General features: G+C 37.0%; 56 protein-coding genes, 3 tRNA genes and 1 other annotated feature (2 of these 60 running past the window's edge). Of the genes, 30 read left to right on the top strand and 29 right to left on the bottom strand.

Annotated elements, in window-relative coordinates; all coding sequences use genetic code 11:
- On the bottom strand, positions 1 to 2,658 hold the 5' portion of the coding sequence (locus LG375_RS07360; protein WP_049528235.1) for an SEC10/PgrA surface exclusion domain-containing protein. 396 nt of this gene lie to the left of the window's left edge; the window shows 2,658 of its 3,054 coding nt (coding positions 1-2,658); its start codon is at positions 2,656 to 2,658; its stop codon lies off the left edge, out of view.
- Positions 2,659 to 2,817: 159 nt separating this feature from the next.
- On the opposite strand from LG375_RS07360, the gene LG375_RS07355 reads away from it, so the two are divergent.
- On the top strand, positions 2,818 to 3,153 hold the full coding sequence (locus LG375_RS07355; protein WP_049528233.1) for a helix-turn-helix domain-containing protein: 336 nt from the start codon (positions 2,818 to 2,820) through the stop codon (positions 3,151 to 3,153).
- 33 nt (positions 3,154 to 3,186) lie between these two features.
- Here LG375_RS07355 and LG375_RS07350 read toward each other — a convergent pair whose 3' ends face one another.
- Complete coding sequence (locus LG375_RS07350; RefSeq protein ID WP_049528231.1) at positions 3,187 to 3,939, bottom strand: hypothetical protein; 753 nt, start codon at positions 3,937 to 3,939, stop codon at positions 3,187 to 3,189.
- 261 nt (positions 3,940 to 4,200) lie between these two features.
- Between LG375_RS07350 and LG375_RS07345 the strand changes: the two genes are divergently transcribed.
- The 10 genes from LG375_RS07345 to LG375_RS07300 all read left to right on the top strand — a co-directional run bounded on the left by LG375_RS07345 (position 4,201) and on the right by LG375_RS07300 (position 11,422).
- Positions 4,201 to 4,497, top strand: coding sequence for a hypothetical protein (locus tag LG375_RS07345; RefSeq protein ID WP_049528228.1), 297 nt, complete (start codon positions 4,201 to 4,203; stop codon positions 4,495 to 4,497).
- A gap of 42 nt (positions 4,498 to 4,539) precedes the next feature.
- Positions 4,540 to 5,010, top strand: coding sequence for a hypothetical protein (locus tag LG375_RS07340; protein ID WP_049528225.1), 471 nt, complete (start codon positions 4,540 to 4,542; stop codon positions 5,008 to 5,010).
- A 12-nt stretch (positions 5,011 to 5,022) separates the two neighbouring features.
- A complete protein-coding gene (locus tag LG375_RS07335) occupies positions 5,023 to 5,766 on the top strand; it encodes a type IV secretory system conjugative DNA transfer family protein (RefSeq protein ID WP_070576110.1) in 744 nt (247 codons plus the stop codon).
- 322 nt (positions 5,767 to 6,088) lie between these two features.
- Complete coding sequence (locus LG375_RS07330) at positions 6,089 to 7,339, top strand: replication initiation factor domain-containing protein (RefSeq protein ID WP_049528218.1); 1,251 nt, start codon at positions 6,089 to 6,091, stop codon at positions 7,337 to 7,339.
- 71 nt (positions 7,340 to 7,410) lie between these two features.
- Positions 7,411 to 7,671, top strand: coding sequence for a helix-turn-helix transcriptional regulator (locus tag LG375_RS07325; protein ID WP_049528216.1), 261 nt, complete (start codon positions 7,411 to 7,413; stop codon positions 7,669 to 7,671).
- A gap of 97 nt (positions 7,672 to 7,768) precedes the next feature.
- The gene (locus tag LG375_RS07320; protein ID WP_049528214.1) at positions 7,769 to 9,034 is read left to right on the top strand and encodes a tyrosine-type recombinase/integrase; all 1,266 of its coding nucleotides are present in this window, start codon (positions 7,769 to 7,771) and stop codon (positions 9,032 to 9,034) included.
- 188 nt (positions 9,035 to 9,222) lie between these two features.
- Positions 9,223 to 9,843: a hypothetical protein gene (locus tag LG375_RS07315; RefSeq protein ID WP_225745565.1), complete on the top strand. Its 621-nt coding sequence runs from the start codon at positions 9,223 to 9,225 to the stop codon at positions 9,841 to 9,843.
- A gap of 32 nt (positions 9,844 to 9,875) precedes the next feature.
- Positions 9,876 to 10,154, top strand: coding sequence for a hypothetical protein (locus LG375_RS07310; protein ID WP_225745564.1), 279 nt, complete (start codon positions 9,876 to 9,878; stop codon positions 10,152 to 10,154).
- 1 nt (position 10,155) lies between these two features.
- Positions 10,156 to 10,947, top strand: coding sequence for a hypothetical protein (locus LG375_RS07305; RefSeq protein WP_225745563.1), 792 nt, complete (start codon positions 10,156 to 10,158; stop codon positions 10,945 to 10,947).
- A complete protein-coding gene (locus LG375_RS07300; protein WP_107372421.1) occupies positions 10,922 to 11,422 on the top strand; it encodes a hypothetical protein in 501 nt (166 codons plus the stop codon). Before LG375_RS07305 ends, LG375_RS07300 begins: the two co-directional genes overlap by 26 nt.
- Before the next feature lie 233 nt (positions 11,423 to 11,655).
- Here the strand turns inward: LG375_RS07300 and LG375_RS07295 are convergent, their stop codons facing one another.
- Positions 11,656 to 12,264, bottom strand: coding sequence for an NUDIX hydrolase (locus LG375_RS07295; protein ID WP_225745562.1), 609 nt, complete (start codon positions 12,262 to 12,264; stop codon positions 11,656 to 11,658).
- 162 nt (positions 12,265 to 12,426) lie between these two features.
- Between LG375_RS07295 and LG375_RS07290 the strand changes: the two genes are divergently transcribed.
- From LG375_RS07290 to LG375_RS07280, 3 genes are read left to right on the top strand one after another with little or no spacing between them, the layout of a single operon-like run.
- Positions 12,427 to 12,753: a PadR family transcriptional regulator gene (locus tag LG375_RS07290; protein ID WP_155222557.1), complete on the top strand. Its 327-nt coding sequence runs from the start codon at positions 12,427 to 12,429 to the stop codon at positions 12,751 to 12,753.
- Positions 12,740 to 13,324 (top strand): DUF1700 domain-containing protein, encoded by a 585-nt coding sequence (locus LG375_RS07285; protein WP_195413433.1) that lies wholly within the window; start codon positions 12,740 to 12,742, stop codon positions 13,322 to 13,324. Before LG375_RS07290 ends, LG375_RS07285 begins: the two co-directional genes overlap by 14 nt.
- On the top strand, positions 13,321 to 14,166 hold the full coding sequence (locus LG375_RS07280) for a DUF4097 family beta strand repeat-containing protein (protein WP_195413434.1): 846 nt from the start codon (positions 13,321 to 13,323) through the stop codon (positions 14,164 to 14,166). Before LG375_RS07285 ends, LG375_RS07280 begins: the two co-directional genes overlap by 4 nt.
- A 37-nt stretch (positions 14,167 to 14,203) precedes the next feature.
- Here the strand turns inward: LG375_RS07280 and LG375_RS07275 are convergent, their stop codons facing one another.
- Positions 14,204 to 16,573 carry a YhgE/Pip domain-containing protein gene (locus LG375_RS07275; RefSeq protein WP_225745561.1) on the bottom strand — a complete coding sequence of 790 codons (2,370 nt, stop codon included), beginning with the start codon at positions 16,571 to 16,573 and terminating at the stop codon, positions 14,204 to 14,206.
- Between the two features lie 128 nt (positions 16,574 to 16,701).
- Here LG375_RS07275 and LG375_RS07270 point away from each other — a divergent pair, with 128 nt between their 5' ends.
- Complete coding sequence (locus LG375_RS07270) at positions 16,702 to 17,241, top strand: TetR/AcrR family transcriptional regulator (protein ID WP_225745560.1); 540 nt, start codon at positions 16,702 to 16,704, stop codon at positions 17,239 to 17,241.
- Between the two features lie 74 nt (positions 17,242 to 17,315).
- On the opposite strand, the gene LG375_RS07265 is transcribed toward LG375_RS07270, so the two are convergent.
- Positions 17,316 to 17,678 carry a DUF1304 domain-containing protein gene (locus LG375_RS07265; protein ID WP_225745559.1) on the bottom strand — a complete coding sequence of 121 codons (363 nt, stop codon included), beginning with the start codon at positions 17,676 to 17,678 and terminating at the stop codon, positions 17,316 to 17,318.
- 115 nt (positions 17,679 to 17,793) lie between these two features.
- Here LG375_RS07265 and LG375_RS07260 point away from each other — a divergent pair, with 115 nt between their 5' ends.
- The gene (locus LG375_RS07260; protein ID WP_003095232.1) at positions 17,794 to 17,982 is read left to right on the top strand and encodes a hypothetical protein; all 189 of its coding nucleotides are present in this window, start codon (positions 17,794 to 17,796) and stop codon (positions 17,980 to 17,982) included.
- Positions 17,983 to 18,192: 210 nt separating this feature from the next.
- Here LG375_RS07260 and rpsD read toward each other — a convergent pair whose 3' ends face one another.
- The 18 genes from rpsD to yfmF form a co-directional block, all read right to left on the bottom strand.
- On the bottom strand, positions 18,193 to 18,804 hold the full coding sequence (gene rpsD, locus LG375_RS07255; RefSeq protein ID WP_002885833.1) for a 30S ribosomal protein S4: 612 nt from the start codon (positions 18,802 to 18,804) through the stop codon (positions 18,193 to 18,195).
- Between the two features lie 197 nt (positions 18,805 to 19,001).
- Positions 19,002 to 19,304, bottom strand: coding sequence for a Veg family protein (locus tag LG375_RS07250; RefSeq protein WP_070577122.1), 303 nt, complete (start codon positions 19,302 to 19,304; stop codon positions 19,002 to 19,004).
- Positions 19,305 to 19,329: 25 nt separating this feature from the next.
- Positions 19,330 to 20,691, bottom strand: a complete 1,362-nt coding sequence (dnaB, locus tag LG375_RS07245; RefSeq protein WP_002892156.1) for a replicative DNA helicase — start codon at positions 20,689 to 20,691, stop codon at positions 19,330 to 19,332.
- Positions 20,692 to 20,734: 43 nt separating this feature from the next.
- Positions 20,735 to 21,193: a 50S ribosomal protein L9 gene (gene rplI, locus LG375_RS07240; protein WP_002885729.1), complete on the bottom strand. Its 459-nt coding sequence runs from the start codon at positions 21,191 to 21,193 to the stop codon at positions 20,735 to 20,737.
- A gap of 1 nt (position 21,194) precedes the next feature.
- Positions 21,195 to 23,159 carry a DHH family phosphoesterase gene (locus tag LG375_RS07235; protein WP_225745558.1) on the bottom strand — a complete coding sequence of 655 codons (1,965 nt, stop codon included), beginning with the start codon at positions 23,157 to 23,159 and terminating at the stop codon, positions 21,195 to 21,197.
- Between the two features lie 73 nt (positions 23,160 to 23,232).
- Positions 23,233 to 25,134, bottom strand: a complete 1,902-nt coding sequence (mnmG, locus tag LG375_RS07230; protein WP_225745557.1) for a tRNA uridine-5-carboxymethylaminomethyl(34) synthesis enzyme MnmG — start codon at positions 25,132 to 25,134, stop codon at positions 23,233 to 23,235.
- Between the two features lie 179 nt (positions 25,135 to 25,313).
- Positions 25,314 to 25,928 (bottom strand): MarC family protein, encoded by a 615-nt coding sequence (locus tag LG375_RS07225; RefSeq protein WP_225745556.1) that lies wholly within the window; start codon positions 25,926 to 25,928, stop codon positions 25,314 to 25,316.
- Between the two features lie 19 nt (positions 25,929 to 25,947).
- The gene (gene mnmA, locus LG375_RS07220) at positions 25,948 to 27,069 is read right to left on the bottom strand and encodes a tRNA 2-thiouridine(34) synthase MnmA (protein ID WP_225745555.1); all 1,122 of its coding nucleotides are present in this window, start codon (positions 27,067 to 27,069) and stop codon (positions 25,948 to 25,950) included.
- Positions 27,070 to 27,212: 143 nt separating this feature from the next.
- On the bottom strand, positions 27,213 to 28,922 hold the full coding sequence (locus LG375_RS07215) for a hypothetical protein (protein ID WP_225745554.1): 1,710 nt from the start codon (positions 28,920 to 28,922) through the stop codon (positions 27,213 to 27,215).
- Between the two features lie 129 nt (positions 28,923 to 29,051).
- Positions 29,052 to 29,750 carry a transglycosylase SLT domain-containing protein gene (locus LG375_RS07210; protein ID WP_225745553.1) on the bottom strand — a complete coding sequence of 233 codons (699 nt, stop codon included), beginning with the start codon at positions 29,748 to 29,750 and terminating at the stop codon, positions 29,052 to 29,054.
- Positions 29,751 to 29,933: 183 nt separating this feature from the next.
- Positions 29,934 to 30,515, bottom strand: a complete 582-nt coding sequence (locus LG375_RS07205) for a LysM peptidoglycan-binding domain-containing protein (protein WP_145517036.1) — start codon at positions 30,513 to 30,515, stop codon at positions 29,934 to 29,936.
- 300 nt (positions 30,516 to 30,815) lie between these two features.
- Entirely contained in the window at positions 30,816 to 31,610 is a 795-nt protein-coding gene (locus LG375_RS07200; protein WP_225745552.1) for an energy-coupling factor transporter transmembrane component T family protein, read from the bottom strand.
- Positions 31,603 to 32,445, bottom strand: coding sequence for an energy-coupling factor transporter ATPase (locus tag LG375_RS07195; protein ID WP_225745551.1), 843 nt, complete (start codon positions 32,443 to 32,445; stop codon positions 31,603 to 31,605). Before LG375_RS07195 ends, LG375_RS07200 begins: the two co-directional genes overlap by 8 nt.
- On the bottom strand, positions 32,421 to 33,251 hold the full coding sequence (locus LG375_RS07190; protein ID WP_002892176.1) for an energy-coupling factor ABC transporter ATP-binding protein: 831 nt from the start codon (positions 33,249 to 33,251) through the stop codon (positions 32,421 to 32,423). Before LG375_RS07190 ends, LG375_RS07195 begins: the two co-directional genes overlap by 25 nt.
- A gap of 12 nt (positions 33,252 to 33,263) precedes the next feature.
- A complete protein-coding gene (gene pgsA, locus LG375_RS07185; RefSeq protein WP_049545986.1) occupies positions 33,264 to 33,806 on the bottom strand; it encodes a CDP-diacylglycerol--glycerol-3-phosphate 3-phosphatidyltransferase in 543 nt (180 codons plus the stop codon).
- Positions 33,807 to 33,818: 12 nt separating this feature from the next.
- Positions 33,819 to 34,676 (bottom strand): helix-turn-helix domain-containing protein, encoded by an 858-nt coding sequence (locus tag LG375_RS07180; RefSeq protein ID WP_073686050.1) that lies wholly within the window; start codon positions 34,674 to 34,676, stop codon positions 33,819 to 33,821.
- A 58-nt stretch (positions 34,677 to 34,734) separates the two neighbouring features.
- Positions 34,735 to 36,012: an EF-P 5-aminopentanol modification-associated protein YfmH gene (gene yfmH, locus LG375_RS07175; RefSeq protein ID WP_073686051.1), complete on the bottom strand. Its 1,278-nt coding sequence runs from the start codon at positions 36,010 to 36,012 to the stop codon at positions 34,735 to 34,737.
- A 1-nt stretch (position 36,013) separates the two neighbouring features.
- Positions 36,014 to 37,264 carry an EF-P 5-aminopentanol modification-associated protein YfmF gene (yfmF, locus tag LG375_RS07170; RefSeq protein ID WP_225745550.1) on the bottom strand — a complete coding sequence of 417 codons (1,251 nt, stop codon included), beginning with the start codon at positions 37,262 to 37,264 and terminating at the stop codon, positions 36,014 to 36,016.
- A 77-nt stretch (positions 37,265 to 37,341) separates the two neighbouring features.
- On the opposite strand from yfmF, the gene yaaA reads away from it, so the two are divergent.
- Together yaaA and recF are read left to right on the top strand one after the other, a co-directional pair.
- Entirely contained in the window at positions 37,342 to 37,719 is a 378-nt protein-coding gene (gene yaaA, locus LG375_RS07165) for a S4 domain-containing protein YaaA (RefSeq protein ID WP_037599372.1), read from the top strand.
- 2 nt (positions 37,720 to 37,721) lie between these two features.
- On the top strand, positions 37,722 to 38,822 hold the full coding sequence (gene recF / locus LG375_RS07160) for a DNA replication/repair protein RecF (protein WP_073686053.1): 1,101 nt from the start codon (positions 37,722 to 37,724) through the stop codon (positions 38,820 to 38,822).
- 178 nt (positions 38,823 to 39,000) lie between these two features.
- Here the strand turns inward: recF and guaB are convergent, their stop codons facing one another.
- Together guaB and trpS are read right to left on the bottom strand one after the other, a co-directional pair.
- Complete coding sequence (gene guaB / locus LG375_RS07155; RefSeq protein WP_021144763.1) at positions 39,001 to 40,482, bottom strand: IMP dehydrogenase; 1,482 nt, start codon at positions 40,480 to 40,482, stop codon at positions 39,001 to 39,003.
- Positions 40,483 to 40,660: 178 nt separating this feature from the next.
- Positions 40,661 to 41,683: a tryptophan--tRNA ligase gene (gene trpS / locus LG375_RS07150; protein ID WP_037599375.1), complete on the bottom strand. Its 1,023-nt coding sequence runs from the start codon at positions 41,681 to 41,683 to the stop codon at positions 40,661 to 40,663.
- A 46-nt stretch (positions 41,684 to 41,729) separates the two neighbouring features.
- Positions 41,730 to 41,969, bottom strand: a binding site (T-box leader).
- A 144-nt stretch (positions 41,970 to 42,113) separates the two neighbouring features.
- Between trpS and LG375_RS07145 the strand changes: the two genes are divergently transcribed.
- From LG375_RS07145 to LG375_RS07135, 3 genes are all read left to right on the top strand, one after another.
- Positions 42,114 to 42,986, top strand: a complete 873-nt coding sequence (locus LG375_RS07145) for a YitT family protein (RefSeq protein WP_225745549.1) — start codon at positions 42,114 to 42,116, stop codon at positions 42,984 to 42,986.
- Between the two features lie 66 nt (positions 42,987 to 43,052).
- Positions 43,053 to 44,675, top strand: coding sequence for an ABC-F family ATP-binding cassette domain-containing protein (locus LG375_RS07140; protein WP_037602413.1), 1,623 nt, complete (start codon positions 43,053 to 43,055; stop codon positions 44,673 to 44,675).
- A 49-nt stretch (positions 44,676 to 44,724) separates the two neighbouring features.
- Positions 44,725 to 47,319, top strand: coding sequence for a YfhO family protein (locus LG375_RS07135; RefSeq protein ID WP_195435975.1), 2,595 nt, complete (start codon positions 44,725 to 44,727; stop codon positions 47,317 to 47,319).
- A 96-nt stretch (positions 47,320 to 47,415) separates the two neighbouring features.
- Here the strand turns inward: LG375_RS07135 and LG375_RS07130 are convergent.
- Both LG375_RS07130 and LG375_RS07125 read right to left on the bottom strand, forming a co-directional pair.
- Positions 47,416 to 47,489, bottom strand: a tRNA-Asn gene (locus LG375_RS07130).
- A gap of 22 nt (positions 47,490 to 47,511) precedes the next feature.
- Positions 47,512 to 47,583: transfer RNA gene (locus tag LG375_RS07125), tRNA-Glu, on the bottom strand.
- A 186-nt stretch (positions 47,584 to 47,769) separates the two neighbouring features.
- Between LG375_RS07125 and LG375_RS07120 the strand changes: the two genes are divergently transcribed.
- Positions 47,770 to 47,843, top strand: a tRNA-Arg gene (locus LG375_RS07120).
- 25 nt (positions 47,844 to 47,868) lie between these two features.
- Here LG375_RS07120 and LG375_RS07115 read toward each other — a convergent pair.
- Both LG375_RS07115 and rlmH read right to left on the bottom strand, forming a co-directional pair.
- Positions 47,869 to 48,552, bottom strand: coding sequence for a YoaK family protein (locus LG375_RS07115; RefSeq protein WP_002892206.1), 684 nt, complete (start codon positions 48,550 to 48,552; stop codon positions 47,869 to 47,871).
- A gap of 16 nt (positions 48,553 to 48,568) precedes the next feature.
- On the bottom strand, positions 48,569 to 49,048 hold the full coding sequence (gene rlmH, locus LG375_RS07110; RefSeq protein ID WP_037598563.1) for a 23S rRNA (pseudouridine(1915)-N(3))-methyltransferase RlmH: 480 nt from the start codon (positions 49,046 to 49,048) through the stop codon (positions 48,569 to 48,571).
- A 205-nt stretch (positions 49,049 to 49,253) separates the two neighbouring features.
- Between rlmH and LG375_RS07105 the strand changes: the two genes are divergently transcribed.
- The 8 genes from LG375_RS07105 to mfd form a co-directional block, all read left to right on the top strand.
- Positions 49,254 to 50,489 carry a S1C family serine protease gene (locus LG375_RS07105; RefSeq protein WP_002892211.1) on the top strand — a complete coding sequence of 412 codons (1,236 nt, stop codon included), beginning with the start codon at positions 49,254 to 49,256 and terminating at the stop codon, positions 50,487 to 50,489.
- A gap of 65 nt (positions 50,490 to 50,554) precedes the next feature.
- A complete protein-coding gene (locus LG375_RS07100; RefSeq protein WP_195435977.1) occupies positions 50,555 to 51,322 on the top strand; it encodes a ParB/RepB/Spo0J family partition protein in 768 nt (255 codons plus the stop codon).
- Positions 51,323 to 51,559: 237 nt separating this feature from the next.
- The gene (dnaA, locus tag LG375_RS07095; RefSeq protein WP_037599382.1) at positions 51,560 to 52,924 is read left to right on the top strand and encodes a chromosomal replication initiator protein DnaA; all 1,365 of its coding nucleotides are present in this window, start codon (positions 51,560 to 51,562) and stop codon (positions 52,922 to 52,924) included.
- 155 nt (positions 52,925 to 53,079) lie between these two features.
- Positions 53,080 to 54,216 carry a DNA polymerase III subunit beta gene (gene dnaN / locus LG375_RS07090; protein WP_155198442.1) on the top strand — a complete coding sequence of 379 codons (1,137 nt, stop codon included), beginning with the start codon at positions 53,080 to 53,082 and terminating at the stop codon, positions 54,214 to 54,216.
- Between the two features lie 51 nt (positions 54,217 to 54,267).
- Positions 54,268 to 54,459: a DUF951 domain-containing protein gene (locus LG375_RS07085; protein WP_037599384.1), complete on the top strand. Its 192-nt coding sequence runs from the start codon at positions 54,268 to 54,270 to the stop codon at positions 54,457 to 54,459.
- 209 nt (positions 54,460 to 54,668) lie between these two features.
- Entirely contained in the window at positions 54,669 to 55,784 is a 1,116-nt protein-coding gene (ychF, locus tag LG375_RS07080) for a redox-regulated ATPase YchF (RefSeq protein ID WP_002883967.1), read from the top strand.
- Between the two features lie 72 nt (positions 55,785 to 55,856).
- Complete coding sequence (gene pth / locus LG375_RS07075) at positions 55,857 to 56,426, top strand: aminoacyl-tRNA hydrolase (RefSeq protein ID WP_037597255.1); 570 nt, start codon at positions 55,857 to 55,859, stop codon at positions 56,424 to 56,426.
- Positions 56,419 to 57,671, top strand: partial view of a transcription-repair coupling factor gene (gene mfd / locus LG375_RS07070; protein WP_225745548.1) — the beginning only. The gene runs 2,254 nt beyond the window's last position; 1,253 of the gene's 3,507 nt are visible here — the first part of the coding sequence; the start codon lies at positions 56,419 to 56,421; its stop codon lies off the right edge, out of view. Before pth ends, mfd begins: the two co-directional genes overlap by 8 nt.

Below are 57,671 nucleotides of genomic sequence, written 5' to 3'. Positions count from 1 at the left end.
AGCCTGCAAACGTGCAACTTCAGCTTCAGCCTTATCTTGTTCAGCTTTCACAGTTGCCAAACGGAGGTATTCTACGTTCTTAGCGTTTGAGTCTTTCTTAAGAGTTTCATAACGCTCTTTAGCAGTATTAAGTTCATCAGCGAGTTTGACAGACTTAGCTTTAGCGTCAGCAAGCTTAGAGTTCAAATCAGCCAATACTTTTTCTTTGTTAGCCAATTTATCTGCAAGGTCTGATGCTTTAACACTAGCAGTAATGAATTTTGTTTTAGCAACGTCTTGTTTAGTACGAGCGTCTGTAAGAGCTGTTTGAGCAACTGCTACAGCTTTAGCAAGAATTTCAAGAGTTTCTTTTTCTTTAGCGAGTACCCCTTTGGCTGTTTCGCTAGATTTCGTAGCTTCAGCAAGTTCAGTCTTAGCTACTTCCAAAGCCTTAGACTTGTCTGCTGCACTAGCCTTAGCCAAAGCAAGAGTCTCCTTAGCAGTTTGAAGAGAGGCTTGATCTGATTCAAGTTGAGTTTGAGCTTCAGCCAAGGCTTTTTCAAGAGCTGGAATATCTACAGTACCCCCTACCAAATCAGCCAAACGTTTCTGAGCACTAGCAAGAGCTTCCTTAGCAGTGTTATAAGCAGTCTCTGCAGTAGCTACCTTAGATTTAGCGTCTTGGTTAGCTTTTACTGCTGCATTATAGTTTGTTTGAGCCTTAGCAACTGCTGCATCATCTACAATAGTACGTTCTACGTCTTTATAGACTGGAGTTACAGTTTCTTTAGGGTTTTCAAGTGTTTGGTAAGGATTGTTGATAGCTTTACCATAAGAATTACCTAGTACAGTGTAAGTGCTTGGTGCACGGTCAATCATACCATTGTAAGTGTTTGTGAATCCAAAATCAATACCTGCTGTTGTAGAAGTACCCTTAAGACCAAGAACTTCCAAAGCTAGATCAAAGTTGTCAGAGCGTTTGCCATCAACACCACCGTAAGCTTCACCAAGATACCCCATACCTGAAGTACCATAGAGTTGGTTACCCAAGTTAGCAAAGATCTTAGCTTTCAAGTCGAACATAGTCTGTTTACGTCCGTCATTGTTTGTATAGCTGACATTATTAGCAGGTTTTTGACCAATAACAGTTGTATCTTCAGAGTCGATACCCTTAACTGTATCTTGCAAGCTTACACCAGTGTACTTCAAAGGATTCTTAGGGTCTGACATAGAATTCCAAAAACCATTAGCTTCAAGTTGAGCTCCATCCATGCCTTTGTAAGCTGGGAACAACTTGTCAAAGATAGATGTTACTGTCTTCTTAGCTTCAGCGACACTTTGATCGGTTACAGTTACCAAGTTAGTACCCACTTTGAAACGAAGGTCGTTAAGCAAAGCAGTGTAGAACAATGCCAAGTCAGTCAACTGGCTGTCAGACAAATTGTTAACATCCAACTTAGTTGCTGAATCTGTGTTAGCAAAGTTGAAATCCATGTTTTTAACCCATGAATTATATGCAGATGAAGTAGGAGCTGACACGATAGCTAGGTTGTTACCATTTTCGTCACCCTTCTTGATTGCATCCTTAACGGCTTGGACAGACCCTGTACCTTTAGCAAGGGCTTTGATTGCATCCAAATAAGCTTGGCTTGTAACGATACCATTAGTTTCTGTAAAGTTTGAATAAGCAACACCTTTGTTCAAATATACCCCATCGGCTGTTACAGTTGTAACTTCACCTGCTTTAACAGTTTCTGTTACAACTTTACCTTTCTTAGCTTCGTCAAGAGCAGATTTAGTTGAATTTTCAGCTGTTTGAGTACCTTCTTGGTTGCCTTTAGCAGTATCATACGCTTTAGAAGAGCTTTCAACAGTACCCTCAGCAGTAGTTACAACAGATTTTTGATCCTTGATTGCTTGGTCTTTGTTACTTACAGACAACTTAGCTGCCTCAAGAGAGTCCTTAGCAGATTTTACATTAGTAGTATCTTCTGCGACTTTTGCAGTCAAATCTTTAACGTCTTGATCCAATTTAGCAGTATCTGTTGTAGCTGAAAGAGCTTCTACTTTCTTCTCAGCATCTGCAACTGCACTTGCAGTCTTTTCAACATTTGACTCAGCTTTGGCAACTACACCTTTTTGAGTTGCTTCTTTGCTAGTAGCATCAGTAAGACTATTCTCAGCACTTGCCGTAGCTTTCGTAGCCTGATCTAGAGTTTCCTTAGCTTTAGCCTGATCTGATTTAGCTTCGGCAACTACCTCAGGAGTAATCTTTTCAACTTCTGTGATTTGATTACCCAAATCAGATACAGTGTTGTTGTTTTCTGTTACCGCTGTTTCAGCACTAGCAACAACATCAGCTTGAGCGTTCAATGCTTGATTAGCTTGGTTTGCTACGACTTTAGCGTTAGCAACTTGATCTGCGGTTACTGTTGGAGCAACAGGTGTTTCTGCTACCGTTTCAGCCTTAACTTCTGTAGGCTGTGCTACCGGTGTTGTTTCAGCTGCAGTATCTTTTGCAACTACTTCAACATTACTTACAGTAGCATCAGTTGAGGTTGTTTCATCTGCGTTTACAACAGATACCCCACCTAGTACTGATAGAGTCAATACAGATACAACTGCACCCGTACGCAACTTCTTAATTGTTCCATGACCTTTAACTTCGTTCTTAAACATAAACGTTCTCCTTATTTAGTTAACTGTCTTAAAAGACTGTTTCAATATGATTGTATCATAAAAAACAGACTTTTGTGATATGTTTTAAAAATAAATTCAGTCTTTTGTAGGTGGTAACTCTCACAGAAAAATCTGTATGATAGTTAGTGAGGTGACACCATGACTAACAATAACAGCTTAAAAGAATTTGTAGCTAAGCAAATCAGACACCTAAGACTGGAAAAAGGATTCACACAGGAGTATCTAGCAGAAAAAGCTGAGCTTGGTTTTAATTATATTTACCGTTTAGAAAGCAAACAGCTAAACGTCAAGGTAGACACTATAGAGAAGATTATGCAGGCATTAGATGTTGATGTTAACACCTTTTTTAACGTAGAAATGCAACAACGAGAGACAGAATTTAACCAACTTATCGAAGACATCGAACATCTTCCCAAAGAAAAAAGAGAGCCCATAATAAAAGCTCTCAGAAGTATCATAAAACAAGTAGAGTAAGCCAAGTCATTTCGACTTGGCTTTTTGTGTGTATTATTCTAGATAGTTGTCAAATCCATTTCGTGTTTGAACTGACTTTATGTATTGTTCTAAATTATCCCAATCCTCATATTCATCAACCATTTTAAAGAAATCCAATCGTTCAGCTACGTTGCCAAAAACTCTAAGATTATCTTCTGTCTCAAAAATCTTCTCAACTAGTGGGAGATAGTCTAAAGACTTCGATATAGTGTCAAACTTAGAAAAGATTTGATACAGGTCATCTCTTTCAGAAATATAGTTGTAAAAGAAACTATTCCAGACACTCCAAGAATAATCTGAAACTTGTGTTCCTTTACTTGGTTTATTTAGTCTATTTAAACTACTTTGAATAGATTTTTCCATTGATTCATAAAATAGTTCCCTCGATAACACTCTCATGTCAAGCTTATCTAGCTTATTAGACAAGATTTCATCGACTTCTTTTATAGTCGCTTCATTTCCCTCTTCAATTTCTTTAGTAATTTGTTCAGCCAGATTTTCCAACAGTGTATTAGCTTCATTTGAAGTTTCAGAATCAAATGATGGAAAAATACTTAAGTAATTTGCCCTTGATACATATTTTCCAGATAACAAATTTTCTACTGTTTTATCAGATACATGAAAATATCGAACAATATAAAGTATTTTAGCATTATAGTCGCCACTAATATTTTCTTTTTCCTTAAAAGCTTGAAAATCTTCTAATCGGTGCATTAGGTTTAAAGTAACAGTTACTAACATACGTTCTTCCATTTTTGTTTTCATAAAAATATCTCCTAGTCAAATATATGGCTTCATCTTAACATACAAAGTCAAAATAATTCAATAGATGTTACACAGCTTAGGGTAAAACGCTTTCATTTTCTTTTAAAATAAGTTAGTCCCTTTCATTTAGTTATTATAGCAAGATGTATTAGTCAAAGGCATAAGTTAGGTAACAAAATATCGTCTAATTTTCTACAATAATATTGTGAGATAGCTATCACACATTATTATTTACCCAAACGGGTTAGAAAGAGGTGGCTTATGGAGGCTACACAAACTACAATTCAGGGGCGTCTAATCGGTGCATCAGAAGTAAAGGATTTTACTTCTGGTCTCAACACTGGACAAACCCAACTAACTATTGGAGCACGTACCCCAGAGGGACGCTTTAGTCAAACCAATATCAAAGTTGATACAGTTAATGTATCGGACTTTACATCTTTATTTGATGAGAAAGTAGAAATTGTTCTTGAGAATGTTTCTATCAACGCCTATACCAATGGAAATCGTGCTGCGCTTTCAGTAAAAGCTAAGTCTGCTTTTATTGAACTGGTTTAAGAAATGGGGAAAATTTTCCCCTTTCTTTAGAAAGGAACTTTTATGAGTATTATTTCTTTGTTAATTATCTTATTTGCTGGATTTCTCTATCTGATGCTAAAGATTAGCGACATTCAGGAGAAGCAAAAACAAGCCACAATCCTGCGGTTAAACCTGCCTGTAATCATAGAAGACCTTGAACAAGTAATTGAGATGACAAGTAGTGTATCAAAAAATAAATTACTTTTTGACAGCCGTTATGTCAAGTATTTAACTAGCTCACCAAATCAAGACAGTCATCTAGTACGCTTCCCTATTATGATCGGGAAGAAACTTGAAGCCGAGGATATGAATTATCTTAGTCAGGTTTTTTTAGCACAGTTTAGTAAATACTTAGCAGAGTCTGCTACCTATGGAACTTGGTCAGATAAAGGGCAAATGCTAATTGTAAGCCCTCAATTCGGAAAACGATTACGGTATAACAATCAGTATTACTTGAATTTAGAAATCTACTTTTCTTATAACTCAAATTAGAGGGACTAACAGATGAAATGTTTTCTTGATAAAAATCTAGCTGATTATGGGAACCATTTCTTCTGGGATATACCTGTTGAGCGTGTACCCCACGCTCTTTTGGTAGGTTCCAGTGGGTCAGGTAAGACTTTTGCGACTAAAATATTATTGGCTCGCTTTGCTCACACCTACCCAAGAGCCACGTTCCTAATCGGCGACTACAAGGCTGACTCGGATTTTGCCTTTTTAGACGGATGTAAAGGTTTTAAGCGTTTTGAAGAAGTCTCTGAGCTCCTTACTTTAGCATTATCAATTCTTGAAAACCGACAAAAGGGGATTGATAAGTCCAGAGAATTTGTCGTGATTTGCTTTGATGAGTTCAATGCGTGGCAAAATAGCCTCGATAAAAAAGAACGTGAACAAGCCATTAAAGACTATACTCGCCTTATCCAACTAGGACGCTCCTTTTTGATTTACGTCATTATTTCCCAACAAGATGCCCATAAAGCAAGTTTGGGATTATCTCGTGATTCCATAGGTACAGTTATCGCACTAGGCAAATTATCTAAAGAGACAGTTGCCATGCTCTTCTCTGATGAAAAAGATTATGTTCTGCGAAACAACTCCAGAGGTGTCGGTTACATGAAGATTGACGGTCAAGAAAGTCGCCATATACTTGTGCCAAGTTACAACATGCCCCCCTTAGAAAAACTAATTCGGGAAGCCGTTGAACGTTCAGACCGCTATTTTCTTGACGAAGAGGCTGTTGCCCCGTAGCCCTCAAAGCGGAGGAACAGGCTTACAGCCTCGCCAGCTTTAGCTGGCTGTTATACGGGGGACATGTAATAACCCCCGTTCCATTGTCACCTAAATTCTTTGCTTTAGAAATCCCACTTTAGGGAAAGAACTTCTCTCTACTTTAAAAAGCTCTCAAATCAAGTCTTTTCGTACTTGATAAAACTTAGGGTGCTTATTCCTTGAAATAGTGGAATAATTAAAATATAGGAATTTCGCTATTCAGTATAACAAAAGTTAGCTAAAACAAAAACTGATCGCCCAGTTAACTATCACACTTTAGACGGATAGAAAGAGGTAAATTATGATTTATCAAAATGCCATTGAAAAATATCTTCAAAAAGACAATGACCATAATCCAGTTATTATGACTAGTGTTGATGAAGTAACGTTTGTTATTAAACCTACAGAAGACACTGTAGGAGAGTACCCAGATAATTGGCAGCAGATAGCTTTATCACTTGCTGAGACAATAGCAGAAAAATTATCTTTACCAGCTCTTTTTGGAGAATATGCTCCCTTAAAAACGCCACCAGCAGGCTATACAGACGGCTTTACCTTTCAGCATCTCCCCTATTATTTTGCGATTGCATGGCATCAAACTAATTTTATTATGGGTATCATCTTAAAATTTTCAGCATCAGCTTTATCTCACTATAAAGCCACCTATCAAGACTATTATAGTGAACTGATTGACGTCCACAATATAGCACAACTGCTGTATGTTGACTACTATGATCTGCGTCTATCACGTATCGACCTTGCTGTTGATTACTTTAATTATCCAATGTCAGTAAATAGTCTTTATCAAGGACTAAAAGACAAGCAATATATCATTACCAATCACAAAGGACGTAAAAATGTTTCCAATGTCAGCGCTCAAGAAGTAAACGGCGAGGCTCAGACCGTCTACGTAGGAAGTAAGAAAAAGAATGTAAGTGCTCTTTTGCGTATCTATAACAAGTATCAGGAACAATTAGATAATCAAGGTCGCTATATGCACTTAACTAAGTATTGCAATTCTTGGATCCGTATGGAAGCTTCTTACAAAGGAACTTATAGCAATCAAATACTAGCCTTACTTCTTGATATTGATAGCCCTCAAGATTTGAGCAAGCTCATTGTTAATAAAATGATTGACAAGTATTGTTTTCATGACACCAAGACTGGTCAGTCTTTACCATTCACTAGTGACTTGCTTAAAGGATTCGGGAGCTTTCCAGAACTTGAATCTTTGAACTCTCGAAACAACGACCTACTCGCAACGATTTCATATTTGATGAAAGGTAGCGGTTTCTACCCTCTTTTGAAGAAAATTGAAGAAGTCTGGGGAACACAAGCCCGTAATCACTTTATCATTAGACTAATTCAAGAGTATGAGACCAACTACACTCCCAACCCAGATGTAAGGATATGGTTAAATAAATTTGGTAGGAAACTTGAGAAACTTAATTATGAAGATTTTTTTGAAGATGCCTTCCAAATCTTTTACCAAAAAAACAACATCACTCCTAAAGATTCCGCCAAGAAGCAAAAGAGTGATGTTGCAGATTAGAAGAGATAGGCAGTAGCTTACCCCTATTGCCATTATCTCATATTCCATGCAGTAAAGAAAGTGAGACTAGTATGTCCAAAAATTATTTTGAATTAAAGCAAATTGAACACATGCTTCATAGCATCATTGAATTACTGAAGCACTTAAATAACGAAAAAAGTAAGTCAGGTATCTATACGCAAAAAGAACTTCTTTCCCTACTGAGCATTTCTCCCAATACTCTTAAATCGTGGGAAAACAAGGGTCTAAAGCGACTAGAACCACCCATTGAGGGTACTAGAACAGTATATTACAGTATCAGTGATGTCATCGAATTTCTAAGCTGTGACTAGAAGCGAAATATGCTAAAATAAGAGTATCAAAAAAGAAAGTGAGCGATACAATCTATTTTAGCTTTTTTCATTCTTCGATTGATTGAAGAGAGCAACCATGAATACAGAAAAAATTATCCATAAAGGGAAAAGTGTTTTAAAGAGAATAAAGAACAATGGCGAAATTAGTTATTCAGCTAAAAGTATCTACTTAGGACTTGATTCTAAAACTGGAAAACCAGTCAAAACAACTATTACCGCTAAAACCTTACGTTCTTTAGACCGTAAAATTATTCAAGCTAAAATTGACTTTGAAGAAAATGACTCAACAAGGAAAGAAACTTTCAATGTTGCTACCTTCTCAGACTTAGCAGAACTTTGGTTTTCAAATTATGAGACATGGGTTAGTTCAGATAATACACTGAACCGAGTTAGAAACTATCTTGACACCTATATACTACCACGATTCGGAAAGTATCAACCTGAAAAAATTACCTCGTCAGATATACAGACTTGGATCAACCAATTAGCAAAAAAATCTAAAGAATCTGTGGATGCAGGTATAAAGAGAGCTGAAAAGGGTTCAGCTAAAGATTTTGGAGCTATTGCCCATAAATTAAGTGATATTTTTGATTTTGGAATAACACATTTTGAACTCAAATTTAACCCCGCTCAGTCTATCAAAATCCCGCCAAAGCCCAAAAGCAACCAAAAACGTATTATGGTCCTTCATGATGAGGATTTATCTACTTGGTTAAGCATCGTTGATAGTCTGACTAATACTAGGGCTAATCGCCGATTTAAAGTTATTTGCGATAGTTTACTTGCTTCAGGTATGAGAATCAATGAACTATTAGCATTGACTATCTATGACCTTGATTTTGATAATTCCGAAATACTAGTTAGTAAAACACTTGTTTGGAAAAATGCAAAACCAAAATTAGGTTTGAAAGGCGAAGTCGTTTGTAAAAACACACCAAAATCTGATTCAGCTAACAGACGAATAGCTGTTCCGTACCAAATCATTGAAGAGCTTCAAAATTTCCACGATGAAATGAATCTCTATTTCAAGAAAAATAATCTTCCAAAAAGTAAGTTAATCTTTCCTACTATTTATGGTAACTATATGTGCGACAGAAACGAACGTGCAACACTCAAAAAGCGATTGCGTGAAGCTAGTCTGCCAGATTATGGTTTTCACTTATTCCGCCACACTCACGCATCCATGATGTTGAATGCTGGAATGAATTGGAAAGAATTACAAGTTCGGATGGGACACAAATCAATCAAGACTACAATGGACATTTATGCTGAACTTGCTCCCAAGAATCAAACACAGGCGGTCGATATCTATTTAAACAAAATAGCTGAGCTGACCTCTTAAATCTGTGGCAACCTTTTTGGCAACCTTTGATAGTTTTATCAAAATCAACAACCCTTAAACGTTGATTTAATAAGGTTTCTAGCAACTAAAATAGATTTTAAGTATTCCTTACTGAGGTAAAATAATTGAATTAAAAACCATGAAAATAAGATTTTCATGGTTTTTCTATTACTCAAAGAGGATCTCCTATGACAAAAATAGAAACATTTAGATGGCGTATGTGGCATGTTTATCTCCTTATTTTTATCACTATTCTACTTACAGGTACATTCGTTCGCTATGGTTATAGAATTCAGGCCGCCTATTCCTTAGACGATAGACTTTACGACTATACTAACAAAAAAGTTACTGTAACATCCTTTCAAAACGTCAAAATTGGAAACTTTAACGTTTTAGGTGTTAAGTTTGGAAATGAAAAAGCACTGGAGAGAAGTCAATTAGCCGTCGGTCGAACCTATCTAGCCTTCCAAGAATCAAGGTATAAACTATCAAAACACAGGAAGGACTCTAAAAATTATGATATTATTCACTTTTATCAGCTTGGTAAAGATACTGGAAAAGGACACACTATTAATGTACTAGACCTTGCTAAGAAACTAGGATATGATAATCCCGGTTCCATGGATAATACCATGTACTCAGATGGTAAGGATGAGTTTGTGAAATTTTCATCCTATGATAACGAAAGAGTATTCTATGTCAATTACGCACCCATAAGGCAACTAAAACCAAACCAGAAAGAGTCAGTCAATACTACGGATTTGCTAAACCTTACCGCTATCTCCTTTCAAAGGATAATTTTTCTGTAGGTCATAAAGATGATCCCCTCACTATCAACTCCATGCCCCTTATCTGGACCAAAGAAAGAAATTTTTCTGATTACAAAGATCAAGATGACAACAAATACAGTGACCAATCGCTCAAAAAAAGATTTAGCTTAATCATCGTAACAACTGACTCACTTAATCTGGATGATGCTGTTAAACTGCAAAAAGAGTTAACACCAGATAAGGAGGATATCTATTGGTATTTTACAAGCACTAATACAACTACTGGACGCCTCGAGGAAATTAAAAGTCAAAAAGATTACAACCTACTAGTTAAGGAGAGTCAGAACTAAGATGGTAAAAAATAGCTTCAAATACCTTAAAATCACTATGCCCTTGAGTTTATTATTGACCATGATTGCTATCTTTTTCTATTACAATGCTCAAGAAAATATTAAAGGTTTTTATAAAACTCGTGGATTTCAAGGGAAGGTACAAATAACTGGCATCGGTTGGGCAGATAAAATTACTTATCGTATGAATGAAGAAGATGAGGTTAAACATTACCTGATTTTCCATATTGATTATCAAGAGACTATTAATAACAAAACAGCACATGTAAAGACTCAACTGCCTCTCCATATTCAAGATTTACTCTATCCTTACATTGCCAGCCCAACAGAAAGCGACTCAGATTTTAATCGCCAAAATAGTGAATATAAGATTTTACCTGATGAAAGGGAATATTGGGACGATTTTGTTAAAAAGTCTATTAAAATCAACCCTAGAAATCAGAAATTCATCAATGATATCTCTGAAGCTCTAGGCACCGAGAAAGATTTTAAAAATATTATTGTTCAAATAGAACCTGTACCATACACGACGCTCTATACTTATGAAAGGGGACATTCTAAAGCACTAGGCGGCTATTATGATTTTTCACTTAAAGATGCTCTACAAAGCAAAAAACTTACTGTTCAATTGAGTTTTCCTTCTGGTTCCACTACTAAAGAAATTGACTTACATTCTCAATTAGAACAGGTACTAAAAAAATCAGAATTACCAGATGGATGGTATATCTTAAATCAAAATAACTACTTTCCAAAAGAGGTACATATTGATGGCAATCAAATTAAAATTAACTAAAGAAAGCACTCAGAGAGAATTATCTGAGGAAGAATGGGCTTTCCCTATTTGGAGATGGGCGGCTTTCTCACTATTTGATACCCTAATCCTAGTTAGTCCCTTGACAAGAGAATTGATTTATCCGGGGGGGAGTGATTCTCGTTTTTACCTAGGTAAATCATTGGGTAACTTGATGCTAGATGATACACAACGCTTCATCTTTATTATTATCATTCTAACTCTATTGCTACCTGCTTTTGCCTTAATCATAGAAAGCCTATTATTTTCAAAAGGATATCCTCTACTTTCAATAATATGTAGCTGTCTAATTTTTGTTAGTGCAACAGTCCTATTTGTCTATAGTCTCAGTATTGTCCCAGATTTTTGGAGCTTTACTATTTATAGTTATATGCTTTACCTTCTCTTCAACATAGGTAACTCCCTAAGAAAGATCAATAGAATCATCAATCTTAGGCAGAATAACACCAAAGCATAACTGCCTGTATCCACCTCCCCTTCTTTTTAGCATAGAAATGACACAAACGAAACAAAAAGTCATTGTGCACTCTGAATTTGACCACCTAGCTAAAAGCTTCGATACTAATTTTGAAAATCATTTTAGGAATACTCTAGTCTCCTATTTCAGAAATGAATTTCACTCCTTTGGTAGCAAATAAACAATTTAAGTAATAGTAAAAAGATCAACATATTACCGTTGATCTTTTATTTTTACTCTAAGCCTTTTAAAATATCTGTAAATCTATGTGTAAACATAGCTGTCATCCCCCATATATTCTCTGTCAAGTTTCTGTAAAAAGGAATATGACGTTCACTATACCCAAAATTGTATTTTTCTCTATTTTTTACCAGGAAAAATGGGAAATCTTTCGCATCACTCAAGGTAGAAGTAACTTTATAATAAATCGGTTCCTCTGTCAACAAAGTGTCAATACAAACTGTAAACAACCGTTTCACCTCTTCATTTGGATGAATATCCTCCCAATTTTCTATATTTATATTTCCAACAAAGCAATGGATGGTTCTCCCCTGATGAATCAGGTAATCAAGCTCTCCCCAAATGTCAATTTGATCAGGAACTAGGTTTAATTCTTCACAAGTTTCTCGTATAGCAGCTTCCTGAAAAGTCTCACCATTTTCGACACGCCCACCAGGAAAAGAGACCTCACCTGGTTGAGAAATATACTCACTTCGTACTTGGTAAAGAATGTGATACTTATCAGTTTTTACATCATATATCAGGGGTAAAAGCACCGCATAGCGTCTTTTCTCCCCTAGTGGCTTCGGCTCGTAACGAGCTAGTTTATCTTTAATAGTCATAAGAACTCCTTGACTTCATATTATCATAAAAAAGAAGATATCCCTATTATATAAAATTTTTATATATAAAATATTGACATATATTTCTAAAAGAGATACACTCTATATGTAAAATAATTATATATATTTTTTATACATATCCTAGAAGCAAAGGAGCACACTATGTATTTTCCAACATCATCAATACTGATAGAGTTCTTAATATTAGCTATTATCGATAGAGAAGACTCTTATGGCTATGAGATTAGTCAAACAATAAAGCTTGCGGCTAATATTAAGGAGTCAACACTTTATCCTATTCTAAAAAAGCTTGAAAAAGCAGGCTATATGACCACCTATAACCAAGCGTATCAAGGGCGTAAACGTAAATATTACAGTATTACCCAAGAGGGAAAAGAGCAACTTCAATTTCTTAATGAAGAATGGTTAACCTATAAAGAAACTTTGGACGATATTCTAGAAGGGAGATTAAGACATGACAAAGACTGAATATATAGCCAAATTAACAAAATATCTACGAAAATTACCACAACAGGACTACGAAGAAGCTATAGAATATTTCATGGAATATTTTGAAGAGGCTGGACCTGAGAATGAAGCTCGGGTTATTGCAGAACTGGGTACACCTAAGGAAGCCGCACATGAAGTCATTAGTCGTCTTCTAGAAGAAAAGATTGTTGAGGACAAGAGCAGCTTACGCAATAAAACAACTATCCTTTGGATTGCGATTCTAGCTGTTTTAGCCAGTCCAGTCGCCTTACCAATTCTACTATTCTTCTTAGCTATGATAGTGACACTTCTTATGATTATTTTCGCAGTTATAGTGACTGCCTTAGCTCTTACTTTTGCTTTACTCATTAGTGGTGTTTACACTTTCTTTACAAGCTTTTCTCTCTTAAGTGTTTCACTAGCTTCAACACTGTTTGGAGGAGGTCTAGGTCTATTGATGTTTGGAGGAGCACTCTTACTACTTTTGATTTCGTTTGAAATCTGTAAACTTATTGTAAAGCTAATTGCCCTATTGATTAAATGGCTCATCAAGAAAGGAAGAAAATCATGAAAACTTGGAAAAAGATCATCCTCGGAGTGTCCCTTATCTCTCTATTTTTAGGAGGAGGATTCGTAGCTTGGGGGTATAGCCAAGGTGGCTTGACAGATTTACAAAATCAAACTAAAAGTGAGCAAGATTATGTCAAGAAAGAAGTTGATGACTTCAATAAAATTGATATTAAAAGTAGTAACTACAATGTACTTATTAAAACAGGAAACGTTGACAAGGCTACTCTTTCTTACTACCAAAAAGCAAAAACTCCAATTGACACATCTGTAAAGGATGGTCAATTGACTATCAATGATAACAACTCTGAATTAGATTCAACTTCTAACAAACATATTAACTTTTTCGGATTAAAAGATTTAGTAAAGCTTTCTACTCTCAACGAGGAAGTCAGAAATAAAACCATTGTCATTACACTCCCTAAAAAACAAACGATTGATTTTTTAAAGGTTGATTTAGCAACTGGAAATCTAGATTTAAGTAATAGCACCATCAAACAATCAGATATCAATCTAAATGTAGGGGACCTAACTTTTACTAAAATGATTGTCAGCAACCTAAAAGCTAACCTTGATGTTGGTAGTGTTGATAGTAATCATACACTTTTTACTAACTCAGATTTATCTATTGCAATGGGAGATTACTCTGGAGATAACCTAATTTTCAATGGTCACAATAAACTTGATGTTACATCTGGTGATATTGAACTAGCTCTTAAAGATTACACGCTCAATGTTCAAGCCGATAGTCATTCAGGAGAGGTAGACATCACAAATAGCCTTAAAATCTCAAAGGATAACTCACTAACCATTACCTCAGACCTCGGTGATATAACTGTTGAATAACATAAAAAGCCAGCTCACATTAGAGCTGGCCTTTAGTTTATTCATTTTCAGACTTTGGTCTATAAATAATAATACCTACAACTACAAAAATAAGTAAGAAAATGAATAACATACGTACTTGATCTGAGATCTGTCCTGTCATTGAAATAGTTTGACGAAGACCTGATACCGAGTAGGACATTGGTAAGAATGGTTGGATGACCTTAAAGAACTTAGGACTAAGTTCAATTGGATAAGTCCCTGCACTAGACCCTAGTTGCAAAAGCAGCATAATCATGGAAGCAAATGCGCCATATCTATCATTCCAACCTACAAGGGCTGTAACTAGCGCCATTAAAGTACATGCTGCAAGGAGAATCATACCAAATGTAGCTAATGGATGATTTGGTGCAACTCCCACAAATCGAATGGCAATATAAAGCGCAATAGCAGCCATAGTTATAATAATACCATTGATAAGTAACTTATTCTTAGCCCAATCAAAACGGCCCGTAAATTTTCTTCCTGTCAAGCTCTTAGCAAAGATAACATTAGTTGAAAGAGCGACAACCATAAGAGAAACAGAAATCATATATGGAGCCATTCCCACACCATTAGTGTCAACCTTATCCTTATCAGTTTTCTTCTCTTTGAGCGGAGCACTCACCATTTTTGCATTGTCTGAGTTTACAGAAACAAGAGAGAGTTGCTGATTAGCTTTGTTTAATGAATCAGATAATGTAGAAAGGTTAGTTGACAGACTTGTCAAACCATTTGTTAAGGTGTTTCCTCCAGTTGCTAATTGTTGAGCCCCTGTATTGAGAGCACTTGTACCACTCTGAAGAGTAGCAAAACCAGTCATTAAACTACTACTGTTAGCATCTAGAGCTTGAGCACCACTGGCAATCGTTGACACAGCACCAGTATAAGTTGACAAACCAGTTGAAAGTGAGCTTGCACCTGTTGCTAGAGTACTTTGAGCTGTTGACACACCTGATGCCACTTGAGTTGCTCCTGGTGATAATTGATTGACAAGTACTGAATTGACATTAGCAATATTAGCTTGCATTGATGATACCGTTGATGAAGCTACAGGAAGAAGTGCATTCGCCGAACTTGCAATGCCTGAGATAGATGTTTGTAGAGAAGCTAAACTACTTGAATCTCCGCTACTAGTTGTTGTCGTACCTGTCAAGCTAGATAAGGCTGTTGACATGCTTGACACTTCTGATGCAATAGTTGAAGCGTAACTACTAGCCGTAGATCCTGCGTTACTAATTGCCGATGTAATCTCTGCTTGTTGATCTGCCGTCAAGCTTTGATAAGCAGCTGTTCCTTGTACCGCAGCCAAATCATTCGCTTTGTCAGTGGCACTAGCTGTAGCTATAGAACTAGCCGCAGAAGAAATATTTGAAAGATAAGTCGCTATTGAACTTGTATCTACTGATGTTGTTGATGTTCCACTAGGTAATGATGTGTTACTTACCGCTGTATTGAGATTTTGAATTGCTGTATTTAAATCGGTTAAATTAGTTGACAAGGTTGACAACTGTGCTTGCTGTTCTTCAGATAAACTTGTTGCCGTAGCCATTTGATTGAGTGCACTTGACAAAGAATCTGCACCAGTAACTAAGGTACTCATAGCATCTGCTCCTGATACAAATTGACCTGCAGCAGAATTAACAGCCTCAGAGTTAGCGTTTAACTGTGACAGAGCACCTGACAAAGTTGACACACCTGAAGTATAGGCAGACGCGCCTGAACTCAAGGTATCAACACCTGTAGCCAATGTTTGTGTAGAGCCAGCAAGAGTTCCTAAGCCATTTGATAAGGTCTGACTCCCTGACTGAAGTGCGCCTGCACCTGCATATAATTGACTAGCCCCATTCGCTGCAGTTCCCATACCACCCTGAAGTTGAGACATACTCCTAAAGACAGCTCCAACATAAGTTGATGTAATATTTTTAGAAACAGTATCCTTCAACTTAGACATGGCAGAATCGCTCATTTTTGAAGAAACGAAGCTATGCCCTGCTGTTGTCTGATAAGAAATTTCAAGTTTCTTAGGATCATTTGTCAAAAGACTTGCTGCATTACTTGAGAGATTTTCTGGAAAAGTGATTACCATATAGTAGTCACCATCATCAATTCCTTTTTTGGCTTCATTTTCAGTCACAAAATGATAGTCTAGATTTTTATTTTTAGACATATTGTCTACCATATCATGACCAATATTTAGAGTTTTATTCTGGAAACTAGCACTCTTATCTTTGTTCACTACGGCTACTGGCATATGCTTTACATTTCCATAAGGATCCCACATAGAAGATAAAAAGATTAGATTATATAAAGCGGGTATCAATGAGACACCAATAATAGTTATCCAGAGCTTTGGACTTTTAAGAAGCGCCTTTAATTCTGCTAACATATTTCTCCTTTTTAGACATTGTGTTTATTTTTATGATATAATCAATTATAAACTCATTTACATGAAAATCAATGTTAAATAATTAGTTTTTGGACACATAGTCTAAAAGTGTATAAAAGGAGATTTGTATGTCAAAAGATCAAAGGCGAGGTCAAACTAAAAAAGCTCTTTTAGATGCTTTAGTAATATGCCTAAAAGACCAAGATTTCAATGATATTACTACCATTCGTCTGGTTCAAACAGCTGGGATTAGCCGTTCGAGTTTTTATACCCACTACAAAGATAAGTATGAAATGATTGATAGTTATCAGAAAGAGCTTTTTCATAAACTAGAGTATATCTTCGATAAATATGAAGGAAAGAAGGAGGGAGCCTTCCTCGAAATCTTTGAATTTCTTACTCGTGAAAAACTCCTATCAGCTCTATTGTCTACCAATGGATCAAAAGAAATTCAAGATTTTCTGATACATAAACTTCAGCGTATGATAGCTGAGGACTTCATTGTCCCTACTGCTGAAGAAAAATCTCTAAAAGGATTTGAGAAAGACTATGCCAGTATTTATTTTGCGCACGCTATTTTTGGTGCTTGTCAAGCCTGGATAAATAAAGGAAAAAAAGAATCCCCCCGAGAAATGACAGATTTTCTTCTACGATTTATTCCACAATAAAACAACTTCAAAAGCATAAAAAGCTGCAAACCATTTCAACAGTTAAAGCAGCTTTTTCTTTTACAATAAAATCCTTAAAATAAGGAAATGATAAGTGAAAGCAAGGTCAAGATTGCGGGTCCACCTTGCGTTAAAATAATTTTCTTATTTGCAGTTATAGCACCATAAATAGCAGCAAAGAAAACATTGAGTACAAAAACAGTTACAAGTAGCTGACTACTTGTGAAAATCCCATACAAGAGGAATACAGCAATCAAACCATTGTAAATCCCTTGATTTTTAAATAAGTTTGTAACAGAATCACGTTGAAGTTCTTCTTTACTCATATTGAAAACACGACTAGTCATGTCTGAATGTGTCGCAAAAGTTTCCAAATACATGATATAGAGATGCTCCAAAGCAACAATCCCAGCTAAGATTAGTGTAATAATAGACATAGTAGCCTCCTTCTTAAATAACTTTGACAGTATATCAAAAGTAAACTTTTAAAACAACATGTATGCTTCATACAATTTGAAATATGGTAAAATAAAGAATGAAAGAGAGGTTCTTATGACAAAGACAGAAGTAATCCAACGTCTCCAAAAAGATTTGGGAATTCCTAGATTTCAGGCTTATATAGAGGATAAAGATTACTCCGAAGAGGAGTACGACCAACTAAAAAAAGATTTTGAAAGCTATTTCACCAACTACGTTTCAAACGTTTCAGCAGATTTTGAAGGCGGATTGGATAATAAATAATTTATACCTCAAAATCATCTATCATCATGTTACGAATCCCTTAGTCACTTGTATCAGACTAGGGGTCTTTTTAATATTCGAAAACAAAAAGCCGTCTCATTCTATGAAATGGCTTTAGGAAACTTGTAACTGAACAAACCTAGAAATCAATGATTTAAGACAAACAAAAAAGCCCATAACAACGGGCTTTTCGATACAATAATCTTAAAATTAAAGCATTTTGTTGTAGAATTCAACGACAAGTGCTTCGTTGATTTCTGGGTTGATTTCATCACGTTCTGGAAGACGTGTCAATGAACCTTCAAGTTTTTCAGCATCGAATGATACAAATGCTGGACGTCCGATAGTAGCTTCTACTGCTTCAAGGATAGCAGGAACTTTAGCTGATTTTTCACGAACTGAGATTACTTGACCAACTTCAACGCGGTATGAAGGGATATCAACACGTTTACCATCAACAAGGATGTGACCGTGGTTTACGAATTGGCGTGCTTGACGACGAGTAGTTGCAAGACCAAGACGGTAAACAACATTGTCAAGACGACGTTCCAAAAGAACCATAAAGTTGAAACCAAGTGTTCCACCTTTAACTTTAGTAGCTTGTACGAACAAGTTACGGAATTGTTTTTCACCCAAACCGTATGAGAAACGAAGTTTTTGTTTCTCAGCCAATTGCAAACCGTATTCTGAAAGTTTTGAACGGTTGTTTGGACCGTGTTGACCTGGTACGTAGTTACGACGTGCCAATTCTTTACCTGTGCCTGTAAGTGAGAAACCAAGGCGACGTGATTGTTTCCATGATGGACCTGTATAACGTGACATTAATAATGTCCTCCTATAAAAAATATTTTTAGGAAATAACGTTTTAGATAAACCTGATTCGTTCAGAAAGACTTCGCCCAAACAGCAAAGGTTACTTTTCTAGCCGACTTCCTGTTGACGAGCTTCATTTTATCCTGCTATTATTTCACATACTTTAATAGTTTACCACGAAAAAAGGCCCAAGTAAAGGCTTTTTCTTATTTATTTTCGATTTCTGCTTGTTCCTCATGACTCAAATAACGAATGAGAGTCTTCTCAGTCAAAATATCTGAATAAGTGTAAGATTCAACATAACTATTATTAATAGCTCCTGCTTGGGAACTGAAGTCTTGATATTCAACAATAAACAATGATGGATAAACTTCTGTCAATCGACCAATTTTATTCTTTTCACGTTTACGACCATTCTCTAGGGTCAATTCTACTAGCTGACCTTCATGTGACTTAATAGCTTCCTTGATGTTTTTCATCTTAGCAACATCTGCAAATGCATCACTCATATATATATCTCCTTAAATCTGAAAATTATGATTCCTCAAACTGAGCAATCGATGAAAATTTATTGTATTCTTTTTGGAATAGTAACTTGACTGTTCCACGCGCACCAGCACGGTTTTTTTCTAGGATAACTTCGATGGTATTATCTTCAATCGCATTTTCTGGTTCTTCACCCTCTTTTCGGTAGTAATCATCACGATACAAGAAGGCGACAATATCGGCATCCTGCTCGATAGATCCTGACTCACGGATATCAGATAAGACTGGACGTTTGTCCTGACGTTGTTCAACCCCACGAGATAACTGACTCAAGGCAATTACAGGAACTTTGAGCTCCTTGGCCAGGATTTTTAACTGTCTTGAAATATCTGAAACCTCTTGTTGGCGATTTTCTGGTCGCGTACCTGTAATCAACTGCAAGTAGTCAATCACAATGAGACCAAGACCACCCTCTACTTCTTGTGACAATTTACGGGACCGTGCACGAATCTCAGTAATCTTTATACCAGGGGTATCATCTATGTAAATAGGTGCCTCAGCCAGTGCTCCTTGAGCAATCATAACATTATTCCAATCTTGCTCTGTCAATTGACCTGTACGTAAAGCATGAGAATCAATCATCCCTTCAGCTGCCAACATACGATCAACCAAGCTTTCTGCACCCATCTCTAATGAAAAGACTGCAACAGCTTTATTTTGCTTGGTGCCAACATTCTGAGCAATGTTCAACACAAAGGCTGTTTTACCAACTGCAGGGCGAGCTGCTAAAATAATTAATTGATCAGGGTGTAAACCTGTTGTAATCTTGTCAAGGTCACGGAAACCTGTTGGTAATCCAGTAACATCTGATGTTTGCTGGGAACGCATCTCCAAGGTATTAAAATTAACGTCAAGAACTTCAGATATTTTGCGGAAACCACTACGATTACTATGCTCTGAAACATCAACCAAGGCTTTCTCAGCATTCGCAATAATTTCATCAGATTCCGTTGCGCCCTCATATGCTTGGTTGACAGTCTCTGTCAGCCTATTTATAATACGTCGAAGCATGGCTTTCTCAGCCACAATCTTAGCATAGTACTCAGCATTTGCGGAAGTTGGTACACTATTGACCAAATCTACAAGATAAGAAATACCCCCTATATTTTGGAGGTCATCTTGGTCATCTAAAATGGTACGTACTGTCGTGGCATCAATGGCATCATTTCGATCCGACAGCGTTACCATTGCTTTAAAAATGACACGATGGGAATACTTGTAAAAGTCGTCTGCTTCGATAAATTCTCGAACTGTAATCAACTTTTCTGGGTTAATGAGAATAGCCCCTAGAACAGACTGTTCCGCTACTAAATCATGAGGTTGTACTCGTAATTCTTGAGCCTCTGCCACAATTATTCCCTCCTTTACAAGATTTACTTATAGTGTCAACGAATTACTCAGCACTATTTTTAATGTTAAGTTTAATTTGTGCGCTCACTTCTTTATGAAGCTTTACAGGAACCTCAATCAGACCAATCGCACGAATAGGATGTTCAAGTTCAATATGACGTTTATCAACTTTTATACCAAATTGTTTTTGAAGTCCTTCTGCAATCTTTTTGGCTGTAATTGAACCAAAAGTACGTCCGTCTGGTCCGACCTTCTCAGTAAATTGAAGACGATTTTCTTCTTTTTCAAGTTGCTCTTTAACTTGCTTCGCTTCAGCCAACAACTCTGCTGCATGTTTTTCTTCAGATTTTTGCTTGCCTTTCAACTCACCGATAGCTTGGTTTGTCGCTTCCTTAGCAAGATTCTTTTTAATCAAGAAGTTTTGAGCATAACCTGATGGTACTTCTTTAATTTCGCCTTTTTTACCTTTACCTTTAACGTCTTGTAAGAAAATAACTTTCATTTTAGTCCTCCTTGGGAGCCAACTCTCCCATAATAGTTTCAATCAATTTATTTTTTGCTTGAGCAACACTACAGTCTCGCAATTGGCAGGCAGCTAAGTTGAAATGGCCACCACCACCCATTCTCTCCATAATACGTTGTACATTAATCGTTTTATGACTTCGAGCAGAGATATTCACAGTAGAATCGCTTGTCCTAGCGACAACAAAAGTTGCTTCGATACCTGCCATAGAAAGCATCGTATCTGCTGCCTTAGAAATCACAACATTATTATAACATTTAGGATTATCACCTGAGGCAACAATGATATCATCTGTAATACGTTCACCTGCTAGAATTAACTCATTGATTCGTCGATATTCTTCAAAATCAGTAGCAGAGATTGTTTGGATTTCTCCACTATCACTTCCTAAACTACGTAGATAAGAGGCAACATCAAAGGTTCTACTAGTCACACGAGTTGAGAAATTTTTAGTATCCAGCATGATACCTGCCATAAGGATAGAGGCTTGGATTTTACTCAAACGTTCTGGGGCACCCTGGAATTGCAACAACTCCGTAACCAATTCACAGGCTGAGCTTGCCCCACTTTCAATAAAGGTCAAAACAGCATTTTCAGGAAAATCGTCATCTCGACGGTGATGATCTACCACAATAACTTCATTAAATCGATCATAAAAATCCTTAGACAAAGTTAAATTGATTTTAGAATGGTCAACCATAATTAGTAATGACTGTTGGTTGACTAACTCTTCAGCCTCTGAAAGTGTAATAAGAGGTGATTGATCATCTTCTTTTAAGCGTTCGACCGCACGCTCAATATCTGCATTCATAGCCGTATCATCGTAAACAGCATAGCTTTTTCGAACAATTTGACTAGCAAAATGAGCCATACCAACAGTGGCCCCTAGAGCATCCATATCGAGATTCTTATGTCCGACAACAAACACTTTTTCGACTGTTTTCAACTTATCTGAGATTGCAGTCATCATAGCCCTTGTTCTTGTACGAGAACGTTTTACTGTTGAGACAGAACCTCCTCCAAAATAAAGAAGTTCCTTGTGATCATCGTTTTCCTTGACAACAGCTTGATCTCCACCGCGAACTAGTGCGATGTTCAGATTCTGCAAGGCAACCTGACCGATTTGATCATGCTTAAGCGTACCGAACGAAATTCCCATGCTCAAAGTCAGTGGTAAACCACGCTCTTGAGCCTGCTGACGAAAGTCATCCAAGACAGAAAACTTTTGATCCATGAATTCTGTCAAAACACTGTAATTGGTGAAGAAGTAAAAACGATCGCCTTCAATACGTCGATAATGAATATGCTTGGCCTTAGCAAACTCAGAAATAAACCCTGCCACAAATGTATTGATTTTTGAAACATCGGCATCGGGTAAACTTCCCGTCACATCGTCATAGTTATCAACTGAAATAATCCCGATAACAGGACGAGTCATATTTGGATCAGCATTTTCATCTTGATCATAAACATTGTCAATAAAATATGTCAACTTATTGTCAAAATCCACAAAAGCGGCATATTTATTATCACCAACGGTTATCACATTCGAAGGTGAACCCTTTCGTTTCTGGGAAATAAAATCCGCAATCAACTGCTTATTGAAATTTCCATTTTCATCCGAAAGTACTAGCTTCGCATAGGGGTTGAACCATTCAATATGATCGTTCTCATCAAAAGTAATAACCCCAACAGGCATCTTTCCGAGAAGGGTCTTCAAAGAATCTTCAACATCCTGATTCAGTTCATCTAATTGCTCTATTTCTAAGGACTCATATGTTGTCTTTTGGTAATGCAATAAGGCAACAACTACTACCATAATAATAAAAAGCGCAAAAATGAGTGCAGACTCCGATTTTAGTACGCGAACAAAAATAGTAGCAATTCCAAAAAGAATTAACCCAATCATTACAAGATGAATCGTTGCAAAGTGAAATCTTTTCATATAAAACCTCTTAATCTAACAATTATAACATAAAAAAGCCTTAATTAAAAGGCTTTTAAACGTGTTACCACCGTTAATCTACTTTTCTGCGGGCCTTATTATTGCCTTCAAGATAAACCATCAGAATTGAGATATCTGCTGGATTGACCCCTGAAATACGACTCGCTTGACCAATGGTCTCAGGATTGATTTTCTTAAATTTTTGACGAGCTTCAGTAGCAATAGAATCAATAGCATCCCAATCAATATTTTGGGGAATCCTCTTTTCTTCCATACGCTTCATCTTAGCTACTTGATCCAAAGCTTTATTGATATAACCTTCGTACTTGATTTCAGTCTCAAGCAACTCTATAATCTTAGCGTCCAAATTTTCTGTAGCTGGACCCACAAACTGAGTAGCTGTGGCGTAATCAATCTCTGGTCTACGCATAAACTCTTTAGCTGTCATGGCATCTGTCAATGGCTTAAAGCCTAGAGCTTGAATTTTCTCATTCGTTTCTTTAATTGGTTTTAATTTTTCTTTTGACAAACGTGTCAACTCGCTGTCAAATTGATTTTTCTTAATTTCAAAGATATTCCAACGTTCATCGTCAACCAAACCAACTTCTCGACCAATAGGTGTCAAGCGCATGTCAGCATTATCATGACGTAATATGAGACGATACTCTGCGCGTGATGTCAATAAACGATATGGCTCCAAGGTTCCTTTCGTGACAAGATCGTCAATCATTACACCAATATAGGCATCACTACGTTTGAGAATAAGCTCAGGTTTACCTTGGACTTTCAGAGCTGCATTGATACCAGCAACTAGACCTTGACCTGCTGCTTCCTCGTATCCAGAAGTTCCGTTGGTCTGTCCTGCTGTAAAGAGACCTGAAATTAACTTCGTTTCAAGTGTTGCACGTAATTGATGAGGGAGCACGATATCATATTCAATCGCATAACCAGTTCGCATCATCTCTGCCTTCTCGAGACCTTTAATTGAGTGAATCAACTCTTTTTGAACATCTTCTGGCAGACTAGTTGACAGGCCTTGCACATAGACTTCTTCAGTCTCTCTTCCTTCAGGTTCAAGGAAAAGTTGATGGCGATTCTTATCGGCAAATCGGACAATTTTATCTTCGATTGATGGACAATAACGAGGTCCTACACCCTTGACAATACCTGAAAACATTGGTGCACGGTGTAAATTATTATTGATAATATCGTGGCTCTCTTGATTCGTATAAGTTAGCCAACAAGGTATTTGATCCTGAAGATAATCTTCATCTTTCGACAAGAATGAAAAATGATTTGGCTTTTCATCACCTGGTTGAATTTCAGTTTCTTCGTAATTAATTGATGATGCCTTAACACGAGGAGGGGTACCCGTTTTAAATCTTCCTATTTCAAGGCCAAGATCCCTCAGGTTATCTGCCAATGTAACAGATGCAAGGCTATTATTAGGACCTGAAGAATATTTGAGCTCACCTAGGATAATTTCACCACGCAAAGCCGTTCCTGTTGTTACAATAACCGCTTTTGCTCCGTATTTTTGATTTGTGGCTGTTCTGACACCAACTACCTTACCATCTTCAACAAGAATTTCATCAACCATTGACTGACGGAGAGTTAAGTTTTCCTGACGCTCAACTGTATGCTTCATCATCATAGCATACAAGGCTTTATCTGCTTGTGCACGTAAAGCTCTGACAGCAGGTCCCTTACCAGTATTCAACATTTTCATTTGAATATAAGTTTTATCAATATTTTTACCCATCTCTCCGCCGAGGGCATCAATCTCACGGACAACAATACCCTTGGCCGATCCTCCAATAGAAGGATTACATGGCATAAATGCTAGCATCTCTAGGTTAATAGTCGCTAATAAAACCTTACATCCCATGCGGGCTGCAGCTAGGGAGGCTTCTACACCAGCGTGACCAGCACCAACAACAATTACATCAAAATTTTCATCAAACTCGTAAGACATTTTTTAGATTTATGCAGTGATTTACAATCAACTGCCCCATCCTTTCTTTATTTTTTTCCTACAAAAATAGCCAAAACTCCAGAAAACTGTACGCAAAAACGTACAATTCTCATGAGCTTTGACCATCATGACTATTGTTAAAGTTATTTTATCAAATCAAATCATTTTGTCAATGCAAATCACTGTTTGATCAAGGTCTGCACACTGACGATAATCATCTGTATTCCTATCGAGAATAGTAAAAGTCCCATCATTTTCGTTATAATTTTCATCAAATTTTTTCCCAAGAAGCCTGCAATTTGTTTTGCACTTCTTAGTAGGAGATAAGTGATTACACATAGTAGAGCAAAAGCAAACACGGTTATTAGTTGATTCCGCAAACCTCCATTAGCCAAGCTTAAGGCAGTTGTAATTGTTCCTGGTCCTGCAAAAAGCGGCATTGCAAGAGGAGAAATAGCAATAGACATTGGATCTGAATTTACTGCTTGCTGCTCCATTCCTTTATAGCTGGGTGAATGATTACCATTAATCATATGATAACCGATAACGGCCACTAATATTCCACCAGCAATTCTGAAAGAAACAATTGTAATTCCAAATACTTTAAAAATGAAATCTCCTGAAAAGATAAAAACAGTTACAATAACAAAGGCAATCAAAAGACTCCTAAAAGCAATTTTTCGTGAAATTTTTTGACTATCATCTGCTACTAAAGCCATGTAAGCAGGAAGATTTGAAATTGGGTTCATTATAGCGAAAAATGCCATAAATGCATAAAAAAATTGAGAACTCATCGTTTTTACTTAACTCCAGTTAGACATACTGACAAACTTTTCCGTCTTTATACGCTTGGTCAATAATACCGCCGCCCAAACATTCCTGACCATCATAGAAAACAACGGCTTGACCAGGTGTAATAGCACGCTGAGGTTCAGCAAAAATAACCTCTGCTTTATCACCTTTAACCTTTACAGTAACTTTACTATCAGGTTGACGATAACGGAATTTTGCTGTACATTCCATTTCAAATTCTTCTGGCATATCTCGAGTAAAGTGAACTTGACTAGCCTGTAAACTTGTTGACATCAGTGCATCATGATAGAAGCCTTGACCAACGTAAAGAATGTTTTGACTAAGGTCTTTCCCCACTACAAACCATGGAGCATTGTCTCCACCCTGTTGTCCACCAATTCCAAGACCACCACGCTGACCGATCGTGTAATACATCAAACCGGCATGTTCACCCATATCTCGTCCATCTACGGTCATCATACGACCTTTTTGAGCTGGCAAGTACTGACTAAGAAACTCTTTAAAGTTCTTTTCACCAATAAAACAGATTCCTGTCGAATCTTTTTTATTGGCTGTTGCAAGACCTGCACGTTCAGCAATCTCACGAACTTCTGGCTTTTGTAGATGTCCTAAGGGAAACATCGTTTTCTGCAACTGCTCTTGCGAAAGTTGACTAAGGAAGTAGGTTTGATCTTTATTATTATCTGCACCACGCAACATATGGACAATGCCGTCTTCATCGCGAACAACTTGAGCGTAATGTCCTGTAGCCACATAATCTGCTCCCAATGTCATCGCATAATCTAAGAATGCCTTAAACTTGATTTCCTTATTACACATAACGTCTGGATTAGGTGTACGGCCTGCACGGTACTCTGCTAAGAAATACTCAAATACACGATCCCAGTACTCTTTTTCAAAGTTGACAGAGTAATAGGGGATACCAATCTGATCAGCTACTGCTGCTACATCTTTATAATCTTCGGTTGCTGTACACACACCAAATTCATCTGTGTCATCCCAGTTTTTCATGAAAACACCGATTACATCATAACCTTGCTCTTTTAAAAGTAAGGCTGTTACTGATGAATCAACGCCACCACTCATACCGACAACAACACGTGTTTTTGAATTATCAGTCATAGATAACTCCTCCCATCAAATAAAATTAACATAGACTTGAAGGGTCTAGTTATTCAAATATCGATTTGAAGGTCGATTTTGAAGCGTAAAAGCACGCAAGCCTAATTATATCATGATTAAGGAATAATGCAAAAAGGTTACCACTAGGCAACCTTTTTTATACTTATTTTTGTGTAAAGCCACTGTAAACCTATTACTCCCAGAACTATTATTGGAATCACTAACGCTACAAATAGCCATCCTGGCTCCTGATAACTTAACACAAGTTTATTCTGTCCTTTTTGTGATGAAACGGTCGGTGTACCAATCGTTGACAAACTATAGTCATCCTTGTCTAGTTCTTTACCATTTAGTGTCAAGATGGAATCTTTATAAACAACTATCGGTAGATTCAGTTCCTCCCCTTCAGCAGCTGGCCAAGTTAATACAAGATAACCATCTTCTACTAGCTTTTCTGCCTTCTGATTCGTAACGATATTTTTATAATAAAGATCGTAAGTATTCTGCTCACCTATTTTCCCATAAATCGGTACGTAATCTGGTGTGGGTTTGACAACTAAATTTAAAAACTGTGACAAGTCACTGTCATTCATGGTAAGACTTATCGTCTGGTAATCTCCTTCAACGTAAGTATGTTTAACAATGGAAATAAGTTCACCATCTTGTGCCGCAGTTTTTACACGATCGGTAGTATCCATCATATTCTGAATAAGACCAACGCCCGCAAAGGCAAAGAGTAAAACAGCAATACTTTTTCGCCAGTTTACAAATCGCGTGACCGTTAACCCTGTAATTGCTAAAAGTAAAATAGTCGCAGGAACAAAAAATCTAAATGGAAATTGAATCAATTCAGCAAATGTATTTCCATTTTCTACTAGATACTGCCATGGAAAAAGACCTGTCGATAAGAAGAAAAAGATAAAATAAATAAAATGCAGTATTTTTTTCCATTTAGCAAATTTCTTCCAATTCAAAACAGCGTAAATAAACTGTAAAATGAGTAACACCATTAAGGAAATTGGGGTATATAGCCAGTATCTTGCCGTTCCATCTATCCCATTCTTACCTATTTCTCTATTTATAAATGGATCTAAAAGGTGATTAGTCCCTCTCAAATATAGGAGTACTAACCAGATATTGACAGTCAGTAAGAGGAACAGAATGACTGCTATAACGACTTGCACGAAGGTTTCCTTTTTCTTAGCGATAGGAGCCTTTACAAAAGTGTAAAGATAAAAAGGAAGATACATCATCACTAGCATCAAAGCACTAAGTACGTGAATTTGAAAAATCAATGCCATTGATAAGGCCAGTCTAATTGGTTCTACTTTTTGATAAAAGACATAGTGAATCGCTGGAATAAAACAAAAAGGTAGTAAAGCTGCTCCCCAACTAGAGAACCCCTGACGCATCGTCCAGTATTGGATAGAGAATGTTGTCGCATAAAGTAAACCTAGTGACAAGGCAATTGTTGTCTTAACTTTACACTGCTTGAGCAAGGCATACATTGAGGACTCAGCCAGTATATGAAGTAATACCCTTGACACAATCTGATAACGAAACCAAGTGCCACTTATTAAAATAAGCCCTCCTTGTAAATAAGCAAAAAAAGGACCGTAAAGAGCATTGACAATGCGGCCTGACTGTTGAAATCCATATAAAGATAAAAAGTAAGAAAGGTTACCATTTTTTAGTTGCATAGCAGCTTCATAGAATCTGTTATAGTGAAAGATGGAATCTGAACCTAAAATGACTTTTTTTGTAAATAGTTGTGGCGTAACCAATAACACAGCAAAAGCTATAATAATAAGAGAAACCCACAACTTTTCTCTTGATTTAAAAATTTGTTTCATTGCTATACCTTTCATTCCTATTATAACAAAAAGGCCATACCCTACCTAATAATAACAAAAAGCTCTATAAAACATATTACCCACATCCAAATTAAAAAGCTGAGAGTATGCTCCCAACTTCTATTAATATTAGTAATTCCAAGCTGACAAACCTTGTGCGTTATAGGCATTCAAGGCTGATTGAATTTGATCCTCAACCGTTGCAGTAGAGCCCCATCCAGGCATTGTCTGAAAAAGACCTGATGCACCTGAACCATTTGCTGCAGTATGGTCACCATTTGACTCACGCGCAATAATTGACTCCCAAGTGGACTGAGGAACACCAGTAGCAGCTGCCATCTGTGCCGCTGCATAAGAACCAACTTCTCCTGCAGTGTTACCATTTGAGAGAACAACTGACCCACTACCACTTGCAGCAACCGAAGGAGCTGTCCCAGTATTTTGAGTCGACGTAGTATCAGTACTCGTTGTAGCAGTGCTTGTAGTAGCAGTATCTGACTGAGACTTTTCAGCTGCTTCTACCGCTTCTCCTGTTGTTTCTGACTGAGGCTTACTTTCTTCAACCTTTTCTTTATTAGCCTTATTATCTTTACTTGAGCTAATTTCTGTTGATTTTACTAAATCTGCTGTCGATTCTGATGTTGTTGATGCTGTTGAAGGCGCTGGAGTAACAGAATCTGAAAATGCATTAACCAACCCTTTATTAATTAGTGTAGACAGTGATACTGCCAAAATGACAATAAAACTTGTTACAATTGCTACTGGTACCGCCAATGATTTCTTCGCTACAAATTTAATACGGCGTCCCTTATAACTTTTTTTTAACATAAATCCCTCCTAGTTAATTCTAGTTACATTCATCATAACCTAGTAATATTACTGCCGATTATTTGTATTATGTCTAATGTTACAATGATTTATCAATTTAATAAAAAAATGCCAAAAATCTGGCATTTTTCCCTTATTTGTATGAGGTTTTACTAGTTTTCCTCATAAGTCAGTAATAATGATTTAGTACCAACCATTAGCATTCCAGAAAGCAAGAGCTGCAGTCCATGAACCATAACGGCTTGCTACATAATTATCTGCTACTTTCTCTTGATTTTCAGGAGACAAGTCTCCATTCAAATATGATGATGCTAATTGATAACGTCCATAATATTGCCCATTTTGAGCTGTATAGCTACCGCTTGACTCACGTTGTGCAATTTCTTCTTTAGCAGCTGCCTCTGAAGAAGAAAGATTTGTATTGGTTGCTTGAGTATCTTCACTTTGTGTAGACTCTGTTGATTGTGTTGATTCAGCAGTTGCTTCTGTTGCTTCTGTTGTAACTGAAGGTTCTGTAGTTTCTTCAGTAGTTTCATTAATTGTTAAGTTTTGACCAATAGAAATCTTATTGGCATCTTGAATACCGTTTTTTGAAACGATTTCATCTACAGTCGTACCATTCTTCTTAGCAATAGCTGAAAGGGTATCGCCTTTTTGAACTGTGTAAGTTTCTGCATTAGCTAAGGCTGTTGCTCCAAGTGTTGCTACTGTAACAAGTCCAAAAAGACCTAATTTTTTAGTGTTAGATGTATTCTTTTTTTGCATGATGATGCTCCTTTATCTATTTATAGTCCAATTCATATTAGTCAAAGATATTAAGTTATTTTATTGTTTATGACTAATAGGTAAATCAACGGGCTTATTCTATATAGGGATTTTTCAATCCAGATTAAGCTGAAGAACTATAACCATGTATCTATGATACCTTGGAAATATAACATCCCCTTGTTAGGGATATTAAAAATATTACAAGTAGGTTGGGATTAGACGAAAAAAGAACACCTACGTAGGCGTCCATCTAAAACTTCTAGGTCTTAAGACCTAGTTTTTATTTATCTCAACAAATTAACTCTTAAGATAAAAAAGCATTAATCCTAAAGCTAAAATAGCAATAATTGATAAGGTATCTCGACCATTCCATGAAAGTCGACGATATTTTGTTCGCCCTTCACCACCTTGATAGCCTCGTGCCTCCATAGCAATCGCCAGAGCATCTGCTCGTTTAAAGCTTGATGCAAACAAAGGTATTAAAATAGGTATTATTGAGCGTACCTTTTGAATAATATTTCCTTCACCAAAGTCAACACCACGCGCCTTTTGAGCATTCATAATACGAGTTGTATCATCCATCAAAGTTGGTACAAAACGTAGACTCAAAGATAGCATTAAACCAATTTCATGTGCTGGCACTTTGAAAACAGTAAGAGGTTTCAAAAGTGATTCAACTGCATCAGATAAACTTAAAGGTGTTGTCGTTAGAGTAAGTAGGGTGGAAAAACTAATAATGAGGATAAATCTAAGGAATATCATCCAACCTTGATTTAAACCGACTTCTGTAATCTTAAAAAAGCCGATAGACCAAAGTACACTCCCTTTTGTATTGAAGAAAACTTGAAATAGGGTAGAAAATAAAATAATCCAAATCATCGGTTTAATTCCACCTAAAAAGAAACCAAGTTTTATTTTAGACAAGAAAACCAAGAAAAGTGTAAATAAAGTTATTACAGCATAAGTTAAGGGATTATTAGCCCAAAAGATAATAACAATATAAATCAGCATGGCTAATAATTTACTTCTAGGGTCTAATCGGTGTATAAAAGAGTTCCCAACAATATAACGTCCAATAATTAACTTATCCATGCGACACCACCTCTACGAATTCCTCGATTGTAATAGGGAGAGTTTCAAATCGATAACCTTTTTCTTGTAACTGTAGTGCAAACTCTGTGATTTTAGGAACACCTAATTGCTTTTCTTTAAGAAAAGTAACCTTTTGAAAAACATCTTTAGGAGCTCCCGTCAACACTAGTTGCCCTTTTTCCATAACATTCACAGCTGTTGCATAATCGGCAACATCATCCATCAAGTGAGTAACTAAAACAATCGTCATTCCAGAAAGATGTAACTCCTTAAAGAGAGACATCAATTCCTTCCGTCCCTGTGGGTCTAGACCGGCAGTCGGTTCATCCAGCACTAGAATATCTGGTTGCATAGCTAGAATCCCTGCAATGGCAACACGTCGCATTTGCCCTCCTGATAAATCAAAAGGATTCTGTCCATGAAATTCTTCCGGGAGTCCAACTAATTTTAGACTTTTAATAGCACGTTGTTCTGCTTCTTCCTTAGAAACTCCGAAATTTTGAGGTCCAAAGGCAACATCCTCTAAAACAGTCTCTGCAAATAACTGACTTTCTGGAAATTGAAAAACTAAACCTACTTTCTTACGAATTGGTTTTATGTCCTTGTTCTTTGATTGACTGGTTATGATAGTATCATCAACTTGAACCTGACCACTAGTTGGTATATAGAGGCCATTCAAGAGCTGCATAATAGTAGATTTACCACTTCCTGTATGTCCAATAAAGGCTGTATATGAACCATCTTTTATCGTCGTTGTCAATTCAAAAAGGGCACGCCCCTCAAAAGGAGTACCCGCTTGATAGATATAACTTACATTTTCGAGAGAGATTCCCATAATTGTTCTACCAATTCCTTTTCTGTCAGATAGTCTTCACACTCTATCAGACCTTTATTTCTTAGCTTTTGAGTTAATAATGCACTAAAAGGGATATCCAAACCTAAGTCAACCAACTCTGTGCCTCTACTAAATAGTTCACGAGGACTTGAGACAGACTCCACTTTACCTTTTTTCAAAACCAAAACACGGTCACTCAAAGCGACCTCATCGAGATCATGAGTAATTGATAAAACAGTCATTCCGTATTCTTTACGAATAGCTTTAATAGATTGAATCAATTCCTGGCGACCTTCTGGGTCCAGCATGCTAGTTGCCTCATCCAAAATCAAAATTGATGGTCTCATAGCTACAATACCTGCGATAGCCACACGTTGTTTTTGACCTCCAGATAATCTAGCTGGCTCTCTATCCTTAAATTCTGACATTCCTACAAATTCCAGAGCCTCTTGAACCCTTGAAGCCATTTCTTCATAGGGAACGCCTTTATTTTCAAGACCAAAAGCAACATCGTCTTCAACAGTTGCCCCAACAAATTGATTATCTGGATTTTGAAAGACCATGCCAATCTTATCACGAATATCCCAGACATTCTCTTCTGTTAATTCTTGACCATCAACGATAATCTGCCCAGACTCTGCCACTAATAGTCCATCAATAAGACGTGCTGTCGTGGATTTTCCAGAACCATTATGCCCTACAATGGATAGCCACTCCCCACGTTTCACGTGAAACGATACATCATCAAGAATATAGGATGGTTGATCTTGATGATATTTAAACTTTAAATTTTTTATTTCAATCATTTGTTTATCGTACTACTTGAAAGTATCCTTAAATAAGAAACCTGCACCTTTGAAATAATCATAGCCTGAGTAAATTGTAAAGAACAAAGCGATATAAAGCATAATTGTTCCAATAAAATGCAAATGACACAATAATAGAATGATAGATAACATCTGAGTCACTGTCTTAATCTTACCAGGCATAGCTGCAGCGAGAACTGTACCACCGTTTTCCACTAATAAAAGACGAAGACCTGTGACTGCAAGCTCACGACAGATAATAACTGAAACCACCCAGGCTGGCGCTTGATCAATACCGACTAACATAATAAATGCTGACATCACTAGCATCTTATCTGCCAATGGATCTGCAAATTTCCCGAAATTAGTAACAACATGCCATTTTCGTGCCAAATAGCCATCTAAATAATCTGTAATACTGGCAATAGCAAAGACAACCGCCGCAGCAATATGCATGATATTACTTGACGCAAGTGATGTCATCAATAAAAAGATAGGAATCAAAATAATTCTAGCAAGTGTCAATAAGTTAGGTAAATTTTCTTTTTTAAACATTTCTTCTCGATTCTATTGGATTCTTAATGTTAGGTAGCTAGGTGTATTTTTATCTAATTGCGATAAATCAAGTGACTCCCCATTTACCTTTAGAGTTACTTTTGAAGATTGAGCAATAATAATTTGAGTTGGTTTCATTTTATCAGAAAAATCTAAAGAGTATTTTGAATTTTTCGTTTTTGAAAGGAGGTAACTCTCTGAAGTATCTGAGTTATCTACTGAAAACCATGTGTCATCACTATCTTTTGATAACTCCACATCTAAAACTACTGAAGAATTTACATTGGAGAAATCAACCATTAGTTGATTTCCTTGAGTTGTCGTTGTTACATTTGCCCCTGAAACGGTAACCTCAGAAATGCTTCGTGACGATTTAGCCTTACTAGCCGTTGATAGATGATTAACTGTAGAGATAGTATTCGGTTTTATCACCTGAGGTTGATTAGAAAGATGTCTAATAATAATATAACCTACTGAACAAATGATAAGTAACGAAACCGCACTAAGAATTAGTAAAGGTAGATAGTTAGACTTTCTTTTTTCTTCACGTTTATGCTTTAAAAAGCGTGACATAGGAGCTTTGGTAGCTAAGCTTTCTTCCTTACGTTCAACTGTTTTCTTTTCTTTTTTTAGTTTTTGCTCGTTCTGTCTTTGCTCCTCAAACAGACGCTTTCCATCTAAACCAACCGAAGTGGCATACTTTTCAAGCGCTTCTTGCTGAATGTCCTCTGGCAAAGCTTTAAGTTGATCCATTTCCATAGCCAGAAGAAACTGAGCTTCGACTCCAGAAATTTTTTCTACATCATATAAACTTAATTCTTTCTTTATACGTGCTGCACGTAATTGCTCACCTAGAGAGTGTAACTTCATTTTTCCCCTTTCTAATATTCTTCTTTGTTTTCGTGTCTCTATTATAGCAAATAATCACTTATTTAGGGAAGACAACAAAATCGGTAATCTCTATATTTGAGAGATAGTGATTCAAAAAATCCTTCAAATCCTTGGAAGTAATGCTCATCAGTTCCTGACCAAAATCAAAGTATGTTTTATCATTCTCAAAATAAGCTAAATACTGACTTCCTAAATTCTGGATATTGTCTAGACTACGTAAAAATTCACCATACAAAGCTTTCTTTTGCAAATCCAATGCCTCATCCGTCAACAGTCTTTTTTTATCTGCCGACGTCATCACTTGACGAATTAAGCTTGACATACGGATAGGTTCTGCAGTGTCCATAGTCATAATGACAAATGAATATCGATTAGATACCTCGTATTCAATTGACACAGACTCGTCTATTTTTCCTTCAGCATACCAATTTTGATAATAAGGAGACGTCCAGCCAAACAGTAAATTAAACATTAACTGTACCAGTATGTTTTCTCTCATACGATTATCAGTAAAAGGAACACTCTTAAAACCAATGGCTAGCTTTGAGATGAAAATCTCCATTTGAAGACTATCTAATTTTTGGATATCTGACTCAATAGGGTTCTTTTCTTTTTCAACCATTCTCTCAGGCAGTGTAAACTCACTTTGTTTTTCCTTGACAAAAGTGTAAATATCTTCAACATCAAAATCACCTACCAAGACGAGATGACAGTTTGCTGGTCTGTAAAAGCAGTCAAAGTTATCTTTCAAATCCTTTACAGTAATTTTTTCAATGCTATCAACACTTCCAGCAATGTCTTTCCCTAATATAGTATTGGGATACAAACTTTGTAAACAACCCAGATATACTCTATAATCAGGATCATCCTCATACATATTTATTTCTTGTTCAATAATTCTTTTTTCATGGTTGACAGCATCTTCGGAACTTGTAAACTTTGAAGTAAACTTTAATAAAACTTCTAAAGACTTCTCAAAGTGGTCAAGGGTAGAGAAATAATATGTTGTCTTATCCAAGGTTGTAAAAGCATTGACATCAGCTCCAAGCTTGACAAAATCCAATGTCACATCCCTTCCCTGCTCATCCTCAAATAGCTTGTGTTCCAGAAAATGAGCAATACCTTCAGGGTAAGATTGTAACTCACCATCAATATAAAAGTGATTATCTAGCGCCCCAAAATTCGTTGACAGAAAGGCGGCTTTTTCTAAAAATCCTTTTTTCTTAATAATTGATAAAGACATACCATTATCTAAAATTGCTGAATAAACTTCTTCATCAATTTTTTGATAATAACGTTTCTTCAAAGCAGCCATTCTAAGACACTCCTTCTAAAAAGAACAAACTCTGTAGCTTAACTTGACGCGCTACACGGCAAACATCTTTTTTAGCAACCTTCTCAATCTCATCTAACCAATTCTCTAATGAAAGACTTTTATCACCAAAAATCACCTTATTAAAACGTTGTTCCACCAATGTTAAGGCATGATCTTCAGAGAGTAGGGCATTCATTCGTATGATTTTTTTGGTTTGATTCAGGAGAGAACTTGAAAAACGTCCTAATTTAATGTAATTCAATTCTCTACTAATTCCTCGCATAGCCTGATTTCTATTAGATTTTTCAATTCCAGCGTAAACTTCTAGTAAACCTGTAAAGACATCAAATTGACTACTAATTGAATAAGCCAATCCTTCCTTTTCTCGAAGCGTTGTAAATAAAGCAGAGTGGGCAAATTCACCAAACATGGCATTGAATACAATTAAAGCAAAGTAATCTTTATCTCCATATTGACATGAAAATTGGTACCCTAATTGTAAAATAGATTGACTACTCTGTCTAGGTTCTATCTTTTCTTTCACCACATTGACATAAGGTTGACTATAGCTAAACTGTAAATCAACTTGACGTCCCTCCAAAGGAAAACGATGTAAACCTTGGAGTACTTGATAATCATCAAATTCTCCAACCATAAAGATATCAATACGATCTCTTGTCAACATACTTTGAAATTCTTGATAAGCTGTAAACGAAGTCTCGGCTTCAACAAGTTCTGCTTGACCATATTTGGGAACTTTCAAGCCCTCATTTACAAAATAAAGCTCTCTTCCCTTAACTTCACTGTAATAGTAATTATTCTCTGTGTCAACATCAAGGTAGGTCTTTAAATTTTGTTTCTCTATATCAAATACTCTATTTTGGTATCGAGCTACTCTTGACAGTGGCTTGTAAAGACACTCTTTCAAAAATCCTAGAACTTCCCAAAATAATCCATTATTCGTAGGGATAAAGGCATCCTTCAGGTATGTCAACTCTATGTCAACACTATGTGTCAACCCTTTAGTTAACACTCTAGTTGACAACTGTGTCCCATAAAGAGAAGCTAATCTCTCTTTAAAAGACTGTACTGTTGGATACGTCTGATTGGCTGTAGCCAACATTTGTGAAACCAGAGCTCGTTTAGCAATTGTTTGTTTATTCAAAGAACCTGTCATTCGAAAAACAATACGATTAGTTTTATATTTTTGTGTTGGAATGAAGTGTACATAGACACCATCAGCAATTTTCATTGATAACCTCTAAAAAGTTTATGCTTCCAATTATACCATTTTTATGCTATCTTATCTCAAGAGAAAGTTGAGGTACTATGGAATATAAATTATTTGATGAATACATCACACTGCAGGCACTTTTAAAAGAATTAAGTATCATTCATAGTGGAGGAGCTATTAAAGGTTTTTTAGCTAACAATACCGTTTTATTCAATGGTGAAGATGAAAAACGTCGTGGAAAAAAACTTCGTTATGGAGATGTTATTACCATTCCGTCTGAGAAACTTGAAATAACGATTGTAGCTCCTACAACAAATGAAATTGAAGAGCATCAAAAAGAAGTCGCTGAAAAAGCACGTGTTGCTGCCATTGTAAAAAAAATGAATCAGGATAATAAAAAGAAACAAAAGGCACATCCGTCAAAAGAAGGCAATAAAACTAAACGAAAACCCGTTCGTTTCCCAGGAACCTAACTATGTGGCTCGAAAATATTGATATTCAACACTTTAGAAATTATACTGAAGCCTCTGTGAGCTTCTCACCTCATCTCAATATTTTTCTTGGTCGCAATGCTCAAGGAAAAACAAATATTCTTGAGGCCATCTATTTTCTAGCATTGACACGTAGTCATCGGACCCGTTCAGATAAGGAACTGATTCAATTTCAGCAAAATACTCTCAAACTGAACGGCATCGTGCATCGTCATAGTGGAAAGCTACCTCTGGAAATCAGTTTATCTAATAAAGGCCGCATAACAAAGGTCAACCACCTCAAACAAGCTAAATTATCCGATTATATCGGTCACATGACAGTGGTACTCTTTGCTCCTGAGGATTTACAACTTGTAAAGGGATCTCCAAGCCTAAGACGTAAATTTATAGATATTGATTTAGGACAGATTAAGCCTGTTTACCTTTCAGACCTATCAAGTTATAATCATGTACTCAAGCAACGTAATGCCTATCTCAAATCTACCGACAATGTAGACATTAATTTTCTCTCCGTGTTAGATGAACAGCTTTCCGATTTTGGAGCACGCGTTATCGAACATAGACTAGAATTTATCAAGCAATTAGAGGAAGAGGCAGATAGACATCATAGTAATCTCTCAAATCAGATAGAACGCCTTAAAATCTCCTACGAATCTAATATCCCATTCGGGAATAACAAAGTTATTCGTGAATCATTTTTAACCACGTTAAAGCAAAATCGCAAAAGGGATATCTTCAAAAAGAACACTGGTGTTGGTCCACATAGGGATGATTTGACATTTTACATTAATGACATGAAGGCATCTTTCGGCAGTCAGGGGCAACAACGTAGTCTCATTCTTTCTTTAAAAATGGCTGAGATTGCTCTGATAAAAAAAGTAACAGGTGAATTTCCAATTCTTCTCCTCGATGATGTCATGAGTGAGCTTGACAATCACCGTCAACTCAAACTGTTAGAAAGTATTGACGAAGAGGTTCAAACCTTCATGACGACAACTTCACTTGATCATCTGAGTAACCTACCACCCGATTTAAAGACCTTCTTAGTCAAGAATGGTATTATTTGTGAAAAACAAGTCGATTAAGCGACTTGTTTTTCTGTTTTCTGTGATTTACATATATGACAAGTGATGTTAAAAAAGTGTAAATAAAAACTCACCCAAACCCTTTGTTAACATTTCTTTTTGTAAACGTATTGTAAACCTACTATAAAAACCAATGTAAAGAAAAAGTACTTACCTGAAGTAAGTACTTTTATGTTTTTTAATGAGCTGAGTAGTTAGGTGCCTCGTTTGTAATTTGAACATCGTGAGGGTGACTTTCAATAAGTCCTGCACCTGACATTTCAACAAACTGAGCTTTGTCATGTAAAGCCTGGATATCTTCTGCACCTGTATAACCCATACCTGCACGAATACCGCCAATCAATTGGAACACGATATCAGCAGCAGAACCTTTATAAGCTACACGGCCTTCAATTCCTTCTGGAACAAGTTTATTCGCTTCATTAACTGCACCTTGGAAGTAACGATCGCTTGATCCCTTCTTCATCGCTGCAATTGAACCCATACCACGGTAAGATTTGTATTTACGACCTTGGAAAATCTCAGTTTCACCTGGTGCTTCATCAGTACCAGCAAACATAGAACCAAGCATTACAGCATTACCACCTGCTGCAAGAGCTTTTACAATATCACCTGAGTATTTGATACCGCCATCAGCAATGATTGTTTTTCCGTATTCACGCGCAACACTAGCTGCATCGTAAATAGCAGTGACCTGAGGAACACCTACACCCGCAACCACACGTGTTGTACAAATAGAACCTGGTCCGATACCTACTTTAACAACATCGACACCTGCTTCATAAAGTGCACGCGCACCTTCAGCTGTTGCGATATTTCCTGCAATCAAAGTACGGTCTGGGAAGTGGGCACGAATTTCAGCAATTTTACGAAGAACACCTGCTGAATGACCATGTGCAGTATCAATGACAATAGCATCTGCGCCTGCTTCAAAAAGAGCTTCTGCACGTTCAAAGGTATCAGAAGTAACACCTACAGCACCTGCTACCAAAAGACGACCGAACTCATCCTTAGCTGCATTAGGAAACTCGATAACTTTTTCGATATCCTTAATAGTAATAAGTCCTGACAAACGACCTTCTTCATCAACTAGAGGTAGCTTTTCAATACGATGCTCATGAAGAATACTTTCAGCCGTTTCAAGATCTGTCTCAACTGGAGCAGTGACCAATTTCTCAGAAGTCATGTGTTCTGAAATTGGAGTATCGTAATTAGAGATAAAACGCATATCACGGTTTGTGATAATACCAACCAATTTACGATTTTCAAGTGTCTCAACAATCGGAACCCCTGAGATACGGTAACGTTGCATCAACTCTTCAGCTTCAGCAACTTTATTTTCAGGCGTTAGGAAGAATGGATCAATGATGACACCATTTTCAGAGCGCTTTACTTTTCGAACTTCTTCAGCTTGTTCCGCAATAGACATGTTTTTGTGAATGACACCCAAACCACCTGCACGAGCAATTGAGATAGCCATCTTACTATCTGTGACCGTATCCATGGCTGCAGTGATAATTGGGATATTTAATGTCAAATTTTTAGCCAATTTCGTCTTCAAGTTGACGTTGTTTGGTAGAACATGACTTTCCGCAGGAATAAGCAATACGTCATCAAAAGTGTAACCTTTTTTCAAGAATTTAGTGTCCCAATTTGACATTATAATCGTCCTCTTTTCTCAAAGTTTTGAGGTACAAAAACCCCAGCCTATTTTTTAATTGTTAATATCATATCATGCTAAAATGATTTGTCAACAGATTTCGCATAAGATTCTAAGAAAACCTTTTTCCAAATAAAAATAGGGCTCCAGATTATCTTGAGTCCCTACTTTTTATTTCTTAGAAATACTTAATTCCCATCGCTTCTTTTACTTCCGCCAATGTTTGTCCAGCAACTTCACGCGCTGCTTGACTACCTTTTTCAAGCATACGGAAAACTTCTCCCATATCCTTGGCATATTCTAAACGACGTTCACGAATTGGAGCCAGCTCACGTTCTAAGATTTCTAGAAGATAACGTTTTGTCTTCACATCTCCTAAACCACCTCGTTGATAATGTTCTTTCATTTCAGCAATTGTAGTAGCATCCTCTTCGCGACCAAAGATATCAAGATAATGGAAAACCATATTACCTTCAATTTGGCCTGGATCTTCCACACGAATGTGATTTGGATCCGTATACATGCTCATGACTTTTTTACGAACAGTGTCCTCATCATCTGAAAGGAAGATACCATTACCCAAGGATTTTGACATCTTAGCATTTCCGTCTAGACCTGGAAGGCGTCCTGCAGCTTCATTTTTAGGGTAGATTCCCTCTGGCTCAACCAAAATATCACAATGATAAGTATGATTGAAGCTACGTGCAATTTCACGTGTCTGCTCAATCATTGGCTTTTGGTCATTACCTACAGGAACATAATTTGCTTTAAAGGCCGTGATATCAGCTGCCTGAGAAATTGGATAAACTAGAAAGCCTGTTGGAATAGATTCTCCGAAGCCTTTTTGAGCAATTTCCGTCTTAACTGTCGGGTTACGCTCTAAACGTGCCAATGAAACTAGGTTCATGTAATACATAGTCAACTCAGCCAACTCAGGAATCTGACTTTGAATGAAAATAGTCGACTTCGTTGGATCCAAACCTACAGAGAGATAATCTAAAGCAACATTCCCAATTGATTCTTTGATAATCTCTGACTCTTTGGCGTGATCCGTAAGGGCTTGCTGATCAGCCAAAAAGACAAACATGTTATATTTATCTTCGTTTTGTAAAAGGACACGATTTTTTAAACTACCAACATAGTGTCCTAGATGAAGTTTCCCTGTTGGACGGTCTCCCGTCAAAATAATAGGTTTCGTCATATAATTACCTCTCTAATACAAAAAAAAATCCCCACGCAAAAACATGCGTGAGGGCGTTAATCACTTTTGATACGCGGTACCACCTCAGTTGATAACTCTTTCTGAAGCTATCATCTCAAACCTTCTCAACAAAGAAGTTGCACGATAAGGGGTGCCAAACCTAACGTTTATGTGTTCACGTTAACCGTCAATTCTCTTCAGCCCATTCATTCCACCTTCATACTGGTTTTCAGCAACCACCAGCTCTCTATAAAAAAGGAAAGAATTACTCTTCTGATGACTATTATTCTACATTGTTTTATCTATTCTTGTCAAGATTATGTTTCTAGTTTCACGTGAAACACAACCTTAGATACAACCAAAATAGTCAATACTTGACGGAAACTTAAAAAGACTTGATAATAAGAATATCATTTCTAGGAGATAATATATGAAACGTCGAATAATAGATATACTTTTAGTTACAATCGGTTCTTTTATTGCTGCGGTTGGCTATAACTCACTTTTAGTTAAGAATAATATTGCCTCGGGTGGTGTCGGAGGGCTAGCCATTAGTTTAAATGCCCTTTTTGGTTGGAACAATGCTAACTTCGTCTTAGCAACCACCATCCCTTTGTTAATTTTATGTTGGTGCTTTCTTGGTCGCGAAGTTCTCCTAAAAACCTTCTATGGGTCTCTTATCTTCCCAACTTTTATTAAATTAACCGAGGGCTTACCTACACTCACCAAACAACCTTTGTTGGCTGCTATTTTTGGTGGGATTGTATTAGGGTTAGGACTAGGAATAGTCTTTTATGGAAATTCCTCAACTGGGGGAACTGGAATTATCACACAAATTCTCCACAAGTATACGCCACTCCCACTAGGAATGGTACTACTTATTGTTGATGGAATCATTGTCGCAATCAGTGCTATTGCCTTTCCACCTGATACTGTTATGTACTCCATCCTCTCACTTGGAGTTGTTTCTCTTACAATTGATAAAATGATGGTCGGACTCAATTCATCACGAAATCTTCTAATCATTTCGCAAAATAGTGAACAAATCCTAAAATACATCACTAGAGTGGCTGATCGAGGAGCAACAAAAATCCCAGTTCTGGGGGGACATACCGGACATGCACAAAATATGATTATGACTACCTTGTCAACTCATGAGGTTCCAAAAGTTCAAGAAGAAATCCAAAAAATAGATGAAACTGCCTTTATCGTCATTGTTCCTGCTTCTACAGTTATGGGACGTGGATTTAGCCTCCAAAAAGATTACCAAAAAGTTCCAAATGACTTTATTAATCCCTTATAAAATCGATTGAAATAAAGTCTAATTTCTCGTAAAATAGTAGTTAAGAATAAAAATAAAGGATATTATATGCTTACTGTATCGGATGTATCGCTTCGTTTTAGCGATCGTAAACTTTTTGATGATGTTAATATTGCCTTCACGCCAGGTAATACTTACGGTCTTATCGGTGCCAATGGTGCTGGTAAATCTACTTTTTTGAAAATTTTAGCTGGTGATATCGAACCAACAACAGGACATATCTCTCTTGGTCCTGATGAGCGTCTTTCTGTTCTTCGTCAGAACCACTTTGACTATGAAGATGAACGCGTCATTGATGTTGTTATCATGGGGAATGAACGCCTCTACGATATTATGAAAGAAAAAGATGCCATCTACATGAAGGAAGATTTTTCAGATGAAGATGGTGTCCGTGCTGCTGAATTAGAAGGACTCTTTGCTGAATTGGGTGGTTGGGAAGCTGAAAGCGAAGCCTCACAATTGCTTCAGAACCTAAATATCTCAGAAGACCTTCACTATCAAAATATGAGCGAATTAGCTAATGGTGACAAGGTGAAAGTCCTCCTTGCAAAAGCGCTTTTTGGTAAACCTGATGTACTTCTTCTTGACGAACCTACCAACGGTCTTGATATCCAGTCAATCTCTTGGCTTGAAGATTTCTTGATTGATTTTGAAAATACGGTCATTGTCGTATCCCATGACCGTCATTTCTTGAATAAGGTATGTACGCATATGGCCGACCTTGACTTTGGTAAAATCAAACTCTATGTCGGTAACTATGACTTCTGGAAACAATCTTCAGAATTGGCTGCACGCTTGCAGGCTGACCGTAATGCAAAAGCAGAAGAAAAAATCAAAGAACTTCAAGAATTCGTTGCACGTTTCTCTGCCAACGCTTCAAAATCTAAACAAGCTACTTCTCGTAAGAAAATGCTTGATAAAATTGAACTAGAAGAAATCGTCCCATCAAGTCGTAAATACCCATTCATCAATTTTAAAGCAGAGCGTGAAATCGGTAATGACCTTCTAACAGTTGAAAATCTCACTGTTAAGATGGATGGTGAGACTATTCTTGATAACATTAGTTTCATCTTACGACCAGGAGATAAGACTGCCATCATCGGTCAAAACGATATTCAAACAACTGCATTGATTCGTGCTCTTGCCGATGATATTGACTACGAAGGTACAATCAAATGGGGTGTTACTACTAGCCGCTCTTACCTTCCAAAAGATAATTCTAAAGACTTTGCATCCGGTGAATCAATTCTCGAATGGCTCCGTCAATTTGCCGAAAAAGGGGAAGATGATGATACCTTCTTGCGTGGATTCCTTGGACGTATGCTCTTCTCAGGAGATGAGGTTAATAAATCTGTTAGTGTTCTCTCAGGGGGAGAAAAGGTACGTGTCATGCTTTCTAAGCTCATGCTTTTGAAATCTAACGTCCTTCTTCTAGATGATCCTACTAATCACTTGGATTTGGAATCAATCTCAAGTCTGAATGATGGCGTCCGTGACTTCAAAGAGTCTGTTATCTTTGCCAGTCATGACCATGAATTTATCCAAACAATAGCGAACCACATCGTAGTCGTTTCTAAAAATGGGGTTATTGACCGTATTGATGAAACTTATGATGAATTCCTTGAAAATGAAGAAGTGCAAGCTAAAGTCAAAGCACTATGGGCTGATTAAACTATAAAAAGATGCAGGTTGGGATATCCCAACCTGTCTTAGTATCATTATGACAAATAAAAAATACCATACGACTTTATTATTTTATCTGGCTGCCTTTTTCTTGCCAGTACTAATCATGATAGGTGTGCTGTATAGCCAAAAAATCTATCCTGGTAGTGAGCGGACTATTTTAACAAGTGATGGTTTTCATCAGTATGTGATTTTTGCAACTGGACTTAGGAATATACTTCATGGAGATGGAAGCCTCTTTTACACCTTTACAAGTGGGCTAGGTCTTAATTTCTATGCTCTAACAAGCTATTACTTAGGTTCCTTCTTGTCTCCACTTTACTATTTCTTTACTGTCAACCAAATGGCCGATGCTTTTTATTATATAACACTGCTTAAGTTTGGTCTTATTGGGCTCTCAGGAGCTTTTAGCTTTAAGCGTCTCTTTACAAAAGTGTCAAGAAGTTTCATCCTATGTCTTTCTACAGGATTTGCTTTGATGAGCTTTGCTACCAGTCAGTTAGAAATTAACACCTGGCTAGATGCCTTTATTCTAGCACCTCTAATCATATTAGGTTTACACCTCTTACTAAGATTCAATAGACGGGGCTTATACTTTTTTAGTCTAACCTGCCTTTTTATCCAAAACTACTATTTTGGATATATGATGGCTATTTTCCTAACCCTTTACACCATAGTACAATTGATAACTATCAAGGGGTGGAAGAGTAAGATTCTTCATTTCATAGACTTTGGAATTGTCTCTATACTAGCTGGTTTAAGTAGTGCTGTCATGCTGCTGCCAACGCTACTTGACTTGACAACACATGGTGAAAAATTTACAGGTGCGTCAAGTTTGTTGACAGAGTCTACCTATTATTTTGACTTCTTTGCGAAAAACCTCGTTGGAGTTTACGATACTACTAAATTCGGATCAATCCCTATGATTTATGTGGGAATCTTACCTTTGATTCTTTTTCTACTTTTCTTTATTAGTAGGGAAATCAAGCTATCATTACGTCTAGGTTACCTCTTATTAGTAGCTTTCTTTATCGCTAGCTTCTACTTACAGCCTCTTGATTTGTTTTGGCAAGGTATGCACGCGCCTAACATGTTTCTCCATCGCTATTCTTGGCTCCTATCTCTCCTAACTGTTCTTTTAGCAGGAGAAACACTCAATCGAATTAGAAAGTTTTCTTTTAAAAGGCTCCTCCTATCTTTCTTAGGATTGAGTACCGCTTACTTACTAACTTGGATCTTTCAATCTCACTATAGCTTCATTGAACCAGTCTCCTGGCTATTAAGTCTAGCATTTCTCCTAGCCTATGCTATTCTATTTACTAGCTATTTTAGACAGCAAATTCCTGGGAGTGTTTTTCGCTGTTTCACCTTCTTATTCTGCATTTTTGAGCTTACATTAAGTACTTACTATGTTGTTGGAGCTCTTGGAAATGAGTGGGTATTCCCAACTCGTGAAGGCTATCTGCGAAATATGTCTGCCATTACAAAACTAGTTTCAAAAACTAAGCAAGCAAATAAGACTTTTTACCGTACTGAAAGGTTAGAAGCTCAAACTGGTAACGACAGTATGAAATTCAATTATAATGGTATTTCTCAGTTTTCATCCATTCGAAATACTGCTTCAAGCTCAACACTCGATAGGTTAGGCTTCAAATCTGAAGGGACTAATTTAAACCTACGTTACCAAAATAACACCATTATCGCTGATAGTCTCTTCGGAATAAAATATAATTTATCGAACTTTGACCTTAATAAGTATGGTTTTAATCACGTAACTTCTGAGAAAACAATAGGACTTTATCAAAATAATAATGCAAGTCAGCTTGCTATCTTAACTGATGGCATTTACAATAATATTGACTTCACTGTCAATACGCTTGACAATCAAACTAGCTTGCTGAATACTCTCTCTGGACTTAACTTAACCTATTTTAAACGAGCTCCATCTCAACTGTTTGATAAGGATGCTAGATCTTTGAATCAGCGCGTGGCTAAAAACGTTAGCAACTCGAATAAAGATTTTGTAACAATCACCTATCAAGTTATTGCTCCACCACATAGTCAACTCTATGTTAGTATTCCTAATATTTCTTGGTCTGATGACAATAACCACTCTCTGTCAATTACTGTAAACGGTATGACAAAGAATCAAGTTACTGATAATACCTTTGATTTCTTTGACCTTGGCTACTTTGAAACAGAATCAATGGTTACCATCAAACTTAGTTTCCCTGGCAATAAAGCAATATCCTTTGATAATCCTAGTTTTTATGCCCTTGATACTCAAAACTATCAGATAGCTATGGATACTATTAATGAACGTGATAGCAAGGTTACTACGTCAAAAAATAAAGTGTTCGTTGATTATAGCAGTAAAACGAATGCCTCACTATTCTTTACCATTCCATATGATAAGGGATGGACAGCGACCATAAATCATAAAAAAGTTAAGATTCAACGAGCCCAAAAGGGGTTCATGAAAGTCGATGTCCCTAGTGGAAAAGGAAAAGTTGTTCTAACCTTTATTCCCTATGGACTTAAGACAGGTTCATTGATTAGTCTATTGGCAAGTATCATATTTTGTTGCTACGCTTACTTCATCAGAAAAACAACTATTATTCAAAAAAGCTGATTATCTTAAATTAAATAGGTCTGGAACAAGTGTTCCAGACCTATTTAACTTTGGGTACAAAAAAACTCAAGCTATACAACTTGAGGTGTCTTATCACTCCGCCAGTAGGACTCGAACCTACGACATCATGATTAACAGTCATGCGCTACTACCAACTGAGCTATGGCGGATAAAACTGCTAAGTAGCAAAAATAGTCCGTACGGGATTCGAACCCGTGTTACCGCCGTGAAAAGGCGGTGTCTTAACCCCTTGACCAACGGACCAAGTTCTGAGATTTTTATCTCGTTAATACTCTTATTATTATATCAGAGTATTCGATTTTGTCTATACTTTTTTTCAAAAAAAATATTAAATTTTGCTAAATTTATTCGAATTTTACGTTAGTTTTTATCTTGCTTTTACAAAGTATTGACATGTTGCTATATATTTTGTAAACTAATAGAGTTATTGGTCCCATAGCTCAGCTGGATAGAGCATTCGCCTTCTAAGCGAACGGTCGCAGGTTCGAATCCTGCTGGGATCAGATAAAAAAACGCATTCTAGAATCTCTAGTTGCGTTTTTCTTTTGCCTCGATAAATAAGAAATAATTTAAAACAAACAAGGGAAGCAAAGTCGTATATAGGCTGTATTCATGTAAATATTGAGCAAACCAAGTTGAGGCTGCGACTCCTACCATGAATGTAAAGATGATAATAGTTGTATAAGAAGCTTGTTTAAGCGCTTTGGCATCACCCTCGTCAATAGCCCTAGCAATGGTTAAAGAAGTATTAGTAATATTACCAGTCATCATAAAGGAAGCATAATTTACACCTCTGACTCGCTTAAAAATACCTACTTGAAGAGAGGCGAAGAATGCCAAGCCTGCAATCGTAATAGTAGAATCAACGTATGGTGTAATAATTGCAAGAATAGTCATCAAGAGAAGGGCAAGTCTAATCGCTTGCAAATGCCATCCCCACTTATGGTTAATGAGCCACTTCTTAACAAAAAAAACAAAAAACTGACCTAAAACAAAGAAAAAGATAGGTATTACATAGCTAAAAGCTCTTGCAATATGCCCCTCAACAAGGTGAATGACCAAATAGAGGAGATTGCCTGTCTGGATACTTGCAAATCGACCGTCTTGAGTATTGTAAGTATAGGCATCAATGAAGCCTCCTATATAACTAACTAGAGTTGCTACTCGTAATCCTTCAAAAACACGATAGGAGCGTTTTTTCATTCTGAACATGTCTGTTTCCTTTTTTCTACTTATGATAAGGACTTCCCTGCTGAATCATGAATGCACGATAAATTTGTTCTACTAATACAAGGCGCATAAGCTGATGAGGGAATGTTAAGAGACCAAAACTCATCAATCGATTAGCTCTCTTTTTTACTGTTGGAGAGAGTCCCAAACTGCCCCCTATAATAAAAGTAATATCTGAATAGCCTCTAAGGGTCACTTGCTCTAACTCTTTAGCAAATTGTTCCGAGGGAAATTGTTTTCCTTCAATAGCTAAGGCAATGACATAATCACGATCACCTACTTTAGCCAAGATACGCTGTCCTTCTTTGTCTAGGATAGCTTTATTTTCAGCTTCACTTGCATTATCTGGCGTCTTTTCATCCGTTAATTCTATAGATTCAAATTTTGTGAAGCGTCCTAGTCGTTTGACATACTCCGCAATGCCATCTTTCAAATATTTTTCTTTCAGTTTTCCAACGGTAATCAATTTAACTTTCATAGGCTTATTATAGCACATATCCACAATCTTTTAACACCTTATCCACACCTTTTTCGTGTCAAACATCTAGAGTTATCCCTATAAAATCGCTTTTTATCTACACTTTTTGAAACTTATCCACAGACTGTTGATAACTGTTTTTTAAAATCACTTTATGATATAATTAAGCTTACTTTGATATGTTTATCAAAAAGGAGGACTAAACGTGAAAAAATTTAACTGGAAAAAAATAGTAGCACCAATTGCAATGCTTGTTATTGGATTACTAGGTGGTCTACTAGGTGCCTTTATCCTATTAACAGCAGCAGGGGTATCTTTTACCAATACAACAGATACAGGTGTTAAAACAGCTAAGACCGTATACAACAATACAACAGATACAACTAAGGCCGTTAAGAAAGTACAAAATGCCGTTGTTTCTGTCATCAATTATCAAGAAGGCTCATCTTCAGATTCCCTAAATGAACTTTATGGTCGTATTTTTGGTGGAGATGATAGTTCTGATTCTAGCCAAGACAAATCAAAAGATTCTGATGGATTGCAAGTCGCTGGTGAAGGTTCCGGTGTTATCTATAAAAAAGATGGGAAAGAGGCCTACATCGTAACCAACAACCACGTTGTTGATGGTGCTAAAAAACTTGAAATCATGCTTTCAGATGGATCAAAAATTACTGGTGAACTCGTTGGTAAAGATACTTACTCTGACCTAGCAGTTGTCAAAGTTTCTTCAGATAAAATAAAAACCGTCGCAGAATTTGCAGATTCAAACTCCCTCACAGTTGGTGAAAAGGCAATTGCTATCGGTAGCCCACTTGGTACCGAATACGCCAACTCAGTAACAGAGGGAATCGTATCTAGCCTTAGCCGTACCGTAACTATGCAAAACGACAATGGTGAAACTGTCTCAACAAATGCTATCCAAACAGATGCTGCCATTAACCCTGGTAACTCTGGTGGTGCCTTAGTCAATATTGAAGGACAAGTTATTGGTATTAACTCAAGTAAGATTTCATCAACGTCAGCAGTTGCTGGTAGTGCCGTTGAAGGTATGGGATTCGCCATTCCATCAAACGATGTTGTAGAAATCATTAATCAATTGGAAAAAGACGGTAAAGTTACACGCCCAGCCCTAGGAATCTCAATGGCCGATCTTAATAGCCTTTCTAGCAGTGCAACTTCTAAATTAGATTTGCCAGATGAAGTTAAATCTGGAGTTGTTGTCGGTAGCGTTCAAAAAGGTATGCCAGCTGACGGTAAACTTCAAGAAAATGATGTTATTACTGAAATTGACGGTAAGGAAATCAGCTCAAAAACTGATATTCAAACCAATCTTTACAGCCATAGTATCGGAGATACAATCAAAGTAACCTTCTATCGTGGTAAAGAGAAGAAAACTGAAGAACTTAAATTAACAAAATCTACAGAAGACTTATCTGACTAAGTCATTGACAAATCTGTCAAAAGACCTTTACAATAATGTAAAGGTCTTTTTTGGAAAGGAATAACATGCAAGAACAACTCAAAGCTTTACCTATTAGTGAAATCTACCCAAATCCTTTTCAACCTCGTATAGAATTCTCTGATGAAGAATTAGCAGAACTGAGCCAATCAATCGCTGAAAATGGACTGATACAGCCAATCATTGTCCGAAAATCGGACATTATTGGTTATGAACTAATTGCTGGGGAAAGACGTTTACGTGCCTGTAAACGTCTGGGAATGACAGAAATCCCTGCAGTCGTAAAGGAAGTCTCAGATCAAGAGAGTCGTAAACAAGCTATTATTGAAAATTTACAACGCTCGAATCTCAATCCTATTGAAGAAGCAAAGGCCTATCGTAGTTTAATTAATGAGTTAGCTTACAGTCACGAGGAACTGGCAAAAGCTATGGGGAAATCCAGGCCCTATATCAGTAACGCTCTCAGACTCCTCCAACTTCCCAAAGAGATACAGACAAGTATCGAAAATGGCAAACTGAGTCAAGGACATGCTAGAGCGCTTTTATCTGTTGAGGGTACCCAAAAGCAATTAACTATCTATCATCAGGTGCTTACTGAAAAATGGTCCGTTCGTACTCTGGAAAAAAGACTTCAAGAACTTCCTAAAAAACAAAAATCAAAAAAAGATATTCACATAAAAGATAAAGAAAAAGAACTAGAAAAATCACTTGGTCTCCCCGTTACTCTTCGTTATCACAAAAATCACTCTGGAACTATTCAGATCCACTTTTCGACGGAAGAAGATTTTAACAGAATTATCAACAAGCTAATTTGACCTGTGAATTAATGAGAAAAAAGAAACAAACTTATCCACATCAAAAAAATGTTGCCCTCCCTTTATTTACGAGGGTTTCTTTTTTTATTCACAACTTGTGGATAACTCTTGTGCACAATGTGAATTGTCTTTTTCAGTTGTGGATAACTCGAGAAACTTTTATCTCCTGACCTGTGGAAAACTTTTTTGTTTTATGATAGAATCAGAGAACAAGAATAAAGAAGGAGAATTGATGGAATGACCGAAAAAGAGCATTTTTTTTGGAATAAGCTCTTAGAGCTGGCCAAAGAGGAACTAACACAAGCCACTTTTGATTATTATGTCCTAGATACCAAGCTCATCAAAGTTCAAAATAACGTTGCTACAATTCTGCTTGAAGAAGTCAAAAAGCTATTCTGGGAAAAGAATATGCAATCTTTCATTTTGATGGCTGGTTTTGAAGCCTATAATAGTGAAATAAAAGTTGAGTACGTCTTTGACGAAGCACTCATAAACGAGGCAAATTCAACTGTAGCAAATAATGACTTTGGTAATAAAAAGGAACAGCAGACCCCTGCTCTTCCTACATTGGACTCAGACTTAAATAGTAAGTATACCTTTGATAATTTTATCCAAGGGGATGAAAATCGTTGGTCAGTTGCTGCCTCTTTAGCTGTAGCTGATTCACCAGGAGCTACTTATAACCCTCTATTTATTTACGGAGGACCTGGTCTCGGGAAAACTCACTTGCTCAATGCCATTGGAAACAAGGTCTTACATGATAATCCTCAAGCACGGATTAAATACATTACTGCAGAGAATTTCATTAATGAATTTGTTGTACATATCCGTTTAGATAAAATGGACGAACTAAAACTTAAATATCGTCATCTGGACGTTCTCTTAATTGACGATATTCAATCATTGGCTAAAAAATCAACGCAAGCCACTCAAGAGGAATTCTTCAATACTTTCAATGTCCTTCACAATAATAATAAACAAATTGTCCTGACCAGCGACCGTAATCCAGATCAATTGAACGAGATGGAAGAGCGTCTTGTCACGCGCTTTAAATGGGGGTTAACCGTCAATATCACACCACCTGACTTTGAAACGCGAGTGGCCATTCTTACTAATAAGATTATGGACTATGATTATCATTTTCCTCCTGAAACAATTGAGTATTTAGCTGGCCAATTTGATTCAAATGTCCGTGACTTGGAGGGGGCCTTAAAAGATATTAGCTTAGTTGCCAATGTTCGCCAGTTAGATACTATCACAGTTGAGGTAGCTGCTGAAGCTATTCGTGCACGTAAAATGGATGGTCCTAAGTTAACTCTTATTCCGATTGAGGATATCCAAACTGAGGTAGGGAAATTTTATAATGTCACTGTAAAAGAAATTAAGGCAACTAAACGAACACAAAATATTGTCTTGGCACGTCAGGTAGCCATGTATCTTGCGCGTGAAATGACTGATAACTCCCTTCCAAAAATTGGAAAAGAATTTGGCGGAAGAGACCACTCAACTGTCTTACATGCATACAATAAAATCAAAAATATGATTGCCCAAGATGACAGTTTACGCATTGAAATTGATACCATCAAAAACAAGATAAAATGACACTTGTGGATAACTATTAAAAATCATTCAAACTTTTCCACAGGCTGTGCACAAGTTCAAAGCCTTGATAAAACTATGTTTTGTAGACTTATGCACAGTGTCCACAAGACCTACTACTACTACTAAAATAATACTAATAAAAATAAAGGAGCATCATGATTCAATTTGCGATTAATAAAGCTTATTTCTTACAAGCACTTCATACGACTCGCCGTGCTATTTCTTCTAAAAATGCTATCCCAATTCTATCGACGATTAAAATCGAAGTTAACAGTGATGGTATCTATTTAACAGGATCAAACGGGCAAATCTCAATTGAAAATAGTATTTCAGTTTCGGAAGAAAATGCAGGTCTATTAATTACACAGCCAGGTAGTATTCTTTTGGAAGCAAACTTTTTCATTAATGTTGTCTCAAGCTTGCCTGATGTTACCCTTACTTTTGAAGAAATCGAACAATACCAAGTTTTACTAAAGAGTGGTAAATCAGAGATTACTTTAAAAGGGAAAGATGTTGAACAATATCCCCGTATTCAGGAAGTTGATAGCTTGACACCATTACTCATGGACACAAAAGTGTTAAAATCTATCATTGCTGAAACTTCATTTGCAGCAAGCACACAAGAAAGTCGTCCAATTTTAACCGGAGTTCACTTTGTTCTTTCAAATCATAAAGATCTCAAAGCTGTAGCAACTGACTCTCACCGAATGAGTCAACGTCAACTTGTTCTGGAGCATTCTGCAGATAACTTTGATGTCGTAATCCCAAGTCGCTCACTTAAAGAATTGTCGGCAGTCTTTAGCGATGATATTGAAAACTTAGAGGTCTTCTTCTCAATAAATCAAATTCTATTCCGTAGTGAAACAATTTCTTTCTATACACGTTTACTTGAAGGAAATTATCCAGACACTAATCGTCTCTTGTCCGATTCATTTGAAACAGAAGTTGTTTTTGAGACTGCTAGCCTTCGTTCTGCTATGGAACGTTCATATTTGATTTCTAATGCTAGTCAAAGTGGTACCGTTAAACTCGAAATCATTAATGGTAGTGTCAGTGCCCATGTTAATTCGCCAGAAGTCGGAAAGGTGAATGAGGATATTGACGTGCAAGATGTTTCAGGTAGTGATTTGGTCATTAGTTTCAATCCAACCTACCTAATAGATGCTTTGAAAGCTCTTAAGAGTGAAACTGTCCGTGTACGTTTCATTTCACCAGTACGTCCATTTACATTGACGCCAGCAGATGACAGTGAGAATTTTATTCAATTGATTACACCTGTAAGAACAAACTAAAATCGAAAAAGTTATCCACTGTGGATAACTTTTTTACTAGAAAGGGAATTTATGTACCAAATTGGAAGTTTAGTTGAAATGAAAAAACCACATGCTTGTACTATCAAAGCAACAGGAAAAAAAGCTAATGAATGGGAAGTAATCCGTCTTGGAGCTGACATTAAGATTCGTTGTACGAATTGTGATCATGTGGTCATGATGAGTCGTCATGATTTCGAGAAGAAACTTAAGAAGGTTTTATAACAGATGTTGGAGAGACTATATAACGAGAGTTTTATGTTAAGAAAATTACTTCACTAGCAATATAAAGACTTTCTAAAGTCCCTAATCATCTTCTTTATAGCATTCTTTGCCTTGCTTTCCTTTTTATGATTCTCAAAGGGAAGTTGCCTATTTTTAACAATTTTTGTGTTATAATTAACTGAATTACTTTTTTATGGAGAAATAAATTAATGGCTTTAACAGCAGGTATCGTTGGTTTGCCAAACGTTGGTAAATCAACTCTTTTCAATGCAATTACAAAAGCGGGTGCGGAAGCTGCTAACTATCCTTTCGCAACAATTGATCCAAACGTCGGTATGGTTGAGGTACCAGATGAGCGTTTGACGAAACTGACTGAACTTATTACCCCTAAAAAGACAGTTCCAACCACATTTGAGTTTACAGATATTGCAGGTATCGTAAAAGGAGCATCAAAGGGTGAAGGTCTTGGAAATAAGTTTTTGGCGAATATTCGTGAAGTAGATGCGATTGTCCATGTCGTTCGTGCTTTCGATGATGAAAACGTTATGCGTGAACAAGGGCGTGAGGATGCCTTTGTAGATCCGATGGCTGATATTGATACAATCAATCTAGAATTGATTTTGGCTGACCTTGAATCAATTAACAAACGTTATGCGCGTGTCGAAAAAATTGCACGTACACAAAAAGATAAAGATTCTGTGGCAGAGTTTAACATTCTTCAAAAGATTAAACCTGTTCTAGAAGATGGTAAGTCTGCACGTACGATTGATTTTACTGAGGAAGAGCAAAAAATTGTTAAGGGACTCTTCCTTTTGACAACAAAACCAGTGCTTTACGTGGCTAACGTTGATGAAGATCAAGTCGCAAATCCTGATGATATTGATTATGTGAAGCAAATTCGTGAGTTTGCAGCGACTGAAAATGCAGAAGTAGTTGTTATCTCGGCACGTGTTGAGGAAGAAATTTCTGAGTTGGATGATGAAGATAAGGAGATGTTCTTAGAAGACCTTGGTTTGACAGAATCAGGAGTTGATAAACTGACACGCGCAGCCTATCACTTGCTTGGTCTTGGAACTTACTTCACTGCTGGTGAAAAAGAGGTGCGTGCTTGGACCTTTAAACGCGGTATCAAGGCACCACAGGCAGCCGGAATTATCCACTCTGACTTCGAGAAAGGCTTTATCCGTGCCGTAACCATGTCTTACGATGATCTCATTAAATATGGTTCTGAGAAAGCTGTTAAGGAAGCTGGTCGCCTTCGTGAAGAAGGAAAAGAATATGTTGTCCAAGATGGCGACATCATGGAATTCCGTTTCAACGTTTAGAAAATAAAAAATAGTGCACAAGGCTGAAAAGTATTTTTCAGTCCTTTTGCTGTTTATCAAAGAGGAGAAATAATGACAAAATTAGTAGTTGGCTTGGGAAATCCTGGTTCAAAGTACCATGAGACACGTCACAATGTTGGTTTTATGGCTATTGACCTAATGGCTAAGGAACTGGGATTAACTTTTTCTGAAGAAAGGACCTTTAAGGCTGAAGTGGCTTCGACCTTTTTAAACGGTGAGAAGGTTTATTTTGTGAAACCAACAACCTTTATGAATCTATCAGGTCTAGCTGTTAGAGCATTACTAGCTTATTACAATATTCCCATGGAGGATTTTATCGTCATTTACGATGACTTAGATATGGAAGTTGGGAAATTGCGCTTTCGTCAAAAAGGTTCAGCGGGTGGTCATAATGGTATTAAATCTATCATTGCTGAAACTGGCACTCAAGAATTTGACCGTATAAAAATTGGTATTGGCCGTCCACAGAAAGGAATGACGGTCGTTAATCATGTCCTTGGAAAATTTAGTGAAGACGACTATGCCACAATTTTACTGACTTTAGACAAGGTAGAGACAGCCCTCAATCATTACCTGAAAACCAATGATTTCGAAGATACTATGAGGCGTTATAATGGCTAATACTCTATTAGATCTTTTTGAGAAGAATCATCAATTGCTTGAGTGGCGTGATAAAGTAACCCTATTGAGTAGGCAGTTGGTCATGGGATTTTCTGGTTCCAGCAAGGCAGTTGTCATGGCATCCGCTCTTTCTGAGCAAGTTCCTAAGATTTTAATCGTTACTTCAACACAAAATGAAGCTGAGCAACTGACAGGAGATTTGTCAGCTATCTTAGGAGAGGATAAGGTTTATTCTTTTTTTGCAGATGATGTAGTAGCTGCAGAGTTTATCTTCGCTTCTCCAGAAAAGACCCATTCTCGTCTTGAAAGTCTTAATTTTTTAATGGATAAAGAGGCCAGTGGGGTTTTGGTCACGAGTTTAGTTGGTACTAAGTTACATTTGCCTAACCCTAAGGTTTATAAAGACTCTCGCATTGACTTAACACCAGGGGAGGAACATGATTTAGAGGCTCTCAGTAAGCATCTGACTCATATTGGATACCAAAGAGTAGAACAGGTTCTCTCACCTGGTGAGTTTAGTCGGAGGGGCGATATTTTAGATATTTATGAACTGACATCAGAGCTCCCCTACCGTTTAGAATTTTTTGGAGACGAGATTGATGGCATTCGTCAGTTTGATAGCGATAGTCAGAAATCTTTAGACAATTTAGAGCATGTTATCGTATCACCAGCAGATGATATTATCTTAACAAGAGAAGATTACCAACGTGCTGAGAAGGCCCTAGAAAGTGCGGTCTCGAAGGCAGAAGGTCCTCATAAGGCTTACCTTGAGGAAGTTCTGTCGGTTACGATTGATGGCCACCGTCATAAAGATTTACGTAAGTTTTTGTCTCTCTTTTATGATAAGGCTTATACCTTATTTGACTACCTTCCAAAGGGAACTCCTGTATTCATTGATGATTTTCAAAAGATAGTGGACCGCCATGGACGTCTTGAATTGGAGGTGGCTAATCTTTTAACTGAGGATCTTCACCAAGGCAAGTCTCTGAGTCATCTAAACTACTTAGTGGATTCATTTAAGACTTTACGTAACTATCAGCCAGCTAGTTTCTTTTCGAATTTTCATAAGGGTTTGGGAAATCTTAAATTTGATAAGTTGTATCAATTCACGCAATACCCTATGCAGGAGTTCTTTAACCAGTTTCCACTTCTAGTTGATGAAATACATCGCTATACCAAGAATAAGGCTACAGTTATTTTACAAGTGGGGTCTGAAAAGCAACTCAAATCTTTGAAGGAAACCTT

The sequence above is a fragment of the Streptococcus sp. Marseille-Q3604 genome (assembly GCF_916619785.1).
In the GTDB taxonomy this organism is placed as follows: Bacteria; Bacillota; Bacilli; order Lactobacillales; family Streptococcaceae; genus Streptococcus.
This window is presented reverse-complemented; position numbering and strand designations above follow the sequence as displayed.

What these genes read in the sequence shown, in the direction of transcription:
- LG375_RS07325 (WP_049528216.1), top strand. Translation starts at nt 7,411, where the DNA reads ATGTCCAAAAATTATTTTGAATTAAAGCAAATTGAACACATGCTTCAT.
- LG375_RS07285 (WP_195413433.1), top strand. Translation starts at nt 12,740, where the DNA reads ATGACAAAGACTGAATATATAGCCAAATTAACAAAATATCTACGAAAA.
- LG375_RS07270 (WP_225745560.1), top strand. Translation starts at nt 16,702, where the DNA reads ATGTCAAAAGATCAAAGGCGAGGTCAAACTAAAAAAGCTCTTTTAGAT.
- pth (WP_037597255.1), top strand. Translation starts at nt 55,857, where the DNA reads ATGACAAAATTAGTAGTTGGCTTGGGAAATCCTGGTTCAAAGTACCAT.
- LG375_RS07345 (WP_049528228.1), top strand. Translation starts at nt 4,201, where the DNA reads ATGGAGGCTACACAAACTACAATTCAGGGGCGTCTAATCGGTGCATCA.
- LG375_RS07315 (WP_225745565.1), top strand. Translation starts at nt 9,223, where the DNA reads ATGACAAAAATAGAAACATTTAGATGGCGTATGTGGCATGTTTATCTC.
- LG375_RS07355 (WP_049528233.1), top strand. Translation starts at nt 2,818, where the DNA reads ATGACTAACAATAACAGCTTAAAAGAATTTGTAGCTAAGCAAATCAGA.
- LG375_RS07180 (WP_073686050.1), bottom strand. Translation starts at nt 34,676, where the DNA reads ATGAAGTTACACTCTCTAGGTGAGCAATTACGTGCAGCACGTATAAAG.
- LG375_RS07280 (WP_195413434.1), top strand. Translation starts at nt 13,321, where the DNA reads ATGAAAACTTGGAAAAAGATCATCCTCGGAGTGTCCCTTATCTCTCTA.
- LG375_RS07310 (WP_225745564.1), top strand. Translation starts at nt 9,876, where the DNA reads ATGCCCCTTATCTGGACCAAAGAAAGAAATTTTTCTGATTACAAAGAT.
- LG375_RS07335 (WP_070576110.1), top strand. Translation starts at nt 5,023, where the DNA reads ATGAAATGTTTTCTTGATAAAAATCTAGCTGATTATGGGAACCATTTC.
- LG375_RS07190 (WP_002892176.1), bottom strand. Translation starts at nt 33,251, where the DNA reads ATGATTGAAATAAAAAATTTAAAGTTTAAATATCATCAAGATCAACCA.
- LG375_RS07235 (WP_225745558.1), bottom strand. Translation starts at nt 23,159, where the DNA reads ATGAAAAGATTTCACTTTGCAACGATTCATCTTGTAATGATTGGGTTA.
- LG375_RS07115 (WP_002892206.1), bottom strand. Translation starts at nt 48,552, where the DNA reads ATGTTCAGAATGAAAAAACGCTCCTATCGTGTTTTTGAAGGATTACGA.
- LG375_RS07140 (WP_037602413.1), top strand. Translation starts at nt 43,053, where the DNA reads ATGCTTACTGTATCGGATGTATCGCTTCGTTTTAGCGATCGTAAACTT.
- LG375_RS07350 (WP_049528231.1), bottom strand. Translation starts at nt 3,939, where the DNA reads ATGAAAACAAAAATGGAAGAACGTATGTTAGTAACTGTTACTTTAAAC.
- yfmH (WP_073686051.1), bottom strand. Translation starts at nt 36,012, where the DNA reads ATGGCTGCTTTGAAGAAACGTTATTATCAAAAAATTGATGAAGAAGTT.
- LG375_RS07340 (WP_049528225.1), top strand. Translation starts at nt 4,540, where the DNA reads ATGAGTATTATTTCTTTGTTAATTATCTTATTTGCTGGATTTCTCTAT.
- rpsD (WP_002885833.1), bottom strand. Translation starts at nt 18,804, where the DNA reads ATGTCACGTTATACAGGTCCATCATGGAAACAATCACGTCGCCTTGGT.
- LG375_RS07320 (WP_049528214.1), top strand. Translation starts at nt 7,769, where the DNA reads ATGAATACAGAAAAAATTATCCATAAAGGGAAAAGTGTTTTAAAGAGA.
- LG375_RS07250 (WP_070577122.1), bottom strand. Translation starts at nt 19,304, where the DNA reads ATGAGTGATGCATTTGCAGATGTTGCTAAGATGAAAAACATCAAGGAA.
- LG375_RS07260 (WP_003095232.1), top strand. Translation starts at nt 17,794, where the DNA reads ATGACAAAGACAGAAGTAATCCAACGTCTCCAAAAAGATTTGGGAATT.
- LG375_RS07300 (WP_107372421.1), top strand. Translation starts at nt 10,922, where the DNA reads ATGGCAATCAAATTAAAATTAACTAAAGAAAGCACTCAGAGAGAATTA.
- pgsA (WP_049545986.1), bottom strand. Translation starts at nt 33,806, where the DNA reads ATGTTTAAAAAAGAAAATTTACCTAACTTATTGACACTTGCTAGAATT.
- LG375_RS07215 (WP_225745554.1), bottom strand. Translation starts at nt 28,922, where the DNA reads ATGAAACAAATTTTTAAATCAAGAGAAAAGTTGTGGGTTTCTCTTATT.
- dnaA (WP_037599382.1), top strand. Translation starts at nt 51,560, where the DNA reads ATGACCGAAAAAGAGCATTTTTTTTGGAATAAGCTCTTAGAGCTGGCC.
- LG375_RS07225 (WP_225745556.1), bottom strand. Translation starts at nt 25,928, where the DNA reads ATGAGTTCTCAATTTTTTTATGCATTTATGGCATTTTTCGCTATAATG.
- LG375_RS07265 (WP_225745559.1), bottom strand. Translation starts at nt 17,678, where the DNA reads ATGTCTATTATTACACTAATCTTAGCTGGGATTGTTGCTTTGGAGCAT.
- ychF (WP_002883967.1), top strand. Translation starts at nt 54,669, where the DNA reads ATGGCTTTAACAGCAGGTATCGTTGGTTTGCCAAACGTTGGTAAATCA.
- LG375_RS07100 (WP_195435977.1), top strand. Translation starts at nt 50,555, where the DNA reads ATGCAAGAACAACTCAAAGCTTTACCTATTAGTGAAATCTACCCAAAT.
- trpS (WP_037599375.1), bottom strand. Translation starts at nt 41,683, where the DNA reads ATGACGAAACCTATTATTTTGACGGGAGACCGTCCAACAGGGAAACTT.
- LG375_RS07145 (WP_225745549.1), top strand. Translation starts at nt 42,114, where the DNA reads ATGAAACGTCGAATAATAGATATACTTTTAGTTACAATCGGTTCTTTT.
- LG375_RS07200 (WP_225745552.1), bottom strand. Translation starts at nt 31,610, where the DNA reads ATGGATAAGTTAATTATTGGACGTTATATTGTTGGGAACTCTTTTATA.
- LG375_RS07295 (WP_225745562.1), bottom strand. Translation starts at nt 12,264, where the DNA reads ATGACTATTAAAGATAAACTAGCTCGTTACGAGCCGAAGCCACTAGGG.
- LG375_RS07305 (WP_225745563.1), top strand. Translation starts at nt 10,156, where the DNA reads ATGGTAAAAAATAGCTTCAAATACCTTAAAATCACTATGCCCTTGAGT.
- mnmA (WP_225745555.1), bottom strand. Translation starts at nt 27,069, where the DNA reads ATGACTGATAATTCAAAAACACGTGTTGTTGTCGGTATGAGTGGTGGC.
- LG375_RS07135 (WP_195435975.1), top strand. Translation starts at nt 44,725, where the DNA reads ATGACAAATAAAAAATACCATACGACTTTATTATTTTATCTGGCTGCC.
- LG375_RS07195 (WP_225745551.1), bottom strand. Translation starts at nt 32,445, where the DNA reads ATGGGAATCTCTCTCGAAAATGTAAGTTATATCTATCAAGCGGGTACT.
- LG375_RS07210 (WP_225745553.1), bottom strand. Translation starts at nt 29,750, where the DNA reads ATGTTAAAAAAAAGTTATAAGGGACGCCGTATTAAATTTGTAGCGAAG.
- rplI (WP_002885729.1), bottom strand. Translation starts at nt 21,193, where the DNA reads ATGAAAGTTATTTTCTTACAAGACGTTAAAGGTAAAGGTAAAAAAGGC.
- guaB (WP_021144763.1), bottom strand. Translation starts at nt 40,482, where the DNA reads ATGTCAAATTGGGACACTAAATTCTTGAAAAAAGGTTACACTTTTGAT.
- LG375_RS07205 (WP_145517036.1), bottom strand. Translation starts at nt 30,515, where the DNA reads ATGCAAAAAAAGAATACATCTAACACTAAAAAATTAGGTCTTTTTGGA.
- mnmG (WP_225745557.1), bottom strand. Translation starts at nt 25,134, where the DNA reads ATGTCTTACGAGTTTGATGAAAATTTTGATGTAATTGTTGTTGGTGCT.
- yfmF (WP_225745550.1), bottom strand. Translation starts at nt 37,264, where the DNA reads ATGAAAATTGCTGATGGTGTCTATGTACACTTCATTCCAACACAAAAA.
- recF (WP_073686053.1), top strand. Translation starts at nt 37,722, where the DNA reads ATGTGGCTCGAAAATATTGATATTCAACACTTTAGAAATTATACTGAA.
- LG375_RS07085 (WP_037599384.1), top strand. Translation starts at nt 54,268, where the DNA reads ATGTACCAAATTGGAAGTTTAGTTGAAATGAAAAAACCACATGCTTGT.
- LG375_RS07275 (WP_225745561.1), bottom strand. Translation starts at nt 16,573, where the DNA reads ATGTTAGCAGAATTAAAGGCGCTTCTTAAAAGTCCAAAGCTCTGGATA.
- yaaA (WP_037599372.1), top strand. Translation starts at nt 37,342, where the DNA reads ATGGAATATAAATTATTTGATGAATACATCACACTGCAGGCACTTTTA.
- dnaN (WP_155198442.1), top strand. Translation starts at nt 53,080, where the DNA reads ATGATTCAATTTGCGATTAATAAAGCTTATTTCTTACAAGCACTTCAT.
- rlmH (WP_037598563.1), bottom strand. Translation starts at nt 49,048, where the DNA reads ATGAAAGTTAAATTGATTACCGTTGGAAAACTGAAAGAAAAATATTTG.
- LG375_RS07330 (WP_049528218.1), top strand. Translation starts at nt 6,089, where the DNA reads ATGATTTATCAAAATGCCATTGAAAAATATCTTCAAAAAGACAATGAC.
- LG375_RS07290 (WP_155222557.1), top strand. Translation starts at nt 12,427, where the DNA reads ATGTATTTTCCAACATCATCAATACTGATAGAGTTCTTAATATTAGCT.